The organism is Streptomyces sp. NPDC041200 (assembly GCF_055591805.1).
This window is the reverse complement of record NZ_JBVIZF010000015.1, coordinates 112805-170427: the sequence shown is the minus strand read 5'-3', so window position 1 is coordinate 170427 and position 57623 is coordinate 112805. Positions and strand designations below refer to the sequence as shown.

Annotated in this window: 53 protein-coding genes and 1 tRNA gene (1 of these 54 cut by a window edge); 47 read left to right on the top strand and 7 right to left on the bottom strand. The window is 71.2% G+C overall.

Features of this window, described 5'->3' with window-relative positions:
• Window positions 1–75 precede the first annotated feature (75 nt).
• The 4 genes from ACZ6CL_RS28490 to ACZ6CL_RS28475 all read left to right on the top strand — a co-directional run bounded on the left by ACZ6CL_RS28490 (window position 76) and on the right by ACZ6CL_RS28475 (window position 3979).
• Entirely contained in the window at window positions 76–2838 is a 2763-nt protein-coding gene (locus ACZ6CL_RS28490; RefSeq protein WP_468940449.1) for an exo-rhamnogalacturonan lyase family protein, read from the top strand.
• Between the two features lie 30 nt (window positions 2839–2868).
• Window positions 2869–3348 (top strand): SRPBCC family protein, encoded by a 480-nt coding sequence (locus tag ACZ6CL_RS28485; protein WP_468940443.1) that lies wholly within the window; start codon window positions 2869–2871, stop codon window positions 3346–3348.
• Window positions 3349–3413: 65 nt separating this feature from the next.
• Window positions 3414–3485, top strand: a tRNA-Val gene (locus ACZ6CL_RS28480).
• A gap of 113 nt (window positions 3486–3598) precedes the next feature.
• Entirely contained in the window at window positions 3599–3979 is a 381-nt protein-coding gene (locus tag ACZ6CL_RS28475) for a VOC family protein (RefSeq protein WP_468940440.1), read from the top strand.
• 28 nt (window positions 3980–4007) lie between these two features.
• Here ACZ6CL_RS28475 and ACZ6CL_RS28470 read toward each other — a convergent pair whose 3' ends face one another.
• Window positions 4008–4733, bottom strand: a complete 726-nt coding sequence (locus ACZ6CL_RS28470; protein WP_468940437.1) for an exonuclease domain-containing protein — start codon at window positions 4731–4733, stop codon at window positions 4008–4010.
• A gap of 161 nt (window positions 4734–4894) precedes the next feature.
• Here ACZ6CL_RS28470 and ACZ6CL_RS28465 point away from each other — a divergent pair, with 161 nt between their 5' ends.
• The 4 genes from ACZ6CL_RS28465 to ACZ6CL_RS28450 all read left to right on the top strand — a co-directional run bounded on the left by ACZ6CL_RS28465 (window position 4895) and on the right by ACZ6CL_RS28450 (window position 9456).
• Entirely contained in the window at window positions 4895–5473 is a 579-nt protein-coding gene (locus tag ACZ6CL_RS28465) for a DUF4365 domain-containing protein (RefSeq protein WP_468940434.1), read from the top strand.
• A complete protein-coding gene (locus tag ACZ6CL_RS28460) occupies window positions 5473–6720 on the top strand; it encodes a hypothetical protein (RefSeq protein WP_468940433.1) in 1248 nt (415 codons plus the stop codon). Before ACZ6CL_RS28465 ends, ACZ6CL_RS28460 begins: the two co-directional genes overlap by 1 nt.
• 126 nt (window positions 6721–6846) lie before the next feature.
• A complete protein-coding gene (gene thrS / locus ACZ6CL_RS28455) occupies window positions 6847–8826 on the top strand; it encodes a threonine--tRNA ligase (protein ID WP_468940430.1) in 1980 nt (659 codons plus the stop codon).
• A gap of 69 nt (window positions 8827–8895) precedes the next feature.
• A complete protein-coding gene (locus ACZ6CL_RS28450; RefSeq protein WP_468940428.1) occupies window positions 8896–9456 on the top strand; it encodes an HIT family protein in 561 nt (186 codons plus the stop codon).
• A 48-nt stretch (window positions 9457–9504) separates the two neighbouring features.
• On the opposite strand, the gene ACZ6CL_RS28445 is transcribed toward ACZ6CL_RS28450, so the two are convergent.
• Window positions 9505–11160, bottom strand: coding sequence for a hypothetical protein (locus ACZ6CL_RS28445; protein WP_468940425.1), 1656 nt, complete (start codon window positions 11158–11160; stop codon window positions 9505–9507).
• 167 nt (window positions 11161–11327) lie between these two features.
• Entirely contained in the window at window positions 11328–13538 is a 2211-nt protein-coding gene (locus tag ACZ6CL_RS28440) for an elongation factor G-like protein EF-G2 (protein ID WP_468940422.1), read from the bottom strand.
• A 206-nt stretch (window positions 13539–13744) separates the two neighbouring features.
• On the opposite strand from ACZ6CL_RS28440, the gene pgsA reads away from it, so the two are divergent.
• From pgsA to ACZ6CL_RS28365, 15 genes are all read left to right on the top strand, one after another.
• Complete coding sequence (gene pgsA, locus ACZ6CL_RS28435) at window positions 13745–14413, top strand: phosphatidylinositol phosphate synthase (RefSeq protein WP_468940419.1); 669 nt, start codon at window positions 13745–13747, stop codon at window positions 14411–14413.
• Window positions 14410–15318: a phosphatidylinositol mannoside acyltransferase gene (locus ACZ6CL_RS28430; protein ID WP_468940416.1), complete on the top strand. Its 909-nt coding sequence runs from the start codon at window positions 14410–14412 to the stop codon at window positions 15316–15318. The genes pgsA and ACZ6CL_RS28430 overlap by 4 nt, the downstream gene beginning before the upstream one ends.
• Complete coding sequence (locus ACZ6CL_RS28425) at window positions 15315–16475, top strand: glycosyltransferase family 4 protein (RefSeq protein ID WP_468940414.1); 1161 nt, start codon at window positions 15315–15317, stop codon at window positions 16473–16475. Before ACZ6CL_RS28430 ends, ACZ6CL_RS28425 begins: the two co-directional genes overlap by 4 nt.
• A 48-nt stretch (window positions 16476–16523) precedes the next feature.
• Window positions 16524–17066, top strand: a complete 543-nt coding sequence (locus tag ACZ6CL_RS28420; RefSeq protein WP_468940412.1) for a hypothetical protein — start codon at window positions 16524–16526, stop codon at window positions 17064–17066.
• A gap of 204 nt (window positions 17067–17270) precedes the next feature.
• Window positions 17271–18203, top strand: coding sequence for a pyridoxal 5'-phosphate synthase lyase subunit PdxS (gene pdxS, locus ACZ6CL_RS28415; protein ID WP_385444521.1), 933 nt, complete (start codon window positions 17271–17273; stop codon window positions 18201–18203).
• A gap of 109 nt (window positions 18204–18312) precedes the next feature.
• Entirely contained in the window at window positions 18313–18915 is a 603-nt protein-coding gene (gene pdxT, locus ACZ6CL_RS28410; protein WP_468940410.1) for a pyridoxal 5'-phosphate synthase glutaminase subunit PdxT, read from the top strand.
• Window positions 18916–18979: 64 nt separating this feature from the next.
• Entirely contained in the window at window positions 18980–19732 is a 753-nt protein-coding gene (locus ACZ6CL_RS28405; protein WP_468940409.1) for a YebC/PmpR family DNA-binding transcriptional regulator, read from the top strand.
• A gap of 152 nt (window positions 19733–19884) precedes the next feature.
• Window positions 19885–20433, top strand: coding sequence for a crossover junction endodeoxyribonuclease RuvC (gene ruvC / locus ACZ6CL_RS28400; RefSeq protein WP_468940471.1), 549 nt, complete (start codon window positions 19885–19887; stop codon window positions 20431–20433).
• On the top strand, window positions 20430–21050 hold the full coding sequence (ruvA, locus tag ACZ6CL_RS28395; protein ID WP_468940407.1) for a Holliday junction branch migration protein RuvA: 621 nt from the start codon (window positions 20430–20432) through the stop codon (window positions 21048–21050). Before ruvC ends, ruvA begins: the two co-directional genes overlap by 4 nt.
• Before the next feature lie 67 nt (window positions 21051–21117).
• A complete protein-coding gene (gene ruvB, locus ACZ6CL_RS28390) occupies window positions 21118–22221 on the top strand; it encodes a Holliday junction branch migration DNA helicase RuvB (RefSeq protein WP_468940404.1) in 1104 nt (367 codons plus the stop codon).
• Between the two features lie 204 nt (window positions 22222–22425).
• Window positions 22426–22932, top strand: coding sequence for a preprotein translocase subunit YajC (gene yajC, locus ACZ6CL_RS28385; RefSeq protein WP_468940402.1), 507 nt, complete (start codon window positions 22426–22428; stop codon window positions 22930–22932).
• A 149-nt stretch (window positions 22933–23081) separates the two neighbouring features.
• Window positions 23082–24863: a protein translocase subunit SecD gene (gene secD / locus ACZ6CL_RS28380; protein WP_468940400.1), complete on the top strand. Its 1782-nt coding sequence runs from the start codon at window positions 23082–23084 to the stop codon at window positions 24861–24863.
• Between the two features lies 1 nt (window position 24864).
• Window positions 24865–25998 (top strand): protein translocase subunit SecF, encoded by a 1134-nt coding sequence (gene secF, locus ACZ6CL_RS28375; RefSeq protein ID WP_468940398.1) that lies wholly within the window; start codon window positions 24865–24867, stop codon window positions 25996–25998.
• Window positions 25995–26588: an adenine phosphoribosyltransferase gene (locus ACZ6CL_RS28370; RefSeq protein ID WP_468940396.1), complete on the top strand. Its 594-nt coding sequence runs from the start codon at window positions 25995–25997 to the stop codon at window positions 26586–26588. Before secF ends, ACZ6CL_RS28370 begins: the two co-directional genes overlap by 4 nt.
• 167 nt (window positions 26589–26755) lie before the next feature.
• Window positions 26756–29287, top strand: coding sequence for a RelA/SpoT family protein (locus tag ACZ6CL_RS28365; RefSeq protein ID WP_468940393.1), 2532 nt, complete (start codon window positions 26756–26758; stop codon window positions 29285–29287).
• Between the two features lie 79 nt (window positions 29288–29366).
• Here ACZ6CL_RS28365 and ACZ6CL_RS28360 read toward each other — a convergent pair whose 3' ends face one another.
• Window positions 29367–30596, bottom strand: coding sequence for a DUF349 domain-containing protein (locus tag ACZ6CL_RS28360; protein WP_468940390.1), 1230 nt, complete (start codon window positions 30594–30596; stop codon window positions 29367–29369).
• A gap of 214 nt (window positions 30597–30810) precedes the next feature.
• Window positions 30811–31674 (bottom strand): peptidylprolyl isomerase, encoded by an 864-nt coding sequence (locus ACZ6CL_RS28355; RefSeq protein ID WP_468940387.1) that lies wholly within the window; start codon window positions 31672–31674, stop codon window positions 30811–30813.
• 158 nt (window positions 31675–31832) lie between these two features.
• Between ACZ6CL_RS28355 and ACZ6CL_RS28350 the strand changes: the two genes are divergently transcribed.
• From ACZ6CL_RS28350 to ACZ6CL_RS28335, 4 genes are all read left to right on the top strand, one after another.
• The gene (locus ACZ6CL_RS28350; protein WP_468940385.1) at window positions 31833–32552 is read left to right on the top strand and encodes an MBL fold metallo-hydrolase; all 720 of its coding nucleotides are present in this window, start codon (window positions 31833–31835) and stop codon (window positions 32550–32552) included.
• Window positions 32553–32566: 14 nt separating this feature from the next.
• A complete protein-coding gene (gene hisS / locus ACZ6CL_RS28345) occupies window positions 32567–33829 on the top strand; it encodes a histidine--tRNA ligase (RefSeq protein ID WP_468940382.1) in 1263 nt (420 codons plus the stop codon).
• Between the two features lie 258 nt (window positions 33830–34087).
• Window positions 34088–34735: a vitamin K epoxide reductase family protein gene (locus ACZ6CL_RS28340; RefSeq protein ID WP_468940379.1), complete on the top strand. Its 648-nt coding sequence runs from the start codon at window positions 34088–34090 to the stop codon at window positions 34733–34735.
• Between the two features lie 74 nt (window positions 34736–34809).
• Window positions 34810–36177 (top strand): replication-associated recombination protein A, encoded by a 1368-nt coding sequence (locus tag ACZ6CL_RS28335; RefSeq protein WP_468940376.1) that lies wholly within the window; start codon window positions 34810–34812, stop codon window positions 36175–36177.
• Between the two features lie 165 nt (window positions 36178–36342).
• Here the strand turns inward: ACZ6CL_RS28335 and ACZ6CL_RS28330 are convergent, their stop codons facing one another.
• On the bottom strand, window positions 36343–37089 hold the full coding sequence (locus tag ACZ6CL_RS28330) for a DUF2470 domain-containing protein (RefSeq protein WP_468940374.1): 747 nt from the start codon (window positions 37087–37089) through the stop codon (window positions 36343–36345).
• A gap of 193 nt (window positions 37090–37282) precedes the next feature.
• Here ACZ6CL_RS28330 and rpsD point away from each other — a divergent pair, with 193 nt between their 5' ends.
• The 14 genes from rpsD (at window position 37283) to nusB (ending at window position 51371) form a co-directional block, all read left to right on the top strand.
• Entirely contained in the window at window positions 37283–37894 is a 612-nt protein-coding gene (gene rpsD / locus ACZ6CL_RS28325; protein ID WP_009713641.1) for a 30S ribosomal protein S4, read from the top strand.
• Window positions 37895–38139: 245 nt separating this feature from the next.
• On the top strand, window positions 38140–38580 hold the full coding sequence (locus ACZ6CL_RS28320; RefSeq protein ID WP_468940371.1) for a DUF948 domain-containing protein: 441 nt from the start codon (window positions 38140–38142) through the stop codon (window positions 38578–38580).
• Window positions 38581–38587: 7 nt separating this feature from the next.
• Complete coding sequence (locus ACZ6CL_RS28315) at window positions 38588–38917, top strand: DUF6167 family protein (protein ID WP_468940368.1); 330 nt, start codon at window positions 38588–38590, stop codon at window positions 38915–38917.
• Window positions 38917–41604 carry an alanine--tRNA ligase gene (gene alaS, locus ACZ6CL_RS28310; RefSeq protein WP_468940366.1) on the top strand — a complete coding sequence of 896 codons (2688 nt, stop codon included), beginning with the start codon at window positions 38917–38919 and terminating at the stop codon, window positions 41602–41604. The genes ACZ6CL_RS28315 and alaS overlap by 1 nt, the downstream gene beginning before the upstream one ends.
• A 2-nt stretch (window positions 41605–41606) precedes the next feature.
• Entirely contained in the window at window positions 41607–42071 is a 465-nt protein-coding gene (ruvX, locus tag ACZ6CL_RS28305) for a Holliday junction resolvase RuvX (protein WP_468940364.1), read from the top strand.
• Between the two features lie 91 nt (window positions 42072–42162).
• Complete coding sequence (mltG, locus tag ACZ6CL_RS28300) at window positions 42163–43962, top strand: endolytic transglycosylase MltG (protein WP_468940361.1); 1800 nt, start codon at window positions 42163–42165, stop codon at window positions 43960–43962.
• A 6-nt stretch (window positions 43963–43968) separates the two neighbouring features.
• Window positions 43969–44811 carry a shikimate dehydrogenase gene (locus ACZ6CL_RS28295; protein ID WP_468940358.1) on the top strand — a complete coding sequence of 281 codons (843 nt, stop codon included), beginning with the start codon at window positions 43969–43971 and terminating at the stop codon, window positions 44809–44811.
• Window positions 44812–45022: 211 nt separating this feature from the next.
• Window positions 45023–46207, top strand: a complete 1185-nt coding sequence (gene aroC, locus ACZ6CL_RS28290) for a chorismate synthase (protein ID WP_468940355.1) — start codon at window positions 45023–45025, stop codon at window positions 46205–46207.
• Between the two features lie 65 nt (window positions 46208–46272).
• Entirely contained in the window at window positions 46273–46755 is a 483-nt protein-coding gene (locus tag ACZ6CL_RS28285; RefSeq protein ID WP_468940470.1) for a shikimate kinase, read from the top strand.
• Window positions 46752–47867 carry a 3-dehydroquinate synthase gene (gene aroB / locus ACZ6CL_RS28280; protein ID WP_468940352.1) on the top strand — a complete coding sequence of 372 codons (1116 nt, stop codon included), beginning with the start codon at window positions 46752–46754 and terminating at the stop codon, window positions 47865–47867. The genes ACZ6CL_RS28285 and aroB overlap by 4 nt, the downstream gene beginning before the upstream one ends.
• A 269-nt stretch (window positions 47868–48136) precedes the next feature.
• On the top strand, window positions 48137–49048 hold the full coding sequence (locus ACZ6CL_RS28275) for a Pro-rich N-terminal domain-containing protein (protein ID WP_468940351.1): 912 nt from the start codon (window positions 48137–48139) through the stop codon (window positions 49046–49048).
• Window positions 49049–49139: 91 nt separating this feature from the next.
• A complete protein-coding gene (locus ACZ6CL_RS28270; protein WP_468940348.1) occupies window positions 49140–50246 on the top strand; it encodes a M24 family metallopeptidase in 1107 nt (368 codons plus the stop codon).
• 97 nt (window positions 50247–50343) lie between these two features.
• Window positions 50344–50910, top strand: a complete 567-nt coding sequence (gene efp, locus ACZ6CL_RS28265) for an elongation factor P (protein WP_468940346.1) — start codon at window positions 50344–50346, stop codon at window positions 50908–50910.
• Window positions 50911–50912: 2 nt separating this feature from the next.
• The gene (nusB, locus tag ACZ6CL_RS28260) at window positions 50913–51371 is read left to right on the top strand and encodes a transcription antitermination factor NusB (protein ID WP_468940343.1); all 459 of its coding nucleotides are present in this window, start codon (window positions 50913–50915) and stop codon (window positions 51369–51371) included.
• A gap of 124 nt (window positions 51372–51495) precedes the next feature.
• Here nusB and bldD read toward each other — a convergent pair whose 3' ends face one another.
• A complete protein-coding gene (gene bldD / locus ACZ6CL_RS28255; RefSeq protein ID WP_014056259.1) occupies window positions 51496–51996 on the bottom strand; it encodes a transcriptional regulator BldD in 501 nt (166 codons plus the stop codon).
• Window positions 51997–52216: 220 nt separating this feature from the next.
• Between bldD and pyrR the strand changes: the two genes are divergently transcribed.
• The 6 genes from pyrR to carB form a co-directional block, all read left to right on the top strand.
• Entirely contained in the window at window positions 52217–52801 is a 585-nt protein-coding gene (gene pyrR / locus ACZ6CL_RS28250; protein ID WP_385444573.1) for a bifunctional pyr operon transcriptional regulator/uracil phosphoribosyltransferase PyrR, read from the top strand.
• A 144-nt stretch (window positions 52802–52945) separates the two neighbouring features.
• Complete coding sequence (locus ACZ6CL_RS28245) at window positions 52946–53926, top strand: aspartate carbamoyltransferase catalytic subunit (protein WP_468940341.1); 981 nt, start codon at window positions 52946–52948, stop codon at window positions 53924–53926.
• A 2-nt stretch (window positions 53927–53928) separates the two neighbouring features.
• Entirely contained in the window at window positions 53929–55224 is a 1296-nt protein-coding gene (locus tag ACZ6CL_RS28240; protein ID WP_468940339.1) for a dihydroorotase, read from the top strand.
• Between the two features lie 20 nt (window positions 55225–55244).
• A complete protein-coding gene (locus ACZ6CL_RS28235) occupies window positions 55245–55835 on the top strand; it encodes a PH-like domain-containing protein (RefSeq protein WP_468940337.1) in 591 nt (196 codons plus the stop codon).
• Entirely contained in the window at window positions 55832–56971 is a 1140-nt protein-coding gene (gene carA / locus ACZ6CL_RS28230; RefSeq protein WP_468940334.1) for a glutamine-hydrolyzing carbamoyl-phosphate synthase small subunit, read from the top strand. Before ACZ6CL_RS28235 ends, carA begins: the two co-directional genes overlap by 4 nt.
• On the top strand, window positions 56964–57623 hold the start of the coding sequence (gene carB, locus ACZ6CL_RS28225; RefSeq protein ID WP_468940331.1) for a carbamoyl-phosphate synthase large subunit. 2652 nt of this gene lie beyond the right edge of the window; only the first 660 of its 3312 coding nucleotides appear in the window; it begins with the start codon at window positions 56964–56966; the stop codon falls past the right edge of the window. The genes carA and carB overlap by 8 nt, the downstream gene beginning before the upstream one ends.

The window sequence follows — 57623 nt, the reverse complement described above, 5'->3', positions numbered from 1 at the left end:
CCCGTCAGCCCATGTCATGCACCTGACCCCGTAGGTCGTAGCCCCCGGTAGCCCCGTACGAAAGGTGAGAGCGACATGCCCCCGATTCCCCGGCGCAACCTCCTCAAGGCCGCCGCCGCCACCGGCGCCACCGTCCCGTTCTCCTGGATGCTCGCGCGGAACGCCCCGCAGGCGGCCGCCGCGGAGCGGGACAAGGCCACCGGCGAACCCACGAAGATCACCTGGCTGGAGGACGGCGGCCTCGGCGCCGCCGCGGGCAGCACCTTCGGTGTCCCCTGGCCCAAGGGCGCCCACCCCGCCGACCAGGCGTTCGCGCTCACCACGGCCGACGGCAAGGACGTCCCCCTGCAGACCTGGGCCACCGCCTACTGGCCCGACGGCTCGCTCAAGTGGACCGCCCACGCGGCGGGGGAGGGGCTGGGCGGCGGCAGCGCGTACCGGCTCACCACCGGTGAGCCCGCCGCACCCGCCAAGAAGGTCACCGTCACCGAGAAGGGCGGCAGGATCACCGTCGACACCGGCGTGATCAAGGCCGTGATCGGCAAGGACGGCGAGAAGCTCGTACGCTCCGTCACCCGCGGCAGCACCGAGATCGCCCGCGACGGCCGCCTCGTCCTGCTCCGCCAGGGCGACATCGACGACGGCGACCACGGCAGCGCCAAGTGGGACCGGTTCGACGGCGAGATCAGCGCCGCCAAGGTCGAGCAGAAGGGCCCCGTCCGCGCCGTCGTCCGCATCGACGGCAAGCACCGCAAGGGCGGCCGCGGCTGGCTCCCCTTCAGCGTCCGGCTCTACTTCTACGCGGGCGCCGACTCGTTCCGCATGGTGCACACGATCACCTTCGACGGCGATCAGGCCGCCGGTCATGAGTCAGGGGACTTCATCCGCGGCCTCGGCGTCCGCTTCTCGGTCCCCATGCGCGACGAGGCGTACGACCGCCACATCCGCATCGCGGGCGAGGACAAGGGATTCCTCACCGAGGCCGTCAAGGGCATCACCGGACTGCGCCGCGACCCCGGCGCCAGCGTTCGCAAGGCCCAGGTCAACGGCGAGAAGCTGGCCGACCCCGCCACCTGGGACCAGCGGGTCACCAGCCGGCTGCACCTCATCCCCACCTGGGGCGACTACACCCTCTCCCAGCTCTCCGCCGACGGCTTCACCCTGCGCAAGCGCACCAAGCCGGGCCACGGCTGGATCCCCGCGGGCGGCGGACGCCGGGCGTCCGGCTTCGGCTACGTCGGCGGGGTCAGCGGCGGGCTCTCCTTCGGACTGCGCGACTTCTGGGAGAAGTTCCCCGCCCAGCTCGACATCCGCGGCGCGGCGGGCGACGAGGCCGAGGTCACCCTGTGGCTCTGGTCGCCCGAGGCCCAGCCCATGGACCTGCGCTTCTACCACGACGGCCTGGGCCAGGACACGTACGCCGAACAGCTGGAGGGCCTCAACATCACGTACGAGGACTACGAGCCGAAGTTCGGCACTCCGTACGGCATCGCCCGCACCAGCGAGCTGACCTTCTGGGCCAACGCCGCGACCCCCGACGCCGACACCCTCGTCCAGCAGGCCGCCGCCCTGCGCACCCCGCCGCAACTCGTCTGCGGACCCGCCGACCTGGTCCGCGCCAAGGTCTTCGGCGGGCTCTTCTCACCCGTCGACCGCTCCACCGCCGCCAAGGCGAAGATCGAGGACCGGCTCGACTTCCTCTTCGAGTACCACAAGGGCCAAGTCGAACAGCGCCGCTGGTACGGGTTCTGGGACTACGGCGACATCATGCACACGTACGACGAGAACCGGCACCAGTGGCGATACGACATCGGCGGCTACGCCTGGGACAACTCCGAACTCTCGCCCGACCTCTGGCTCTGGCTCGCGTACCTGCGCTCCGGTCGCTCCGACATCTACCGCTTCGCCGAGGCCATGACCCGGCACACCGGCGAGGTCGACGCCTACCACCTCGGCAAGTGGACCGGGCTCGGCACCCGCCACGGCGTCCAGCACTTCGCCGACAGCGCCAAGCAGCAGCGCATCTCCACCGCCCTCTACCGCCGCTACCTCTACTACCTCACCGCCGACGAGCGGATCGGCGACATCATGCACGCCCTCGTCGACTCCGACGAGTCCTTCCTCGTCCTCGACCCGCAGCGCAAGGTCCGCCCCGACCCCGACTACAAGCCCGACCGGCACGCCCTGTCCATCGGCTTCGGCACCGACTGGAGCGGACTGGCGGGCGCCTGGCTCACCGAATGGGAGCGGCGCGGCCCGCAGGCCGACAAGGCCGAGGCCCGGCTGCGCAGCACCATGGAGACCATCGCCGCCCAGACCAACGGCTTCGTCCAGGGCGCCGCGCTGTACGACCTCGACACCGGCAAGTACGCCATCGACGACAAGCCCAAGGTCAGCGTCTCTCACCTGTCCGCCGTCTTCGGCCTGGTCGAGGTGTGCGCCGAGGTGATCGACCTGATCGACCACCCGGCGTTCAAGGAGGCCTGGCTGGACTACTGCCGCTACTTCAACGCCACCAAGGCCGAGCAGAAGGCCCGCTACGGCACCGACTTCGGCTCGCTGATCCTGGTCCAGGGCCACTCCCGGCTCGACGCCTACGCCGCCGTCCAGCTCAAGGACGACAAGCTGGCCGCCCGCGCCTGGCAGAAGTTCACCGAATTCCACGAGGGCGACGGCTACCCGGACGCCTCCGTCAGCTGGAAGACGGTCAAGGTCGACGGTCCGGACGTGCTGGTGCCCGGCGTCGAGGCGGCCTGGGTGAGCACCAACGCCACCGCGCAGTACGGCCTCGCCGCCATTCAGAACCTCGCGCTGGTGGGGGACAAGCTGCCCGGCTAGCGGGGGCCACCGGGGTACTAACGTAAGGACATGGACTGGTGCCACTACCGCTTCCACAGCCGATGGGACCTCGACGCACCGCCCGCCGCCGTCTTTGCGGCGCTGGCGGACGGCGATGGTTACCCGCGGTGGTGGCCCCAGGTCCGTGAGGTGGGCCGGATCGACGACCGCACCGGCACCGCCCGCTTCCGCTCCCTCGTCCCGTACGACCTGAACCTCACCGTCACCGAGGCGCACCGGGACCCCGCCCTCGGCATTCTGCGGGTCACCTTCTCCGGCGACCTGGAGGGCTGGGCCCGCTGGACGGTCACGGCGCGCGGCACGGGCACCCGCGCCCTGTTCGAGCAGGACGTGGTCGCGCGCAAGCCGCTGCTCCGCCGCTTCGCGGTGCTCGGACGGCCGCTGTTCCGCGCCAACCACGCCCTGATGATGCGCGCCGGGTGCCGCGGACTGCGGGCCCGGCTGGCCGGGCGGGCGGGCGCGCGGGGGCCCGGCCGGAATCCGGTTTGAACCACACCTCGCCCGACCTGTATTGTTCAGGTCGTTCCACCGGGGGAGACACCGGAAGAACACCCGGGCGATTAGCTCAGCGGGAGAGCGCTTCGTTCACACCGAAGAGGTCACTGGTTCGAACCCAGTATCGCCCACCCTTCCGGGGCCGGACCGCCAGCAGGCGGTCCGGCCCCGGTGTTTTCCGGGCTTGCCACCACCGGAGATGGGTACCCGCCCGCACACCGCGGATGAATCGGAGGGGAAGCCCATGGCCGCCGTCGCCACCACAGCCGTCCTGTCCCTGGACTGCGCCGAGCCCGAAGAGCTGGCCGAGTTCTACGCCACCCTGCTCGGCGCCGAGATCACGCCGGTCACCAGCCTCGACCGGATCGACATCGTCGTCCCCGACGGGACGCGCATGTCCTTCCTCCGCGACCACGGCTACGCCCCGCCGAGCTGGCCCCGGCCGGACGACTCCCAGCAGGCCCACCTGGAACTCCTGGTCGACGACATGGACGCCGCCGAACGCCAGATCGTCGACCTGGGGGCACGCCCGCTGGACACCAAGGACAACGGCGGCCCGAACGACATCCGCCTCTACTCCGACCCGGCCGGGCACCCGTTCAGGCTCCGCACGCCCCCGCGCTAGACAGCCGCCAGACCGCGGTAGGCAGCCGCTAGGCCGCGGCCGGGAGGTCCGGCCGTAGCGGCCACGCCGGGTCGCAGACCTCGTCCGAGCCGTTGAGCGCGAACCAGGCCTGGAGACCGCGCGCCTGCGCCGCGTACCAGACCGTCTGCCGGGCGTGCAGCTCACTGGGCGTCAGCTTCTCCAGCCGTGACGCGAAGCGGCGGCCCACCGCCCGGACGACCTCCAGGGCGGCCGTCGCGTCCGCCGCCGCGTCATGCGCGCCCGTCAGCTCGACCCCGTAGTGCGCGCACAGGTCGGTGAGCGTGCGGCGCCCCTTGCGATAGCGGTCCAGGTGCTTGTCCAGCACCCGGGGATCGAGGACGGACAGCGAACGCAGCGACAGATACGTCGCCAGGGTGGCATTGCGATGCCGCTTCAACTCGCGGTCCAGCAGCGTCAGATCGAACGGTGCGTTCATCACCACCACCGGGGTGCCCCGCGTCGTCTGCTCGGCGAGCGCCCGCGCCACCTCGTCCATCACCGGTGCGGGCCACCGGCCGTGCCGCTGCAGATGCGCGTCGGTCAGCCCGTGTATCTCGGTCGCCGCACGCGGCACCGGTATGCCCGGGCTCACCAGCCAGCGTCGCACCTCCGGCAGACTCCCCGTGCCCCGCTGGACGACGAGAGCGGCCGAGACGATCCGGTCGTGCTCGACGTCGATCCCGGTCGTCTCCGTGTCGAACGCGGCGAGCGGCCCCTCGAACCAGGACGACATGGCCTCAACTCCTCGTGCATATGTGCCCCATGACCTCCGGATCCCGCCCCGACCTGGTGATACCCGGAGGGAGGTGGCCGAACCACCACTGTTTGCACGGCATCTGACGGGGAGACAACACAGATGTACGGACACCGGCGACGACCGGAAGGCGTCACATCATGGCGCTCGCGCAGCCCGAACCGGCCCCGTCGGCGAGCGGTCTGCTGCCCGGGCGGACCGCATCCTCGCGTGGCCACATCGCCACCACCGCCTGCATGGAGACCCTGCAGGTCGGCTATCTGCACGCGGTCGCGGCGGCCGCGGGCTGCTCGCTCGCGCAGCCCTTCCCGGACCACGGCATCGACTGGCACGTCAGCCACAGCGCGCCCGGCCACGTGGCGGACGACGAGGTGACGATCAAGGTGCAGCTGAAGGCCACGTACCAGCTGGCGCCGCATCCGCCCGGTCCGACCTTCGCGTTCACCCTCGACAACGATCACCTGGTCAAGCTCGCCCGCAGCCCGGTCTCCGTGCACAAGATCCTCGTGGTGATGATCGTGCCGCGTGGCCGGGACGACTGGATACGGGCCGGGCACGACCGTCTGGCACTGCGGCACTGCTGCTACTGGATCAACCTGGCGGGCCACCCGGTGACGGGCCGCCGCCGGACCACCGTGCGGATCCCGACCTCGCGGATCTTCGACGATCGCGCCCTCTGCGAGATCATGACCCGGGTCGGGGCGGGAGGGAGACCCTGATGGACCGCGACCCCCTGCGCGACCCTCCAGCGAACCGCGACCCCATCCCCGCGCCCCGCCCCGACGAGGTGGACCCCGCCGTCCTCGGCGCCCTGCTCGCGCGGCACGGCTGGCACCGCCGCGGCGGCGCCCAGGGCCGGTACGCCCGCTGGACGCCCCCGGGCGAGGTGCCCGGCACCAGCCTGCTCGTGCCCGAGAACCGCGACTTCCCCGACAGCGGCGACCTCCTCGGCGAGGCGCTGCTCGCCCTGGCCCGCAGCGCCGCGCCCTCCGCCCGCGACGTGCTCACCGGCCTCGCCGTGCCCAGCGACGAGATCCGCTGGTGGCGCGAGGTGCCCGAGCCGCCGGTGCCCGGGTCGTTGGTGCCCGGGGCGCGCGGCGGCACCGCCGCCTGGCCCGCGCAGGAGCGGCTGCGCGCCGCCGCCCGGGCCACCCTGCTGGCCGGGGCGCTCGCCGCCCGCGCCAGGGCCGGGTACTACGGCGCGCGGCACCGCAGGGCGGCCGAGGCGTCCCTGGAGCACGTGCTGACCGGCCCCGCGGGCGCCGTGTCCGGCGGCCACCAGCTGACCGTCTTCGTCCCCGTCGAGGACGGCCGGGCCACCACCGCCACCCTGCTGCGCGCCCTGTACGCGCTGCGTGACGCCGTCGACTACCGGCGGACCACCGGCGGCCTGGAGGCGTTCGACGCGGCCGTGGCGGCGGGGGTGAGCCGCGAGCTGACCGAGGCCGTCATCACGCTGGTCCAGGGCACCGAGGGCGCCCGCGTGGCCCTGGAGTGGTCACCGGCCGCCGGTCCACCGCCGGGGCTCTCCACCCGGCCCGAACCGGTCGAGTTCACGCCCGGCGACCTGCCGGGGCTGCGCGAGGCCGGGGCCCGCTACGTACGGGACGAGCCGTCCGTACCCGTGCGGGTCACCGGCGCCGTGGTGCGCCTGGGCCGCGCCGGGCCGGGCGGCCCCGGGACGGTGCGGCTGCGGGTGCTGGCCGGGGCGGACGTGGCGAAGCTTCGGATCGTGCTGGACGAGGACGACTACCGGATCGCGGGCCATGCCCATCTGGTCGGCCTCCCGATCCGGGTGAGCGGGCGGCTGGAGAGCCGCGGCGGCTTCCGGCGGCTGAGCGGGGCCGGTGGCGTCACCCCGGTGCGGGTGGACGACGCGGAGCGGGACCGACTGCTCAAGTCGCTCCAGGAGAACCTGGACTTCTTCGAGGAGGCGTGCGGCGAGGAGGCGTGCGGCGACCCCTGATCGCGCCGGGGCGCCGCCTTCCCCGAGCGCGCGGACAACCGTTTCGCGGTCGGGCCTGTCGGCTCGGTACGATTCTCGCTGCGCGGCAATCGCCGCGGGTAGCGATCCTTCAGTCAGGAGAGACCGGTGTCAGACGTCCGTGTGATCATCCAACGCGATTCCGAGCGGGAAGAGCGCGTGGTGACGACGGGCACTACGGCGGCGGACCTCTTCGCCGGCGACCGCTCGATCGTCGCCGCGCGCGTGGCCGGGCAGCTGAAGGACCTGGCGTACGAGCCCGCCGACGGCGAAGAGATCGAGCCGGTGGAGATCACCAGCCAGGACGGGCTGGACATCCTGCGCCACTCGACCGCGCATGTGATGGCGCAGGCCGTGCAGGAGCTGTTCCCGGAGGCCAAGCTCGGCATCGGCCCGCCGATCAAGGACGGCTTCTACTACGACTTCGACGTCGAGACCCCGTTCCAGCCGGAGGATCTCAAGCGCATCGAGAAGAAGATGCAGGAGATCCAGAAGCGGGGCCAGAAGTTCTCCCGCCGCGCGGTCACCGACGAGGCCGCGCGCGAGGAGCTGGCCGCCGAGCCGTACAAGCTGGAGCTGATCGGGCTCAAGGGGTCGGCCGCTGATGCCGCCGAGGGCGCCTCCGCCGAGGTCGGCGCGGGCGAGCTGACCATCTACGACAACCTCGACGCGAAGTCCGGCGAGCTGTGCTGGAAGGACCTGTGCCGCGGCCCGCACCTGCCGACCACCCGCACCATCCCGGCCTTCAAGCTGATGCGCAGCGCCGCCGCCTACTGGCGCGGCAGCGAGAAGAACCCGCAGCTCCAGCGGATCTACGGCACCGCCTGGCCGACCAAGGACGAGCTGAAGGCGTACCTGGAGTTCCTGGCGGAGGCCGAGAAGCGCGACCACCGCAAGCTGGGCGCGGAGCTGGACCTGTTCTCCTTCCCGGACGAGCTGGGCTCGGGCCTGGCGGTGTTCCACCCGCGCGGTGGCGTGATCCGCAAGGAGATGGAGGACTACTCGCGGAAGCGGCACGAGGAGTCGGGGTACGAGTTCGTCAACACCCCGCACATCACCAAGGCCAAGCTCTTCGAGACCTCCGGCCACCTGCCGCACTACATGGACGGCATGTTCCCGCCCATGGAGTTCGAGGGGCAGGACTACTACCTCAAGGCCATGAACTGCCCGATGCACAACCTGATCTTCAGGGCGCGCGGGCGGTCCTACCGTGAGCTGCCGCTGCGGCTGTTCGAGTTCGGCACGGTCTACCGGTACGAGAAGTCCGGCGTCGTCCACGGCCTGACCCGGGCCCGGGGCTTCACCCAGGACGACTCGCACATCTACTGCACCAAGGAGCAGATGGCCGATGAGCTGGACAATCTGCTCACCTTCGTGCTGGACCTGCTCCGCGACTACGGCCTGAGCGACTTCTATCTGGAGCTGTCCACCCGGGACGACTCCGACAAGTTCATGGGCGAGCCGCAGCAGTGGGAGGAAGCCACCGAGGAGCTGCGCAAGGCCGCTGAGAAGCAGGGCCTGGAGCTGGTCATGGACCCGGGCGGCGCGGCCTTCTACGGCCCGAAGATCTCGGTCCAGGCGCGGGACGCGATCGGCCGTACCTGGCAGATGTCGACCATCCAGGTCGACTTCAACCAGCCCGCCCGGTTCAACCTGGAGTACACAGCGGCCGACGGCTCGCGCCAGCAGCCCGTCATGCTCCACCGGGCGCTGTTCGGGTCGATCGAGCGCTTCTTCGCGGTCCTGCTGGAGCACTACGCGGGCGCCTTCCCGGCCTGGCTCGCCCCGGTCCAGGCGGTGGGCATCCCGATCGGCGACGGCCATGTGCCGTACCTGGAGGAGTTCGCAGCCCAGGCGCGGGCGAAGGGCCTGCGGGTGGAGGTCGACTCGTCGTCCGACCGGATGCAGAAGAAGATCCGCAACGCCCAGAAGTCCAAGGTCCCGTTCATGGTCATCGCCGGTGACGAGGACGTGGCGGCCGGGGCCGTCAGCTTCCGCTACCGCGACGGCTCCCAGAAGAACGGGATCCCGATCGCCGAGGCGATCGCCGAGATCGTCGACGCAGTGGAGCGCCGGGTCCAGGTGTGACCCGAACCCGAGGGGCGGCTCCCGTACCGGGGCCGCCCCTCGGGGCACCCCCATCCGCCGGGGACGAATATGCTGGCCCGCATGACGAGTGAGCCGGAACAGCAGATCGGAGTGGGAACGCCGGACGCGTTCCAGCGCCTGTGGACGCCCCACCGGATGGCGTACATCCAGGGCGAGAACAAGCCCACCGGCCCGGGGGCGGGCGATGGCTGTCCGTTCTGCTCCATCCCGGACAAGTCCGACGAGGACGGCTTGATCATCGCCCGGGGGGAGCGCGTCTACGCCGTGCTCAACCTGTACCCGTACACCGGCGGTCACCTCATGATCGTCCCGTTCCGGCACCTGGCCGACTACACCGAGCTGGACGCCGAGGAAACGATCGAGCTGGCGGAGTTCACCAAGACCGCCATGACCGCGCTGCGCACCGCCTCGGGTGCGCACGGTTTCAACATCGGACTCAACCAGGGCACCGTCGCCGGGGCCGGGATCGCCGCCCATCTGCACCAGCACGTGGTGCCCCGCTGGGGCGGCGACAGCAACTTCATGCCGGTCATCGGCCGCACCAAGGTGCTGCCGCAACTTTTGGCCGACACCCGCCGGTTGCTCGCCGACGCTTGGCCTAATCCGTAACGCACCCCGGGCCATGGGCCCGGCGGCACCGCCGCCGGGCCCCGCGACTTACGCGTCGTAGAGATCGGCCTTCTTCGGGGAGGCGTCCTGGACCTGGCCGCTGAGGGTCAGCGAGCGGTTGCCGAAGCGCTCGGTGTCCACACCGTGGTGCTTGAGCACGCCGATCGCCGCCTCGTGGACCACCCGCAGCACGGGGGCCGCCGTCCGCAGCGCGTCGTCCGCCATGAAGCGGTGCCGCCAGGGCTTGTCGGCCCAGGCGTGCCGCAGCCCGAACGGCTCGGGCAGCACCAGCTTGCCGCCGAGGTGGTCGAGGATCGGCGGGTACCAGGTGAAGGGGGCGCGCGCGGCGAGCCGCACCACCTCCTGGGGCTTCACGAGCGGCAGCGGGACCGACTTGGTCTCCCAGAACCGGAAGGTCTTGGGGACCGTCTTCGAGGGCGCTGAGGGCTTGCCGAAGAACAGCGGGTTCACCGGGCCCAGCGCATGCCCGGTGACCTCGATCCGCAGCGTCTTGTGCAGCAGCGTCACCGTGATCATGAGCGTGATCACCAACTGGCCGTCCCACAGCACGAACTGCACGCCCAGGTAGTGCCGGTCACCGGCGCCGAACTGCTGCTGATCGCAGATCCGCTGCAGCTCGACGCCCTTTATCTGGAAACCCTCCTCCTCGGAGGTGCCGCCGCGCTCGACCGACTTGGCGCCCTCGGTGATGGCGGAGACCACCCAGTGGCGCACCTGCGGCGCGGCGGTGAAGCCGCCGGTGTGCAGCGGGGTGCGCTCCAGCAGGCGCAGCTGGTCGTGGATCGCCCGTATGACGTCCCAGCTGCGGAAGGGGTCGATCTCCTTGTCGGGGTCGGCCGACACCAGGTCCTCGGCGAGCTGCCAGCTGCCCCAGCGGGTGCCCATCCCGAGTATGCCCTTGGCGCCGGCGTAGAAGACCACGTTGCTGTACTGCTCGGCGGTGAGCTTGTGCAGCGACTTGCGCAGCACCTCGGCGGAGGTCTGGCCCGGGTGGTTGGGCACCGTCTCGGGCACCTTGGCGCCGACTCCGGTGCCCGAGACCAGCCCTCCCCAGTAGTCCCGCAGCTCCTTGGCGGTGCGCTCACAGATCTGCTTGGCGATGTACCAGCCGATCACCGGGGCGACCACCACGCCCCGCAGGTATATGCCCCAGAAGCCGCTGAACGGCAGCTTGATCAGGAAGATGACGACGAAGATGCCGAGCGCGGCCATCAGGGCGGTCCCCAGCGCTCCCATCCGCTTGTCCTGGGCACCGGCCACCGAGCGGCGGAGCTGGAAGGCGCCGAGCCACAGCAGCGCTCCGGGGAGGAACAGCAGCCCGAAGATCACCATGACGACGGTGAGGCGGGCGTCCCGGACCTTACGGATCCGGTTGGCGGCCAGACAGTGCTCGACGATCGTCTGGGGCTCGGTGCCGAAGGACTGGATCACCTGGTTGCGGCCGCCGCCGAGCATGCGCAGCTGGACGGCGCGCGAGAACGCCTCGCCCAGGTTCGGCTCGAACAGCGAGATCTTCGGTGCCTTCACCTCCGAGACCGTCCACTCGGAGTTGGCCTCCAACAGCTTCGCCACCGGGTCGTCGCGGTAGGCGGCGGAGGCGAGCGCCTGTGTCGCCGCCGTCTCTCCCGCCGACCCGGACAGGGGCACCTGTGCCCCTGGGCTGAAATCGAATCCGTCCGTCACCAACGCCCCCAATACCGCACGCTGTTTGCGCTGCGACCTCAGCGTATAGGGGGTGCGTACCACCTGTCGCCAGGGCGTGGTGGCCTGTGGAAAACTTCCCCGCTCACGGGCGCGCGCCGCCCAACGCCCGCCCCGGTCGGGGCAGGCGGCGGGCGACGGCCCGTGAACTACGCCCCGGCCCCGGCCCGTTCGCCGCGCATCCGCTCCGCGATCTGCGGCGGCATCGGCTCGTGCCGGGCGTACGAGCGGCTGAACCGCCCGGTGCCGTGCGACAGCGACCGCAGGTCGACCGCGTACCGGCCGATCTCGATTTCCGGGACCTCCGCCTGGATCAGGGTCCGGCCACCGCCCGACTGCTCGGTGCCCACGACCCGGCCCCGCCGCCCGGACAGGTCGCTCATGACGGCGCCGACATAGTCGTCGGAGATCAGGACGCCGACCTTGACCACCGGCTCCAGCAGCTCGATCCAGGTGTCGGCGGCCGCCTCGCGCAGGGCGAGCGCGCCCGCCGTCTGGAACGCGGCGTCGGAGGAGTCCACCGAGTGCGCCTTGCCGTCCAGCAGCGTGATCCGCACGTCGACCAGCGGGCTCCCGGTGGAGACACCGCGCGCCGCCTGGGCCCGGATGCCCTTCTCGACGGACGGGATGAACTGCCGGGGGACCGCGCCGCCGACGACCTTGTCCACGAACTCGATGCCGGAGCCGCCCGGCAGCGGCTCCACCTCGATCTCGCAGATCGCGTACTGGCCGTGCCCGCCGGACTGCTTGACGTGCCGCCCGCGCCCGGAGGATTTGCTTCCGAACGTCTCGCGCAGCGCCACCTTGTACGGGACGGCGTCCACCTGTACCCCGTAGCGGGCGCGCAGCCGCTCCAGCGCGACGTCCATATGGGCCTCGCCCAGGCACCACAGCACCACCTGGTGGGTGTCCGGGTTCTGCTCCAGCCGCATCGTCGGGTCCTCGGCCACCAGCCGTGACAGGCCCAGTGACAGCTTGTCCTCGTCCGCCTTGCTGTGCGCCTCGATGGCGACGGGCAGCAGCGGGTCGGGCATCTGCCAGGGCTCCATGAGCAGCGGCCGGTCCTTGGCCGAAAGGGTGTCCCCGGTCTCGGCGCGGGTCAGCTTGGCGACGCACGCCAGATCGCCCGCGATGGCCTGGGACAGCGTGCGCTGCTGCTTGCCGAACGGCGTGGACAGGGCGCCCACCCGCTCGTCCACGTCGTGGTCCTCATGGCCGCGGTCCTCCAGGCCGTGCCCCGAGACGTGCACCGTCTCGTCCGGGCGCAGCGTCCCGGAGAAGACCCGGACCAGCGAGATCCGGCCGACGTAGGGATCGGAGGAGGTCTTGACGACCTCGGCGGCCAGCGGGCCGTCCGGGTCGCAGGTCAGCGCCGGGCACGCGGCGCCCTGCGGGGTGGTGACCTCGGGTGCCTCGCGTTCCAGCGGGGTCGGGAAGCCGCGGGTGATCAGCTCCAGCAGCTCGGTGGTGCCGAGGCCCTGCCGGGAGCCTCCGGCGGCGGGCGCGGCGGCCAGCACGGGGTGGAAGCTGCCGCGCGCGACGGCCTTCTCCAGGTCGTCGATCAGTGTCTTGACGTCGATCTCCTCGCCGCCCAGATAGCGGTCCATGAGGGTCTCGTCCTCGCTCTCGGCGATGATCCCCTCGATGAGCCGGGCGCGGGCCTCCGAGACCAGGGGGACCTGGCCGTCGGTGGGCGGGGTCTCGGTCCGCGACCCCGAGGAGTAGTCGTAGACCCGCTGGGAGAGCAGGCCGATCAGCCCGGTCACCGGGGCGTGCCCGTCCGGGGCCGGTTCGCCGCGCAGCGGCAGGTAGAGCGGCAGGACGGCGTCGGGGTCGTCGCCGCCGAAGGTCTGGCGGCAGATCTCCGTCATCTCCTCGAAGCTGGCGCGGGCCGCCTCCAGGTGTGTGATCACGATGGCGCGCGGCATCCCGACCGCCGCGCACTCCTCCCACACCATGCGGGTGGCGCCCGCGATGCCCACCGCGTCCTGGGCCGCCGAAACGACGAAGAGGGCCGCGTCCGCTGCCCGCAGACCGGCCCTCAGCTCCCCGACGAAGTCGGCGTATCCCGGAGTGTCCAGGAGATTGATTTTCACCCCGCCCCATTCGACGGGGACCAGCGACAGCTGTACCGAGCGCTGCTGCCGGTGCTCGATCTCGTCGTAGTCGGAGAGGCAGCCGCCGTCCTCGACCCGGCCTGCACGGTTGATCGCGCCGGTCGACAGCGCCAGGGCCTCCACGAGTGTCGTCTTCCCGGACCCGCTGTGGCCGACCAGCACCACATTCCGCAGGGAGCTGGGCCGGTCGGCCGCCGCTGCCCTTCCGGCGGCCCCTGGGTGTGTGTTCGTCTTCTCGCCCATGTGTCTCGCCTCCCGGTCGACACCTTGCGATACTTCGAGCTTTCCACCGAGGTCACGGTGCGTCCATACGTCGCACACCGGGGCGTCACGCGGGAGGGGCGTGGGAGCGGTCCGACAGGTGCGCGGCGCCCTGGTAGCGCCTGGCTACGATGGGCCCGCCGGTGGCCTCTTGGCCATCCGGCCCGTATCGACCCACCGGGAAGGCCATGCTGAACAAGTACGCGCGTGCTTTCTTCACGCGTGTTCTCACACCGTTCGCCGCCCTGCTCATCCGCCTCGGCGTCAGCCCGGACGCGGTGACCCTCACTGGAACCGGTGGTGTGATCGCGGGAGCGCTGGTCTTCTACCCCCGCGGCGAGTTCTTCTGGGGCACCGTCGTCATCACGCTCTTCGTCTTCTCGGACCTGGTCGACGGCAATATGGCGCGGCAACTGGGCCGCTCCAGCCGCTGGGGCGCGTTCCTGGACTCGACGCTGGACCGGGTCGCCGACGGGGCGATCTTCGGCGGTCTGGCGTTGTGGTATGCGGGCGGCGGCGACGACAATGTGTTGTGTGCGGTGACGATCTTCTGTCTCACCAGCGGCCAGGTGGTCTCCTACACCAAGGCGCGGGGCGAGAGCATCGGGCTGCCGGTGAACGTCAACGGGCTGGTCGAGCGTGCCGAGCGGCTGGTGATCTCGCTGGTCGCCTGCGGCCTCTCGGGCCTGCACATGTTCGGTGTGCCGCACATCGAGATACTGCTTCCGATCGCGCTGTGGATCGTCGCCGTGGGCAGTGCTGTGACCCTCGTACAGCGCGTGGTCACCGTGCGCCGGGAGGCCGCCGAGGCGGACGCCACGGACCGACCGGTGACCCAGGGTGGCGAGACACGGTGAGGGAAAGGCTGACCGACGCGCTGTACGGGCTCGGCTGGAGCACGGTCAAGAAGCTTCCGGAGCCGGTCGCCGTGGCGCTCGGGCAGCGCATCGCCGATCAGGCGTGGAAGCGGCGCGGCAAGGGCGTGCTGCGCCTGGAGGCCAATCTGGCGAGGGTCGTGCCCGAAGCCTCACCGGGGCGGCTGGCCGAGCTGTCGCGGGCGGGCATGCGCTCGTACATGCGCTACTGGATGGAGTCCTTCCGGCTCCCCACGTGGAGCAGGGAGCGCATCCGCGGGGGCGTCGAGATCAAGGACGCGCACTACCTGGTCGACGGCCTGGCCAGCGGCCGCGGCGTAGTCCTCGCGCTGCCCCACATGGGCAACTACGACCTCGCCGGGGCCTGGGTCACCACCAAGCTGGAGGTGCCCTTCACCACCGTCGCGGAGCGGCTGAAGCCGGAGTCGCTGTACGACCGGTTCGTCGCCTATCGCGAGGGTCTCGGCATGGAGGTCCTGCCGCACGAGGGCGCCAGCGCGTTCGGCACGCTGGCGCGGCGGCTGCGGGCGGGCGGTCTGGTCTGTCTGGTGGCCGACCGGGATCTGTCCGCCTCCGGTGTGGAGGTGTCGTTCTTCGGCGAGTCCGCGAAGATGCCCGCGGGCCCGGCCCGGCTCGCCGCGCAGACCGGCGCGCTGCTGCTGCCGGTCACCCTGTGGTACGACGAGTCCCCGGTCATGCAGGGCCGGGTGTATCCGCCCGTCGAGGTGCCGGAGAGCGGCACCCGGGGGGAGCAGACCGCTGTCATGGCCCAGCAGGTCGCCGACGCCTTCGCCTCGGGGATCGCCGAACACCCGGAGGACTGGCACATGCTCCAGCGGCTGTGGCTGGCCGACCTGGATCACGGTCCTGGAATGGAGAAGCGTTGAGGATCGGGATCGTCTGCCCCTACTCCTGGGATGTCCCGGGCGGGGTGCAGTTCCACATCCGCGACCTGGCGGAGCACCTCATCCGGCGCGGCCACGAGGTCTCCGTCCTCGCGCCCGCGGACGACGAGACTCCGCTGCCGCCGTACGTCGTCTCCGCGGGGCGCGCGGTCCCGGTGCCGTACAACGGGTCGGTCGCCCGGCTCAACTTCGGCTTCCTGTCGGCCGCCCGGGTGCGGCGCTGGCTGCACGACGGCGCGTTCGACGTCATCCACATCCACGAGCCCACCTCGCCCTCCCTCGGGCTGCTCGCCTGCTGGGCGGCGCAGGGGCCGATCGTCGCCACCTTCCACACCTCCAACCCCCGCTCGCGGGCCATGATCGCCGCGTATCCGATCCTGCAGCCCGCCCTGGAGAAGATCAGCGCGCGGATCGCGGTCAGCGAGTACGCGCGGCGGACCCTGGTCGAGCACCTGGGCGGCGACGCCGTCGTCATCCCCAACGGCGTCGACGTGGACTTCTTCGCCGACGCCGAGCCGAAGGAGGAGTGGCAGGGCGACACGATCGGGTTCATCGGCCGCATCGACGAGCCCCGCAAGGGGCTGCCGGTGCTGATGCGCGCCCTGCCGAAGATCCTCGCCGAGCGGCCCGGGACCCGGCTGCTGGTCGCCGGCCGCGGCGACGAGAAGGAGGCGGTCGCGGGCCTGCCGGAGCGGCTGCGGGACCGGGTCGAGTTCCTGGGGATGGTCAGCGACGAGGACAAGGCGCGCTTCCTGCGCAGCGTGGACGTGTACATCGCGCCCAACACGGGCGGTGAGAGCTTCGGCATCATCCTGGTGGAGGCCATGTCCGCGGGCGCCCCGGTCCTCGCCAGCGACCTGGACGCCTTCGCCCAGGTCCTGGACGGGGGAGCGGCCGGTGAGCTGTTCGCCAATGAGGACGCGGACGCGCTGGCGGCCGCCGCGGTACGGCTGCTGGGCGACCCGAAGCGGCTCGCCGAGCTGCGCGAGCGGGGCAGCAGCCATGTGCGGCGCTTCGACTGGTCGACGGTCGGGGCGGACATCCTGTCGGTCTACGAGACGGTGACGGACGGTACGTCGTCCGTCGACGCGGACGACCGCGTCGGCCTGCTGACCCGGCTGGGACTGACCCGCGACTAGCTGTCCGGGGTCCGGCCGCGCGGGGCGTAGACGGTAGCGTGGCGCGCCGTGAGCACACTGATCTGGATCGCGGTCGCGCTGGTCGTCGTCGCCGTCTATCTGAGCTGGACCGCGGGGCGGCTGGACCGGCTGCACAGCCGTCAGGACGCGGCGCGGGCGGCGCTGGACGCGCAGCTGCTGCGCCGCGCCTCCATCGCCCAGGAGCTGGGCACCGCCGGGGTGCTCGATCCGGCCTCGTCGATGGTGCTCTACCAGGCCGCGCACGCCGCCCGGCAGGCCGAGGAGGAGCACCGCGAGGTCGCCGAGAGCGAGCTGAGCCAGGCGCTGCGGGCCGTCTTCGAGGAGCCCGCGCAGGCCGAGGCGGTGCGGGAGGCGCCGGGCGGTGAGGCGGCGCTGGAGGAACTGGCGGAGGCGGTGCGCCGGGTGCCGATGGCGCGGCGGTTCCACAACGACGCGGTGCGGGCGGCGCGGGCGCTGCGCCGTCACCGCAAGGTGCGCTGGTTCCGGCTGGCGGGCCATGCCCCGTTTCCGCTGGCGTTCGAGATGGACGACGAGCCTCCGGCGGCCCTGGTGGCGCGCGCGGCGCACTGACACCGGTTCCGGTCACCGGACTTCTGAGGGGGTTCGGGCCACCGGCCTTCGATTGGCCCTTGCCGGGGCCCGGCCGGACCGGGTTTCGTTGATGCGTGTACCACACACGTCCATGACCCGGACCGGATGGCCGGGTCATGAACAGGTATCGAACGGCCCTACGATGGGCTCATCGCACTTTTCACTATCGAGTGAGGTCAAACCGTGTCCACCACGTCCGCCAGCACGTCCCCGTCCGCCCAGAACCCGGCGGCTCCCGCGACCGGCACCGCCCGCGTCAAGCGCGGCATGGCCGAGCAGCTCAAGGGCGGCGTGATCATGGACGTCGTCACGCCGGAGGAAGCCAAGATCGCCGAGGACGCCGGTGCCGTCGCGGTCATGGCGCTGGAGCGGGTCCCGGCCGACATCCGCAAGGACGGCGGCGTGGCCCGGATGTCCGACCCGGACATGATCGACGGCATCATCAGCGCGGTCTCCATCCCGGTCATGGCGAAGTCCCGGATCGGCCACTTCGTCGAGGCGCAGGTGCTGCAGTCCCTGGGCGTCGACTACATCGACGAGTCCGAGGTGCTGACCCCGGCCGACGAGGTCAACCACAGCGACAAGTGGTCCTTCACCACCCCGTTCGTGTGCGGTGCCACCAACCTGGGCGAGGCGCTGCGCCGGATCGCCGAGGGCGCGGCGATGATCCGTTCCAAGGGCGAGGCCGGCACCGGCAACGTCGTCGAGGCGGTCCGCCACCTGCGCCAGATCAAGAATGAGATCGCCCGTCTGCGCGGCCTGGACAACCACGAGCTGTACGCCGCGGCCAAGGAGCTGCGCGCCCCGTACGAGCTGGTCGCGGAGATCGCGCAGACCGGCAAGCTGCCGGTCGTGCTGTTCTCCGCCGGTGGTGTCGCCACCCCGGCCGACGCCGCGCTGATGCGTCAGCTCGGCGCGGAGGGCGTCTTCGTGGGCTCGGGCATCTTCAAGTCCGGCGACCCGGCGAAGCGTGCCGCGGCGATCGTGAAGGCGACCACCTTCTACGACGACCCGAAGGTCATCGCGGACGCGTCCCGCGACCTGGGCGAGGCCATGGTCGGCATCAACTGCGACACCCTCCCCGAGGCCGAGCGGTACGCCAACCGCGGCTGGTAGCCACGGGCTGATCAGCACCGCATGACGCGTCCGGTGGACGGTCCGCGCCGCCCGCGGGCCGTCCACCGTTCGCGTCTCTCCCCCCTCACATCCGAAAGGTCCCCGTACCGTGTCCGAGACGTCCCAGACTCCCCTCATCGGCGTGCTCGCCCTCCAGGGCGACGTCCGTGAGCACGTGGCCGCGCTCACCGCCGTCGGCGCCGAGGCCCGGCCGGTGCGCCGCCCCGAGGAGCTGGCCGAGGTCGAGGGCCTGGTGATCCCCGGCGGCGAGTCCACCACCATGTCCAAGCTCGTGGTGATCTTCGGGCTGCTGGAGCCGCTGCGCGAGCGCATCCGGGCGGGCCTGCCGGTTTACGGCACCTGCGCCGGTATGATCATGGTTGCGGACAAGATCCTCGACGGCCGGGAGGACCAGGAGACCCTGGGCGGCATCGACATGATCGTGCGCCGTAACGCCTTCGGCCGCCAGAACGAGTCCTTCGAGGCCGCCGTCGGCATCAAGGGCATCGAGGGCGGCCCGGTGGAGGGCGTCTTCATCCGCGCGCCGTGGGTCGAGTCCGTGGGCGCCGGCGCCGAGGTGCTGGCGACCTACGAGGGGCATGCGGTCGCGGTCCGCCAGGGCAACGTTCTCGCGACGTCGTTCCACCCGGAGCTGACCGGTGACCACCGGGTGCACGCCCTGTTCGCCGGGATGGTGGGGGCCGCGCGCTGAGCGGTGATCCCGGTAGGATCTCAGGCGTTCGTACAGAATTGGGTAACGCGAAGGAGACAGGCGGATGTCCGGCCACTCTAAATGGGCTACGACGAAGCACAAGAAGGCCGTGATCGATGCCAAGCGCGGCAAGCTCTTCGCGAAGCTGATCAAGAACATCGAGGTCGCGGCCCGGATGGGCGGGGCCGACGTCGAGGGCAACCCGACGCTCTACGACGCCATCCAGAAGGCCAAGAAGCAGTCGGTCCCGAACAAGAACATCGACAGCGCGGTCAAGCGCGGTGCCGGTCTTGAGGCGGGCGGCGCCCAGTACGAGACGATCATGTACGAGGGCTACGGCCCCAACGGTGTCGCGGTGCTCATCGAGTGCCTGACCGACAACCGCAACCGCGCCGCCTCCGACGTCCGCGTGGCCATGACCCGCAACGGCGGCTCGATGGCCGACCCGGGCTCGGTGTCGTACCTGTTCAACCGCAAGGGCGTCGTGATCGTCCCCAAGGGCGAGCTGTCCGAGGACGACGTGCTGGCGGCGGTGCTCGACGCGGGCGCCGAGGAGGTCAACGACCTCGGTGAGTCCTTCGAGGTCCTGAGCGAGGCCACCGATCTGGTCGCGGTGCGCACCGCGCTCCAGAAGGAAGGCATCGACTACGACTCGGCCGACACCAACTTCGTGCCCACCATGCAGGTGGAGCTGGAGGAAGACGCCGCGCGCAAGATCTTCAAGCTGATCGACGCGCTCGAGGACAGCGACGACGTGCAGAACGTCTTCGCCAACTTCGACGTCTCCGACGAGGTCATGGCCAAGGTCGACGCCTGAGGGCACATCAGCGCACACGCGGGGCGGGCGGGTCGGCGGGGACACACCCCACCGGCCCGTCGGCGTTGTCGGCCGGTGCTGTCGGTGGCAGCCGCTAGCCTGCAGGAACACATGACCGAAGCGTGATCGGGGCGACGAAGGGGAGGGCCGCGGTGCGGGTGCTGGGCGTGGATCCCGGGCTGACCCGGTGCGGCATCGGCGTGGTCGAGGGGGTCGCGGGCCGCCCGCTGCGCATGCTGGGCGTCGGCGTCGTACGGACCCCGGCGGACGCCGCGATCGGCGACCGCCTCGTCCTCGTCGAGCGCGGCATCGAGGAGTGGCTGGAGGCGCACCGGCCCGAATACGTCGCGGTGGAGCGGGTGTTCAGCCAGCACAACGTGCAGACCGTGATGGGCACCGCCCAGGCCAGCGCCGTCGCCATGCTCTGCGCCGCGCGCCGCGGGCTGCCGGTCGCGCTGCACACCCCCAGCGAGGTGAAGGCGGCCGTCACCGGCTCCGGGCGCGCCGAGAAGGCGCAGGTCGGAGCGATGGTGACCCGGCTGCTGCGGCTGGACGCCCCGCCCAAACCGGCCGACGCCGCCGACGCCCTGGCGCTCGCCATCTGCCACATCTGGCGCGCCCCCGCGACCAACCGGCTCCAGCAGGCCGTCGCCGCCCACCGCACCACCCCGAGCCGCCCCAGGAAAGGCCGTATTACATGATCGCGTTCGTCTCCGGTCCGGTCGCGGCCCTCGCCCCGGACACCGCCGTCGTCGAGGTCGGCGGCGTCGGGATGGCGGTCCAGTGCACCCCGGGCACCCTGGCCGGGCTGCGGGTCGGCGAACCGGCCCGGCTCGCCACCTCGCTCGTGGTCCGTGAGGACTCCCTGACGCTGTACGGCTTCGCGGACGACGACGAGCGCCAGGTCTTCGAGCTGCTCCAGACCGCCAGCGGGGTCGGCCCCCGGCTTGCCCAGGCCATGCTGGCCGTGCACGCGCCGGACGCGCTGCGGCTCGCCGTCTCCACCGGCGACGAGAAGGCGCTCACCGCCGTCCCCGGCATCGGCAAGAAGGGGGCGCAGAAGCTGCTGCTGGAGCTGAAGGACCGGCTCGGCGCGCCGGTCGGCAGGACCGTGCCCGCCGCCCGCCCGGCCGCCGCCGGGGGCTGGAGCGATCAGCTGCACACCGCCCTGGTCGGCCTCGGCTACGCCACCCGGGAGGCCGACGAGGCGGTGGCCGCCGTCACCCCGCAGGCCGAGGCGGCCCTGGCCGAAGGCGGTGCGCCGCAGGTGGCGCAGCTGCTGCGGGCCGCTCTGCAGACCCTGAACCGCACCCGCTGACCGGCCGCCGGGGCGCCATGCCGCGCCCGGCCGGACCGCTCGACACGATCTCGCGAGGCGAAACGCAGTGAACTGGGACGAGACCGCACCGGCCGACGCCGACGACGCCCTCACCGGCGCCCTGCCCGGCGACGCGGGCAGCCGGCTGGTGGGAGCCGACGCCGACGGGGACGACCAGGCGGTGGAGGCCGCCCTCCGCCCCAAGGACCTGGGCGAGTTCGTCGGCCAGGAGCGGGTCCGCGAGCAGCTGGACCTGGTCCTCAAGGCGGCCCGGCAGCGCGGCGGCACCGCCGACCACGTGCTGCTCTCCGGCGCGCCCGGGCTCGGCAAGACCACCCTCTCGATGATCATCGCGGCCGAGATGAACGCCCCGATCCGCATCACCTCCGGCCCGGCCATCCAGCACGCGGGCGACCTCGCCGCGATCCTCTCCTCGCTCACCGAGGGCGAGGTGCTGTTCCTGGACGAGATCCACCGCATGTCCCGGCCCGCCGAGGAGATGCTGTACATGGCGATGGAGGACTTCCGCGTCGACGTCATCGTCGGCAAGGGGCCCGGGGCCACCGCCATCCCGCTGGAGCTGCCGCCGTTCACCCTGGTCGGCGCGACCACCCGGGCCGGGCTGCTGCCGCCCCCGCTGCGCGACCGCTTCGGCTTCACCGGCCACATGGAGTTCTACGCCCCCGCCGAGCTGGAGCGCGTGATCCACCGCTCCGCCCGGCTCCTGGAGGTGACCATAGAGCCCGAGGGCGCGGCCGAGATCGCCGGGCGCTCCCGCGGCACGCCCCGGATCGCCAACCGGCTGCTGCGCCGGGTCCGCGACTACGCCCAGGTCAAGGCGGACGGCCTCATCACCCGGGAGATCGCCGCGAGCGCCCTGGCGGTCTACGACGTGGACGGCCGGGGTCTGGACCGGCTGGACCGGGCGGTGCTCAGCGCCCTGCTCAAGCTGTTCGGCGGCGGGCCGGTGGGCCTGTCGACCCTGGCGGTCGCGGTGGGGGAGGAGCGTGAGACGGTGGAAGAGGTCGCCGAGCCGTTCCTGGTACGCGAGGGCCTGCTGGCCCGTACGCCCCGGGGCCGGATCGGGACTCCCGCGGCCTGGGAACACCTGGGCCTCACCCCACCGCAGCGCGGTGCCGGGGGCGGCCAGGGCGGCCTCTTCGAGGCATGAGGGCGCGTAACTCCGGCATGATGGCGTTAAGAGCGAATAATGGTGGGGTCAGGAACCCCGGTGCCACGCCGGGCGTTGTTCCATAGGTGCGGGCTCGCTTAGACTCCGCCGATGCCGTCCGTATGCCGTCCGTTCTTCCGGCTGGCATACCCACCCCCGTAGACCAGGCCGCGCCCCAGCGGTCGTGTGAAGGATCTCCGTCCCGTGAATATCGTGACTCTCCTGCCGTTCATCGTGCTCATCGGGGCCATGTTCCTGATGACTCGGTCGGCCAAGAACAAGCAGCGCCAGGCCGCACAGATGCGCGACACCATGCAGCCGGGCACCGGCGTGCGGACCATCGGCGGCATGTACGCGACGGTCAAGGAGGTCCACGACGACACGGTCCTTCTTGAGGTGGCCCCCGCGGTTCACGCGATCTACGCGAAGAACGCGATCGGCGCCGTCCTCTCCGACGCCGAGTACAACCACATCGTCCACGGCATCGACCCCGACGAGGACGAGGCCGCCAAGGCCTCGGTCGTCCCCGACGACGCCTCCTCGCTGACCACGCCCGCGGGCGGCGCCGACGACGCCTCCGACGCCCCGGCGTCCGGTGAGCCGGAGGACGAGAAGGCCGGCGCCAAGAAGATCGACCTCGGCAAGAACGACGCCGACGCGGCCGACGCGCCCGAGGACGAAAAGCGGGACGGCGGCGCCGACGCGAAGTAGTCCTGCACTGTATGAACACGGCGTGCCCCCGCTCGGCGCGCCGTGATTCATGGACGGTCTAGGCTCCGGCGGGGGCACGCCCCCACAAGACTTCGTGGCCGCCCCGCGCACATGCGCCGCGGGGCGGTTGGACAGGGAGATACGACAAGGTGGCAGCACCGAAGAAGGGCCGCAGGTCCCCAGGGTCACAGGGCAGGCCCGGGCGCGCGCTGGCCGTGATCCTGATCGCCATGGTGGCGCTCACCGCGGGGATGTTCATCTCCGGTCACACCACACCGCGCCTGGGTATCGACCTCGCGGGCGGTACCAGCTTCACGCTGGAGGCCAAGAACCAGCCGGGCAAGCCCAACGCGATCAACACGGCCAACATGAACACCGCCGTGGGCATCATCGAGCGGCGGGTCAACGGCCTGGGCGTGTCCGAGGCCGAGGTCCAGACGCAGGGCGAGAAGCACATCATCGTGAACATCCCCAAGGGGACGGACGCGAAGCAGGCCCGGCAGCAGGTCGGTACCACCGCCCAGCTGTACTTCCGGCCGGTGATGACCACCACGTCCGGCGGCAAGACCAAGCAGCCCAGCAGCACCCCGAGCCCCTCCGCGAGCGCGTCCAAGGGCAAGCCGGACAAGGGTGACCAGGGCAGCAGCGGGAAGCCCGAGAGCTCGCCCACCCCGACCTCCACCACCCAGGGCCGTGCCGTCCCCGAGGCGCTGAAGGCCGACAAGGCGGCGCCGACCCCCGACCCGTCCAAGACCCCCAAGAGCGGCGAGACGGGCAAGCCGTCGGACGCCCCCAGCCAGCCCAGCCAGTCCGATCAGGAGAAGCTGGCCAAGGACTTCGCGGCGCTGGACTGCACCACGAGGGCGGGCCGTGCCGCTGCGGCGGAGAAGGCGGCCAACACCAAGCCGACCGACCCCGTTCTGGCCTGCAGCCAGAAGGGTGACTCGAAGTTCGTCCTGGCCCCCTCCGAGGTCGAGGGCACCGATGTGGACGACGCCTCGTCCGTCTTCGAGAGCCAGAACGCCTCGGGCTGGATCGTGCAGCTCGACTTCAACAACAAGGGCGCCAAGAAGTTCGCCAAGGTCACCGGCGACCTGACCAAGCAGCAGTCGCCGCAGAACCGCTTCGCGATCGTCCTGGACGGCGAGGTCGTCTCCGACCCCGAGGTCACCCAGGGCGCCATCACCGGCGGCCGCGCCACCATCTCCGGCGGCTTCACCCAGCAGAGCTCCTCGGACCTGGCCAACGTGCTGTCCTTCGGCGCGCTGCCGCTGTCCTTCGACATCGCGGACGAGACCACCGTCTCCGCGGCCCTCGGCGGCGAGCAGCTGAACGCCGGTCTGATCGCCGGCGCCATCGGCCTCGCCCTCGTGGTGATCTACCTGGTCGTCTACTACCGCGGTCTGTCCCTGGTGGCCATGGCCTCCCTCGCGGTCTCCGCCATACTGACGTACACGATCATGGTGCTGCTCGGCCCCGGTATCGGCTTCGCGCTGAACCTGCCAGCCGTCTGCGGCGCGATCGTGGCGATCGGTATCACCGCCGACTCGTTCATCGTCTACTTCGAGCGCATCCGTGACGAGATCCGTGAGGGCCGCTCGCTGCGCCCGGCCGTCGAGCGCGGCTGGCCCCGGGCCCGGCGCACCATCCTGGTCTCCGACTTCGTGTCGTTCCTCGCCGCCGCGGTGCTCTTCATCGTGACCGTCGGCAAGGTGAAGGGCTTCGCCTTCACCCTGGGGCTGACCACGCTGCTCGACGTCGTCGTGGTGTTCCTGTTCACCAAGCCGCTGATGACACTCCTCGCACGCCGCCCGTTCTTCGGGAACGGCCACCCGTGGTCCGGTCTGGACCCCAAGCGCCTCGGGGCCAAACCGCCGCTGCGCCGCCGTCGTCCCGCCGCCCCCGGCCCCGCCGACACGAAGGAGGCGTGAGATGTCGCGACTCGGCAATCTCGGCGCCAGGCTCTACCGAGGCGAGGTCGGCTACGACTTCGTCGGCAAGCGGAAGATCTGGTACGCCATCTCGATACTGATCACCATCACGGCCATCGCGGGCCTGGCGGTGCGCGGGCTCAACATGGGCATCGAGTTCTCCGGCGGCGCGGTCTTCAACACCCCGAGCAGCAACATCTCGGTCTCCCAGGCCCAGGAGGTGGCGGAGAAGGCGTCCGGCGGTCACACCGCCGTCGTCCAGGAGCTGGGCCGCGGCGGTCTGCGGATCCAGATCAGCGAGCTGGGCACCAAGGAAGCGGTGCCGGTCCAGGAGAACCTGGCCAAGGAGCTGGGCGTCAAGACCGACAAGATCGACACCCAGCTGGTCGGCCCGAGCTGGGGTGAGGAGATCGCCGGTAAGGCCTGGCAGGGCCTCGCGATCTTCATGGTCCTGGTGGTGATCTATCTGGCCATCGCCTTCGAATGGCGGATGGCGCTGGCCGCCCTGATCGCCCTGATCCACGACCTCACCATCACCGTCGGTGTCTACGCGCTGGTCGGCTTCGAGGTCACCCCGGGCACCGTGATCGGTCTGCTGACGATCCTCGGTTACTCCCTCTACGACACCGTCGTGGTCTTCGACGGTCTCAAGGAGGGGTCCAAGGACATCACCAAACAGACCCGCTTCACCTACGCCGAAGTGGCCAACCGGAGCCTCAACTCGACCCTGGTGCGCTCCATCAACACCACGGTCGTGGCGCTGCTGCCGGTCGGCGCGATGCTCTTCATCGGCGGCGGTCTGCTCGGCGCGGGCATGCTCAACGACATCTCGCTCGCCCTGTTCGTCGGCCTCGCCGCCGGCGCGTACTCCTCGATCTTCATCGCCACCCCGCTGGTCTCCGACTTCAAGAGCCGTGACCCGCAGATGAAGGCGCTGGCCAAGCGGGTGCGCGCCAAGCGCGCCGCGGCCGCCAAGGCGGAGGCCGAGCGCGAGACGAAGGACGAGGAGCACCCGGGCGACGAGGGCGACGAAGCGGACCTGGAGGACGCGGCCCCGGCCGGAGTCGTCGGCCAGCGCCGCCAGCCCGCCTCCCGCAACCGGGGCCGCGGCCGACCGTCGGGGAAGCGCCGATGAGCGGGCAGGCCGCGGAACAGACCGCGACCGCGACGTCCGGCCCCCTCGGTCCCGAGGAGCTGCGCGGGCTGCTGCTCAGCCGCATCCAGGACGTGCCGGACTACCCGCAGCCGGGCGTGATGTTCAAGGACATCACCCCGCTGCTCGCCGACGCCGCGGCCTTCTCCGCGCTGACCGAGGCGCTCGCCGAGCTGTGCGTGCGGCACCGGGCGGACAAGGTCGTGGGCCTGGAGGCGCGCGGCTTCATCCTCGCCGCCCCGGCCGCCGTGCGCGCCGGTATCGGCTTCGTACCGGTCCGCAAGGCCGGAAAGCTCCCCGGGGCGACCCTGGGGCAGGCGTACGAGCTGGAATACGGCACCGCGGAGATCGAGATACACGCGGACGCGCTGGAGCCCGGCGACCGGGTCCTGGTCATCGACGACGTGCTCGCCACCGGCGGCACCGCCGAGGCGTCGCTCCAGCTCATCCGGCGGGCCGGCGCCCAGGTCGCCGGGGTCGCCGTGCTCATGGAGCTGGGCTTCCTGGAGGGCCGCAGACGCTTGCTGAGCGCGCTCGACAGCGCCCCGCTGGAGGCCCTGATCACGGTCTGACCGGAATCCGCCGACACCGCCGCCGGAGGGCGGGGACCTGCGCAAGGAACAGGTCCCCGCCCTCCGGCGTTCCCCGGACATCGCGGCCGAGAGGCAAGCGGAGTGGCGGGATCGATACCATTGGCACCCCGACCCCCTGGGGTCCGGACCGCTTGAGGAGTGCTCTCTTGCCAGACGAGGCCCAGCCGCTCTCCCCCGGAGTCCGTCCCGCAGCGGACGCGACCACCGCCGCCGAGCAGACGACGGCGGCCTCCGCCACGCCCGGAAACGGCGCGGACCGTCCGGCCCCGGCGTCCGGCACCCCCGAGCAGCAGACGCGCCCGAAGCCCCCCGTAGCGGGCCGCACGGGTGAGCTGCGGCCCGCCCCGGCCGCGCCGCGCACCACGCAGAGCCCGGCCCCGCGCTCGGGCTCGTCCAACCGTGTACGCGCCCGCCTCGCCCGCCTCGGCGTGCAGCGCTCCAGCCCGTACAACCCCGTCCTGGAGCCCCTGCTGCGCATCGTGCGCGGCAACGACCCCAAGGCGGACGGCGCCACGCTGCGCCAGATCGAGCGCGCGTACCAGGTGGCCGAGCGCTGGCACCGCGGCCAGAAGCGCAAGAGCGGCGATCCGTACATCACCCACCCGCTCGCGGTGACCACGATCCTCGCCGAGCTGGGTATGGATCCGGCCACTTTGATGGCCGGGCTGCTGCACGACACCGTCGAGGACACCGAGTACGGCCTGGACACCCTGCGCCGCGACTTCGGCGACCAGGTCGCCCTGCTCGTCGACGGCGTCACCAAGCTGGACAAGGTCAAGTTCGGCGAAGCGGCCCAGGCCGAGACCGTGCGCAAGATGGTCGTCGCGATGGCCAAGGACCCCCGGGTCCTGGTGATCAAGCTCGCCGACCGGCTGCACAACATGCGCACCATGCGCTACCTGAAGCGGGAGAAGCAGGAGAAGAAGGCCCGCGAGACGCTGGAGATCTACGCCCCGCTGGCCCACCGGCTGGGCATGAACACCATCAAGTGGGAGCTGGAGGACCTCGCCTTCGCGATCCTCTACCCCAAGATGTACGACGAGATCGTCCGGCTGGTCGCCGAGCGCGCCCCCAAGCGCGACGAGTACCTGGCCGTCGTCACCGACCAGGTCCAGGGCGATCTGCGGGCGGCCCGGATCAAGGCGACCGTCACCGGCCGCCCCAAGCACTACTACTCCGTCTACCAGAAGATGATCGTGCGGGGCCGGGACTTCGCCGAGATCTACGACCTGGTGGGCATCAGGGTGCTCGTCGACACCGTCCGCGACTGCTACGCGGCGCTCGGGACCATCCACGCGCGGTGGAACCCGGTGCCCGGGCGGTTCAAGGACTACATCGCGATGCCCAAGTTCAACATGTACCAGTCGCTGCACACGACGGTCATCGGACCCAGCGGCAAGCCGGTCGAGCTGCAGATCCGCACCTTCGACATGCACCGCCGCGCCGAATACGGCATCGCCGCGCACTGGAAGTACAAGCAGGAGGCGGTCGCCGGGACCTCCAAGGTGCGCACCGACGTGCCCCGGGGCAAGGCCGGCAAGGACGACGCCGTCAACGACATGGCGTGGCTGCGGCAGCTCCTGGACTGGCAGAAGGAGACCGAGGACCCGGGCGAGTTCCTGGAGTCCCTGCGCTTCGACCTGTCCCGCAACGAGGTCTTCGTCTTCACGCCCAAGGGCGACGTCATAGCGCTGCCCGCCGGGGCCACCCCGGTGGACTTCGCCTACGCCGTCCACACCGAGGTCGGCCACCGCACGATCGGGGCGCGGGTGAACGGGCGGCTGGTGCCGCTGGAGTCGACCCTCGACAACGGCGACCTGGTGGAGGTCTTCACCTCCAAGGCGGCCGGTGCCGGGCCGTCCCGTGACTGGCTGGGCTTCGTCAAGTCACCGCGGGCCCGTAACAAGATCCGCGGCTGGTTCTCCAAGGAGCGCCGCGACGAGGCCATCGAGCAGGGCAAGGACGCGATCGTCCGGGCGATGCGCAAGCAGAACCTGCCGATCCAGCGGATCCTGACCGGCGACTCGCTGGTCACCCTCGCCCACGAGATGCGCTACCCGGACATCTCCTCGCTCTACGCGGCGATCGGCGAGGGCCATGTCTCCGCGCAGAACGTCGTCGGCAAGCTCGTCTCGGCCCTCGGCGGCGAGGAGGCCGCCAACGAGGACATCGCCGAGACCGCCCCGCCCATCCGGCGCTCCAAGCGCCGCTCCAACGCCGACCCGGGCGTCGTCGTCAAGGGCGTCGAGGACGTGTGGGTCAAGCTGGCCCGCTGCTGTACACCGGTGCCGGGCGACCCCATCATCGGCTTCGTCACCCGCGGCAGCGGCGTCTCCGTGCACCGCGCCGACTGCGTCAACGTCGACTCGCTCTCCCAGCAGCCCGAGCGCATCCTCGACGTGGAGTGGGCGCCCACCCAGTCGTCGGTCTTCCTGGTCGCCATCCAGGTCGAGGCGCTGGACCGGTCCCGGCTGCTGTCGGACGTCACCCGCGTCCTGTCCGACCAGCACGTCAACATCCTGTCCGCGGCCGTGCAGACCTCCCGCGACCGGGTGGCCACCTCGCGCTTCACGTTCGAGATGGGCGACCCCAAGCACCTGGGGCACGTCCTGAAGGCCGTACGCGGCGTCGAGGGCGTCTACGACGTGTACCGGGTCACGTCGGCCCGGGCGCGCTGAGAAAGCGCCGCAGAACGCGAAGGGCGGCCCCGGGCTCTCCCGGGGCCGCCCTTCGCGTCGGACGTTCAGGTGTCAGGCGTCAGCCGCCGAACTCCTCCAGGCCCTTGAGCGCCTGGTCCAGCAGCGCCTGCCGGCCCTCCAGCTCCTTGGAGAGCTTGTCGGCCTTCGCGTTGTTCCCCGCCGCGCGGGCCGCGTCGATCTGGGAACGGAGTTTGTCGACGGCGTCCTGGAGCTGACCGGTGAGCCCCTGGGCGCGCGCCCGCGCCTCGGGGTTCGTACGCCGCCACTCGGCCTCGTCGGCCTCCTGGAAGGCGCGCTCGACCGCGTGCAGCCGGCCCTCGACGCGGGCGCGGGCGTCCCTCGGCACGTGGCCGATGGCCTCCCACCGCTCGTTGATCGACCGGAAGGCCGCGCGGGACGCCTTCAGGTCCGAGATCGGCAGCAGCTTCTCGGCCTCGACGACCAGCTCCTCCTTGCGCTCCAGGTTCTCCCGCTGCTCGGCGTCGCGCTCCGCGAAGACCGCGCCCCGGGCCTGGAAGAAGACGTCCTGAGCGCCCCGGAACCGGTTCCACAGGTCGTCCTCGTGCTCGCGCTGCGCGCGGCCCGCGGCCTTCCAGTCGGACATCAGCTCCCGGTAGCGGGCCGCGGTCGGCCCCCAGTCGGTGGAGCCGGACAGTGCCTCCGCCTCGGCGACCAGCTTCTCCTTGGTCTGCCGGGCCTCCTCGCGCTGCGCGTCCAGCGCCGCGAAGTGCGCCTTGCGCCGCTTGGAGAACGCCGAGCGGGCGTGCGAGAACCGGTGCCACAGCGCGTCGTCCGTCTTGCGGTCCAGCCGCGGCAGGCCCTTCCAGATGTCGACCAGGGCGCGCAGCCGCTCCCCGGCCGCCCGCCACTGCTCACTGGCCGCCAGCTCCTCGGCCTCGGCGACCAGCGCCTCCTTGGCCTGCCGGGCCTCGTCGGCCTGGACCGCCTTGGCCGCCCGGCGCTCCTCACGGCGCGCCTCGACGTCCTTGGCGAGCTGGTCGAGCCGCTTGCGCAGCGCGTCCAGGTCGCCGACCACATGGTGCTCGTCGACCTGCTGCCGGATGTGTTCGATGGCCGCCGTCGCGTCCTTGGCCGACAGGTCGGTGGTCTTGACCCGGCGCTCGAGGAGGCCGATCTCGACGACCAGACCGTCGTACTTGCGTTCGAAGTAGGCGAGGGCCTCTTCGGGCGATCCCGCCTGCCACGATCCGACGACCTGCTCACCGTCGGCCGTACGCACGTACACGGTCCCCGTCTCATCGACGCGGCCCCAAGGCTCGCTGCTCACAGCGCCTCCTCCACATGATGCCGGGGCGGGCGTGCGGCCCGCGGGCATCGTCCACAGTTTCTTCCGGCCGGGCAGCGACGCCCGGACCGGTCTCCCAGCAGGGTGGTGCGGCCATCGCGGCAGGCACCCTGCACAACGCCAACATAGGCGACCGGTGCCCCGGCTGTCCGTATCCTGCGCGACCGAAATTTCGCAGTACGCACGCCCGGCGACCTCAGGACTTGGTGACCTTCGCCTTGTTGATCACCACGCTGGCGTTCGGAGCGGTGTTCTGCATCTGATCGGGTGCCGCCGCTCCGGCCTTGGCGATCTTCTTCAGGACCTTCATGCCGTCCTTGGAGACCTTCCCGAAGGGGGTGTAGTCCGGCGGGAGCTGGCTGTCCTGGTAGACCAGGAAGAACTGGCTGCCGCCGCTGTTCCGGCCCTGCTTGGTCTGCGCGTTGTACTGGTTCGCCATCGCGACCGTGCCCGCCGGGTACGTGTTGCCCTTGAGCGCGGGGTCCTTCAGGTTCTCGTCCGGCAGGGTGTAGCCGGGGCCGCCCGCGCCGGTGCCCTGCGGGTCACCGCACTGGAGCACGTAGATCCCCTGGTTCACCAGGCGGTGGCACTTGGTGTGGTCGAAGTACCCCTTGCCCGCCAGGAAGTTGAACGAGTTGACCGTGTGCGGCGCCTTGGCCGCGTCCATGTCGATGGAGATGTCCCCGCAGGTGGTCTCCAGGTCCATGGCGTACGAGGCCGACTTGTCGATGGAGACCGCCGGCTCCTTCTTGAACGACATCTTCTTCGGCTTCTCGCCCGCGACCGCCTTCGCCTCCTTGGCGCACGGGTCCGGCGCCTTGCTGGTGGCGGGGGCCGAGGGGGTGGACGCGGCGGCGTCGTCCTTCTTCTTGTCCTTGTCGTCCCCGGAGAACGCGCCCGCGGCCGCCACGGCCCCGCCGCCCGCCAGCACCACGGCCAGCACGGAGGCGATCACCACATTGCGCTGGCGGGACTTGCGCCGTGCCGTCTCGCGCCGCTGCTGCTGCCGCAGGTACTTCTCCCGGGCAAGCTGCCGCCGCCGCTGCTCGCTACTGACCACCGGGTCGTCTCCTCACGCCGTATGTCATTCGGTGTCCTGCCGGAGGGCTCGGCCGTACCGTATACGGGTTCGCTGTGCCGGGGCCGCCGCCGGTAGGCTCTGGAGCTGCCGACATTCTTCCGCCGGCCGACTCTTCCGGACGACATTTAAGGACGATCGTGCTCATTGCCGGGTTCCCCGCCGGGGCCTGGGGGACCAACTGCTACCTGGTCGCCCCTGCCGCGGGTGAGGAGTGCGTGATCATCGACCCGGGCCACCAAGCGGCCCAAGGCGTCGAGGAAGCCGTCTCCAAACACCGGCTCAAGCCCGTCGCCGTCATCCTCACCCACGGTCACATCGACCATGTCGCCTCGGTGGTCCCGGTCTGCGGCGCCCATGACGTACCGGCCTGGATCCACCCCGCCGACCGCTACATGATGAGCGACCCGGCCAAGGCGCTCGGGCGGTCCATCGGGACGCAGCTGATGGGCGAGCTGACCGTCGGCGAGCCGGACGACGTCAAGGAACTGGCCGACGGCTCCGAACTGCGGCTGGCCGGGATGGAGTTCACCGTCGCGCACGCGCCGGGCCATACCAAGGGGTCGGTGACCTTCAGGCTGCCCGAACAGGCGGACATCCCCTCGGTGTTCTTCTCGGGCGACCTGCTCTTCGCCGGCTCCATCGGACGCACCGATCTGCCCGGCGGCGACCACGCCGAGATCCTCGAGTCCCTGGCCCGTGTGTGCCTGCCGCTCGACGACTCGACCGTGGTGCTGTCCGGCCACGGCCCCCAGACCAGCATCGGCCGCGAGCGCGGCACCAACCCCTTCCTGCGGCAGGTGGCCGCCGGCTCCCAGGGCGCCGCCGACGCGGCCGCGGCTCCGCGACGAGGAATGTGACGAGAGAACCCACGTTGAGCACCTTCAAGGCCCCCAAGGGCACCTATGACCTGATCCCGCCGGTCTCCGCGACCTACCTCGCGGTGCGGGACGCCATCGCCACCCCGCTCCGGCGGTCCGGCTACGGCTACGTCGAGACCCCCGGCTTCGAGAACGTCGAACTCTTCGCGCGCGGTGTCGGCGAGTCCACCGACATCGTCACGAAGGAGATGTACACCCTCACCACCAAGGGCGGCGACGAGCTGGCGCTGCGCCCCGAGGGGACCGCGTCGGTGCTGCGCGCCGCACTGGAGGCCAATCTGCACAAGGCCGGCAGCCTGCCGGTCAAGCTCTGGTACTCCGGCTCGTACTACCGCTACGAGCGCCCCCAGAAGGGCCGCTACCGCCACTTCTCGCAGGTCGGCGCCGAGGCGATCGGCGCCGAGGACCCGGCGCTGGACGCCGAGCTGATCATCCTCGCGCACGACGCCTACCGGTCGCTGGGGCTGCGTGACTTCCGCATCCTGCTGAACTCGCTCGGCGACGCCGAGTGCCGCCCCGTCTACCGGGCCGCCCTCCAGGACTTCCTGCGCGGGCTCGACCTGGACGAGGACACCCGGCGGCGCATCGACATCAACCCGCTGCGGGTGCTCGACGACAAGCGGGACGCGGTCCAGAAGCAGCTGACCGGAGCGCCGCTGCTGCGCGACTACCTGTGCGACGGCTGCCGGGAGTACCACGCGCAGGTGCGCGAGCTGATCACCGCGCAGGGCGTGGTCTTCGAGGACGACCCGAAGCTGGTCCGCGGCCTCGACTACTACACCCGGACCACCTTCGAGTTCGTCCACGACGGACTCGGCTCGCAGTCCGCGGTCGGCGGCGGCGGCCGGTACGACGGCCTGTCCGAGATGATCGGCGGCCCGGCCCTCCCCTCGGTGGGCTGGGCGCTCGGTGTGGACCGTACGGTGCTCGCGCTGGAGGCCGAGGGCGTCCAGCTGAACCTGCCCGACGCGACGAGCGTCTTCGCCGTGCCGCTGGGGGAGGAGGCCCGGAAGGTCCTCTTCGGCGTCGTCGGCGAGCTGCGCAAGGAAGGCGTGGCGACCGACTTCGCGTACGGCGGCAAGGGGCTCAAGGCCGCGATGAAGGCCGCGAACCGCAGCGGGGCGCGGTACGCCATCGTGGCGGGCGAGCGGGACTTCGCGGAGGGCGTGGTCCAGCTGAAGGACATGGAGTCGGGCGAGCAGGAGGCCGTTCCGCTGTCCAAGATCGTGACCGCGGTCCAGGCGAAGCTGAGCTGACACCCGAGCAGGGGCGCGGTCGTCAACGCGGCGGAAGCGATTCATCCTGCCAAATCGACGCCGCTCCCCGGGGCCGGTCCCGCCCCTCGGGGCGGGACCCTGGCCCCCGCGGCGCCCCGGAGCCGTGCTTATCCCCGCCGAACGGAAGATCCGCGAAGATGGTCGGGCCCTGACAACGGGGCGTTGCGGCCCCGTGGGTTGGGGCACAATGGCCGTGCCCGACGGGGCCGGACAGTGTGGAGAGCGACGGACGGCGATATGGCGACGACACTGATGGACGACGTGGAGTCCGACGAGGCGCGGGACGGCGCTCGGACCGGAACGGGAGGCGGCCGCGCCTTCGCGCTCCTGCTCATGATCACCGGCGCGATGGGGCTGCTGGCGGCCTGGGTCATCACGCTCGACAAGAACAAGATCCTTGAGTACAAGGCCGACGGCAAGGTCTACACCCCCGGCTGCAGCCTCAACCCCGTGGTCTCCTGCGGCAACATCATGGAGAGCAAGCAGGCCGCGGCGTTCGGCTTCCCGAACCCGATGCTCGGCCTGGTCGCCTACGGGATCGTGATCTGCGTGGGCGTCTCCCTGCTGGCCGGGGCGCGCTTCCCGCGCTGGTACTGGCTGACGTTCAACGCGGGCACCCTCTTCGGCGCCGGTTTCGTGACCTGGCTCCAGTACGAGTCGCTGTACGTCATCGGCTCGCTGTGCCTGTGGTGCTGCCTCGCCTGGGTCGCCACCATCGTGATGTTCTGCTACGTCACCGGCCACAACCTCAAGCACGGATACCTCCCGGCGCCGGACGGACTGCGGCGCGGGCTGCTGGAGTTCCACTGGGTGGTGCCGGTGATGTGGCTCGGCGTGATCGGGATGCTGATCCTGACGCGCTGGTGGGACTTCTGGACCAGCTAGCCCGAGCCCCGGAAACAGCTGGCCCCGGGCCCCGGGGAAGGGGCGCTGTCGGTGCGGTGTCATAGGCTTCCCGGGTGGAGCCAGATCTGTTCACCGCCGCCGCCGAGGACCGCCAGGAGAAGGACCCGGCCAGCAGTCCGCTGGCCGTGCGCATGCGCCCGCGCACGCTGGACGAGGTCGTGGGCCAGCAGCATCTGCTGCGCCCCGGGGCTCCGTTGCGCAGACTGGTCGGCGAGGGCAGCGGAGGCCCGGCCGGGCCGTCCTCGGTCCTGCTGTGGGGCCCGCCCGGCATCGGGAAGACCACCCTCGCGTACGTGGTCAGCCAGGCCACCCAGAAGCGGTTCGTGGAGCTTTCGGCGATCACCGCGGGGGTGAAGGAGGTGCGGGCCGTCATCGACGGCGCGCGCCGCTCCTCGGGGGCGTACGGCAGGGAGACCGTGCTCTTCCTGGACGAGATCCACCGTTTCAGCAAGGCGCAGCAGGATTCGCTGCTGCCCGCCGTGGAGAACCGCTGGGTCACCCTGATCGCGGCTACCACCGAGAACCCGTACTTCTCGGTGATCTCCCCGCTGCTGTCCCGCTCGCTGCTGCTCACCCTGGAGCCGCTCACCGACGACGATCTGCGCGGGCTGCTCCGCCGCGCGCTGGCCGACGAGCGGGGGCTCGGTGGCGCGGTCACCCTCCCCGACGAGGCCGAGGGACATCTGCTGCGGATCGCGGGTGGCGACGCCCGGCGGGCGCTCACCGCCCTGGAGGCGGGGGCCGGGGCGGCGATCGCCAAGGGCGAGGCGGAGATCACGCTGACCACGCTGGAGGAGGCGGTCAACCGGGCCGCGGTCACCTATGACCGGGCCGGTGATCAGCACTATGACGTGGCAAGCGCTCTCATCAAGTCGATCCGCGGCTCGGATGTGGATGCCGCGCTGCACTATCTGGCGCGGATGATCGAGGCGGGGGAGGACCCGCGGTTCATCGCGCGGCGGCTGATGATCTCGGCGAGTGAGGACATCGGGCTGGCCGATCCGACCGCCCTGCCCACCGCCGTGGCGGCGGCGCAGGCGGTCGCGCTTATCGGTTTTCCCGAGGCCGCCCTGACACTGAGTCATGCCACGATCGCGCTGGCGCTCGCGCCCAAGTCCAACGCGGCCACGACGGCGATAGGGGCGGCGCTGGCAGATGTCCGGGCGGGGCTCGCGGGCCCGGTGCCGCCGCATCTGCGGGACGGGCACTACAAGGGCGCCGAAAAGCTCGGCCACGCCCAGGGGTATCTGTATCCGCATGATCTGCCGGGCGGCATCGCGGCGCAGCAGTACGCGCCGGACAAGATCCACGGAAAGCGCTACTACGAGCCGACGCGGTACGGGGCGGAGGCCCGCTACGCGGATGTGGTCGAGCGGGTCCGGGCGCGGCTGCGCGGTGACCCGCCGCCGGAGTCCTCGTAAGGCAGCACGGCAGAGGCAGCGCGCGGCAAGGGGAGCGCGTAGTAAGAGGAACGCGCAGTAAGGGGAGCGCGCGGTAAGGGGTTTCAGCCCGCGCCGCCCCCGTGCCCCCGGTCCGGGGGCGCCGTCACGGGCATGGTCCGTCCCGGGCCGGGCCCGGGCCCGCCCCTAGTCGGCGGCCGCCTCGAACAGGGCGTGCATCGCGCGGCGCAGTTCGGAGACGCTCTCCACGGGCTCCGGGAAGTCGAAGCGCGCGTCGAACGGCTGGTCGGCGCCGCCCATGAAGCGGACGCGCAGGCCGAAGCGGTCGAGGGCCACGGGGGTCGCGGGGCCACGGGGGCACACCATGGACGAGCGCTCGCCCAGCAGGGCGCACAGCCCGCGCACCTGGTCGCTGTGGGCCGCGTCCAGATGCTGCAGCAGATCGGCCTCGTGCGGGGCGAGCGGGTCGGGGGCGGCCTGCGCGAAGTCGTCCGGTTCGACGCCGTCCGCACCCCACAGGTCGTCCACACAGGCCTCGGCGACCTCCAGCCGCAGCAGCGTCCACGCGGAGGTCCGGCCGCGCGGTCCGGCGGCCGAGTCGGGCTGCAGGGCTTCCCCGAGGCCCAGCAGCTCACCGACCGGGTGGTGCTGGGCGAGCAGTGCCGCGCTCGCGGCGCGGTCGCCGCCGCGTACGGGGGTGAGCCAGCCGGCCACCCAGGCGCGGCCGCGGATCCGCTGGGGCACCGAGACCGGGGCGACGTCCGTGATCTCCATCACGCAGGTCAGGTCGTCGTCCTGCGCGTAGGCCGCGGCACGGGCCGCCGGTGAGGCGCCGGAGACCAGCAGCAGCACATCCCCGTCCGGGGTGACGGCGCGGGCGGCGGGTCCGTCCGTGGTGAGGTCATCGGGGACCTCGATTCCGGGAATCGTCAACGACGCCGTAGCCTTGGCGTCAACGAGAGTCCGTACACGCTCTGCCGCCGTCGGCCGCAGGGCGTCTTCCTTGGGACGCGGCTGACCCTCCTGAAGGCTCTGACCAGTGCTGGGCAGGGGGATCCCAGGTCGAAACATACGTTCTCCTCGGCTAAGGTAAGGCATACCTAACTTACATGGAGGTTCGTTCCACGTGAACCAGTCGCGTCCCAAGGTCAAGAAGTCGCGCGCACTCGGCATCGCGCTGACGCCGAAGGCCGTCAAGTACTTCGAGGCCCGTCCCTACCCGCCCGGCGAGCACGGCCGTGGCCGCAAGCAGACCAGTGACTACAAGGTCCGGCTGCTGGAGAAGCAGCGCCTGCGCGCTCAGTACGACATCAGCGAGCGCCAGATGGCCCGTGCCTACGACCGCGCTCGGAAGGTCGATGGCAAGACAGGCGAGGCCCTGATCATCGAGCTTGAGCGCCGTCTGGACGCGCTCGTCCTGCGGTCGGGAATCGCCCGCACGATTTACCAGGCCCGCCAGATGGTGGTCCACGGTCACATCGAGGTCAACGGCCGCAAGGTCGACAAGCCCTCCTTCCGGGTCCGCCCGGACGACGTGGTGATGGTCCGCGAGCGCAGCCGCGAGAAGCACCCCTTCCAGGTGGCCCGTGAGGGTGGCTACGCCCCCGACGGCGAGACCCCGCGCTACCTGCAGGTCAACCTGAAGGCGCTCGCCTTCCGCCTGGACCGGGACCCGAACCGCAAGGAGGTCCCGGTGATCTGCGACGAGCAGCTCGTCGTCGAGTACTACGCCCGCTGACCCAGCGGATCCGTTTGTGCTCAACAGCCCGCGGGTTCCCCATCGACCGCCGTGTCGGAGGGGAACCCGCGGGCTGTTTGGCTGAGGGGAATGCGTTTCAGCCGGGCCTGCCCGGCGCGATAGGGTCGATACCTGCCGCCCGCGCCCGGATGACCGCCCGAGACCGATGGGCGACGGACGACTCGAATCGACGGACGACCCGAACGACGACGACCGACGTGATCGGCAGCAGGGAGCGGTGCAACGTGTCCGGTGGAGAGGTGGCCGGGATCCTCGTGGCCGTCTTCTGGGCGATCCTGGTGTCCTTCCTCGCCCTCGCCCTGGTGAGGCTCGCCCAGACGCTCAAGGCGACGACCCGGCTGGTGGCGGAGGTCACCGAGCAGGCGGTGCCGCTGCTCAGTGAGGCGTCCGCGACCGTGCGCGAGGCGAACACCCAGCTCGCGCGCGTGGACTCGATCGCCTCCGACGTCCAGGAGGTCACCTCGAACGCCTCCGCGCTGTCCTCGACCGTCTCCTCCGCCTTCGGCGGACCGCTGGTCAAGGTGGCGGCGTTCGGCTACGGCGTCCGCCGCGCGATCGGCCGTAAGGCGGCTCCCGAGGAGGCGCCCGCGCGCACCGTCGTCATCGGCAAGACCCTGCCGTCCGCCCGCCGGGGCGGCCGCCGAAACCGTGGATCGAAGGGCTAGAGACCGGATGTTCCGCCGCACTTTCTGGTTCACCACCGGCGTCGCAGCCGGTGTGTGGGCCACCACCAAGGTCCAGCGCAAGCTCAATCAGCTCACCCCCGAGAGCCTGGCGGCGCAGGCCGCCGACCGGGCGGTGCTCGCCGGACGGCGGATCAAGGTCTTCGCGCTCGACGTGCGCGATGGCATGGCCGACCGCGAGGCGGCCCTCAAGGACGCCCTGGGACTGACCTCGGCGCCCGTCAACGACTTGACGCAGCTGCCCGCCCAGCGCGGCCGGGCCCAGCTGACCCACACATCTCGCAACCCCTACCCGAACGCCCGAAATGAGGACCACTGATGGAGTCGGCTGAAATCCGCCGCCGCTGGCTGCGCTTCTTCGAGGAGCGCGGGCACACCGTCGTGCCGTCGGCGTCGCTCATCGCGGACGACCCGACCCTGCTGCTCGTCAACGCGGGCATGGTCCCCTTCAAGCCGTTCTTCCTGGGTGAGGTCCAGCCGCCCTACAAGCGCGCCGTCAGTGTGCAGAAGTGCGTGCGGACGCCGGACATCGAAGAGGTCGGAAAGACCACCCGGCACGGCACGTTCTTCCAGATGTGCGGCAACTTCTCGTTCGGCGACTACTTCAAGGAAGGCGCCATCACCTACGCCTGGGAGCTGCTGACCGGCTCCGTGGCGGACGGTGGCTACGGGCTGGATCCCGAGCGCCTGTGGATCACCGTCTACGAGCAGGACGACGAGGCCGAGCGCATCTGGCGCGAGGTCGTCGGCGTCCCCGCCGAGCGCATCCAGCGCCTGGGCATGGGCCCCAACTACTGGTCCATGGGCGTACCCGGCCCCTGCGGCCCCTGCTCCGAGATCAACTACGACCGTGGTCCGGAGTTCGGCGAGGAGGGCGGCCCGGCCGTCAACGACGAGCGCTACGTGGAGATCTGGAACCTGGTCTTCATGCAGTACGAGCGCGGCGCGGGGGAGGGCAAGGAGGACTTCCCCATCCTCGGCGAGCTGCCCAGCAAGAACATCGACACCGGCCTCGGCCTCGAACGCCTCGCGATGATCCTGCAGGGCGTGCAGAACATGTACGAGACCGACACCCTGCGCGTCGTGATGGACAAGGCCACCGAGCTGACCGGGGTCGTCTACGGCGCCGCCCACGAGTCGGACGTGTCCCTGCGCGTGGTCGCCGACCACATGCGCACCTCCGTCATGCTCATCGGCGACGGTGTCACCCCCGGCAACGAGGGACGCGGCTATGTGCTGCGCCGCATCATGCGCCGCGCCATCCGCAACATGCGCATCCTCGGAGCCACCGAGCCGGTCGTCGGCGAGCTGGTGGACACCGTCCTCAAGACGATGGGCCAGCAGTACCCGGAGCTGCTGACCGACCGCAAGCGCATCGAGACCGTCGCGCTCGCCGAGGAGTCGGCCTTCCTGAAGACCCTCAAGGCCGGTACGAACATCCTCGACACCGCCGTCACCGACACCAAGGCCGCGGGCGGCTCGGTGCTCCCCGGCGACAAGGCGTTCCTGCTCCACGACACCTGGGGCTTCCCGATCGACCTCACCCTGGAGATGGCCGCCGAACAGGGCCTGTCGGTGGACGAGAGCGGCTTCCGCCGCCTGATGCGGGAGCAGCGGGAGCGCGCCAAGGCCGACGCCAAGGCCAAGAAGACCGGTCACGCCGACCTGTCCGCCTACCGCGAGGTCGCCGACACCTCCGGCTCGACCGAGTTCACCGGCTACAGCGACACCTCCGGTGAGTCCACCGTCGTCGGCCTGCTGGTCGACGGGGTGTCCTCGCCCGCCGCCTCCGAGGGCGACGAGGTCGAGGTCGTCCTCGACCGCACCCCCTTCTACGCCGAGGGCGGCGGCCAGCTCGCCGACATGGGCAAGATCAAGCTGTCCTCCGGCGCCGTCATCGAGGTGCGGGACGTCCAGCAGCCGGTGCCCGGCGTCAGCGTGCACAAGGGCGTCGTCCAGGTCGGCGAGGTGACGGTCGGCTCCGCCGCGTACGCCGAGATCGACGTCGCCCGCCGCCGGGCCATCGCCCGCGCCCACAGCGCCACCCACCTCACCCACCAGGCGCTGCGCGACGCCCTGGGCCCGACCGCCGCCCAGGCCGGTTCGGAGAACTCGCCCGGCCGCTTCCGCTTCGACTTCGGCTCGCCGTCCGCCGTCCCCGGCGGGGTGCTCACCGACGTCGAGCAGAAGATCAACGAGGTGCTCTCCCGCGAACTCGACGTCCGCGCCGAGGTCATGAGCATGGACGACGCCAAGAAGCAGGGCGCCATCGCCGAGTTCGGCGAGAAGTACGGCGACCGGGTGCGCGTGGTGACCATCGGTGACTTCTCCAAGGAGCTGTGCGGCGGTACGCACGTTCACAACACCGCCCAGCTGGGTCTGGTGAAGCTGCTCGGTGAGTCCTCCATCGGCTCCGGTGTGCGCCGCGTGGAGGCCCTGGTGGGTGTGGACGCGTACAACTTCCTCGCCCGTGAGCACACGGTCGTCTCCCAGCTCACCGACCTGGTCAAGGGGCGTCCGGAGGAGCTTCCGGAGAAGATCTCCGGCATGCTCGCCAAGCTCAAGGACGCCGAGAAGGAGATCGAGCGGTTCCGCGCCGAGAAGGTGCTGCAGGCCGCCGCCGGGCTCGCCGACAGCGCCAAGGACGTCCGGGGCGTCACGCTGGCCACCGGGCAGGTGCCGGACAGCACCTCCGCCGACGACCTGCGCAAGCTGGTGCTGGACGTACGCGGACGGCTGGACCAGAAGTCGGGCGCCCTCGACCGGCCCGCCGTCGTCGCCCTGTTCACCGTGGGAGGCGGCCGTCCGCTGACCGTCATCGCCACCAACGAGGCGGCCCGCGAGCGCGGCCTCAAGGCCGGTGACCTGGTCCGTACCGCCGCCAAGACGCTCGGCGGCGGAGGCGGCGGCAAGCCGGACGTCGCCCAGGGCGGCGGCCAGAACCCGGACGCCGTCGGCGACGCCATCGAGGCCGTCGAGCGGCTCGTCGCGGAATCGGGCCAGTAGCCGTGCGGCGCGGCCGGCGCATCGCCATCGACGTCGGGGACGCCCGGATCGGGGTCGCCTCGTGCGACCCCGACGGGATCCTCGCCACCCCTGTGGAGACCGTGCCGGGACGTGACATCCCGGCCGCCCACAAGCGGCTGGCGGCCCTCGTCGAGGAGTACGAGCCCATCGAGGTGGTGATCGGCCTCCCGCGCTCGCTCAACGGGCGCGAGGGGCCGGCCGCGGCCAAGGTGCGCACCTTCGCCCGGGAGCTGGCGCGGCGGGTCCAGCCGGTCTCCGTGCGGCTCGTGGACGAACGTATGACGACCGTCACAGCGACGCACGGCCTCCGGGCTTCCGGGGTGTCGTCCAAGAAGGGCCGTTCGGTGGTTGACCAGGCAGCCGCGGTGGTCATCCTGCAGAGCGCGCTGGAGACCGAGCGGGCCTCCGGGCGGGCCCCGGGCGAGGCCGTCGAAGTGGTCATCTGATCGCGATACGGTAACGTTCCGCGCGACATGGCAGCCGTCGCTTGTGCCGCGAGCGCGCACGGTGGCTGCCACCGCCATCGCTAGGGGTTCGATGACTGAGTACGGCCGGGGACCCGGCTCCCAACCGTGGCATCCCGAGGACCCGTTGTACGGGGACCAGGGATGGGGCGGGCATCAGGCGGTGACGGGTCAGGAACCGTATCCGCAGGACCCGAACGACCCCTACGGACAGGTCCCCTACGCACCGGACGGCTACGCGCAAGGCGGCTACGACCCGGGTCTCCACGGCCAGGACGTCTACGGGCAGGACCCCTACGGGCACCAGCAGTACCCGCACGGATACCCGCAGGACGCCCAGCCGTTCCCGCAGCAGCAACAGCAGCCCCCCTGGGACCAGCAGGGGCAGCAGGGCCAGCAGGGATACGACACCGGCGGCTGGGACGTCTCGTACGGCGCCGGGATGGACCCGAACGACCCGTACGGCTACGCGGCCCAGGGCGGCGGCCAGGAGGGCTTCCCGCAGCAGACGGCGCACGAACCTCCGCAGGTGATCCCGCAGGACGCGCAGCTGCCGGGGGAGACCCAGCAGATGCCCCAGGTGCCCCAGCAGGCACAGCCGCCGCAGCAGGAACAGGAGTCGGAGGCATCCCGCAGGGACAGCCTGGAAGAGGATCATCCGTTCTTCCTGGAGGGAAGTGGTCCCGGGGGCCGCGTCACGTCGGACGACGACGCCGACGACGCGGAGGGCGCCGACTCCGAGGGCCGCTCCCAGAAGGGCAAGAAGTCCACGAAGGCCAAGAAGTCGAAGGCCGAGCCCAAGCGCCGCAACGGGGTCGCCTGTCTCTTCGTCACCGTCGTCCTGGTGGGTGTCGTCGGCGGAGGCGGCTATTTCGCCTATGACTTCTGGCAGACCCGCTTCGGCCCGGCGCCGGACTACGAGGGCCAGGGCAGCGGTCAGGTCGAGGTGGAGGTCCCGGACGGCTCGGGCAACGCCGAAATCGGCGGCATCCTCGCCGAAAAGGGCGTGGTGAAGAGCAGCGGCGCATTCGTGGAAGCGGTCGAGGACAGCGGCAAGTTCGTCCAGCCGGGCAGCTACAGCCTCCGCAAGGAAATGTCCGGCGAAGCCGCGGTGAAGCTGATGCTCAGCCCCGCGGGCAACAACGCGCTGATCGTCACCGAGGGCATGCGCGATGTGGCGGTCTACGCGGCGATCGACAAGAAGACCGGCGTCAAGGCGGGCACCACGGCGGGCATTGCCAAGAAGGAGGCCAAGAACCTCGGGCTGCCTTCCTGGGCGAATGACAATTCCAAGATCAAGGATCCGCTGGAAGGATTCCTCTACCCGTCCCGCTACAGTGTGGGCAAGAACGCCAAGCCCGCGGACGTGCTGCGCAAGATGGTCGCCGAGGCCAAGCGGAACTACGCGAAGCAGGACCTGGAGGGCCAGGCCAAGGAGCTGGGCCTCAAGAGCCCGCTGCAACTCATCACTGTGGCGAGCCTGGTCCAGGCGGAGGGCATCACCCACAGCGACTTCCGCAAGATGGCCGAAGTGGTCTACAACCGGCTCGAGCCCGGCAACAGCCAGACCAACGGCAAGCTGGAGTTCGACTCGACGTACAACTACATCAAGAACCAGAGCAAGCTCGACATCTCGATCAGCGAGATCAAGGGCTACGACAACCCGTACAACACCTACTTCTACAAGGGTCTGCCGCCGGGCCCGATCGGGAACCCCGGTGCGGACGCGCTCAAGGCGTCGATGAACCCGACCAGCGACGGCTGGTACTACTTCGTGGCGATCGGCAACAAGAGCCAGTTCTCCAAGACCTACGCGGAACACCAGAAGTGGGTCGACAAGTTCAACAAGCAGCAACGTGAGAACAACGGCTGAGGAAAGATGTCGCACAACCGCAAGGCAGCGGTGCTCGGCTCGCCGGTCGCCCATTCCCTGTCCCCGGCGCTGCACAACGCCGCGTACCGGAAGCTGGGCCTCGACGGCTGGACTTACGGCGCCGTCGAACTGGACGAGGCCGCGCTGCCCGGCTTCTTCGAGCGGATCGGCGGGCCGGGGGAGCAGGGCTGGGCGGGGTTCTCGGTGACCATGCCGCTCAAGCGCGCGGTCATCCCGCTGCTGGACCGCATTAGTGACACGGCTGCCTCGGTGGAGGCGGTCAACACGGTCGTCCTGACCGACGACGGCCGCCGGCTCGGCGACAACACGGACATCCCCGGCATGGTGGCGGCGCTCGCGGAGCGCGGTGTCCAGCGGGTGGAGCGCGCGGCCGTCCTGGGTGCCGGGGCCACCGCCTCCTCCGCCCTGGCGGCACTGTCCCGCGTCTGCGACGGCGAGATCACCGTGTACGTCCGCAGCGACGCCCGGGCGGCCGAGGTGCGGCAGTGGGGCGAGCGGCTGGGCGTGACGGTGCGTACGGCGGACTGGGGCGCCGCGGCCGAGGCGTTCGGCGCGCCACTGGTGATCGCCACCACCCCCGCCGGGACGACCGACGCGCTCGCGGCGTCGGTCCCCGAACGGCCCGGCACGCTCTTCGACGTCCTCTACGACCCCTGGCCGACCGCCCTGGCGGCCGCTTGGTCGGCGCGCGGCGGCGCGGTGGTCGGCGGTCTCGACCTGCTGGTCCACCAGGCCGTGGGGCAGGTCGAGCAGATCACCGGGCGCGCCCCGGCGCCGCTCGCCGCGATGCGCGAGGCGGGCGAGGCGGCCCTCGCCGCCCGCGCCTGACGCCCGCGCCTGACGCCCGCGCGGCGTTCCTGATCGCGCCCTGATCGCGCCCGACCCCGCCCCTGGCCCGGCACCGCGTCTCATGCGCAGGTCCGTCTGATGGACCACTGCCCCGGCCGCCTGGGCGGACGTGGGAGGATCGGAGGAGGCGGGCCAGGCCCCACCAGGTCCCGCCACGAGACGTCGAGGGGCAACGCATGAGGGAGCACCGTTGAGCAGGTTGCGCTGGCTGACCGCGGGGGAGTCGCACGGCCCCGCGCTTGTGGCGACGCTGGAGGGGCTGCCCGCCGGGGTGCCGATCACCACCGACATGGTGGCGGACGCCCTCGCGCGGAGGCGGCTCGGCTACGGCCGCGGGGCGCGGATGAAGTTCGAGCGCGACGAAGTCACCTTCATCGGCGGCGTCCGGCACGGTCTGACCCTCGGCTCCCCGGTCGCGATCATGGTCGGCAACACCGAGTGGCCCAAGTGGGAACAGGTCATGGCCGCCGACCCGGTCGACCCCGAGATCCTGGACGGGCTGGCCCGTAACGCGCCGCTGACCCGTCCCCGCCCCGGTCACGCCGACCTCGCGGGCATGCAGAAGTACGGTTTCGACGAGGCCCGGCCCATCCTGGAGCGGGCCAGCGCACGCGAGACCGCCGCCCGCGTCGCCCTCGGCAGCGTCGCCCGCTCCTACCTCAAGGAGACGGCCGGGATCGAGATCGTCTCCCATGTGACCGAGCTGGCCGCCGCCAAGGCCCCGTACGGCGTCTACCCCGAGCCGTCCGACGTCGAGCGGCTCGACGCCGACCCGGTGCGCTGCCTGGACGCCGACGCGAGCAAGGCGATGGTCGCCGAGATCGACCAGGCCCACAAGGACGGTGACACCCTCGGCGGCGTCGTCGAGGTGCTGGCGTACGGCGTGCCGGTGGGCCTCGGTTCGCATGTGCACTGGGACCGCCGTCTGGACGCCCGGCTGGCCGCCGCGCTGATGGGCATCCAGGCCATCAAGGGCGTCGAGGTCGGCGACGGCTTCGACCTGGCCCGGGTGCCCGGCTCCCAGGCGCACGACGAGATCGTGTCGACCGACGAGGGCATCAGGCGCTCCTCCGCCCGCTCCGGCGGCACCGAGGGCGGGCTGACCACCGGCGAGCTGCTGCGGGTACGGGCCGCGATGAAGCCGATCGCCACCGTGCCCCGCGCGCTGGCCACCATCGACGTCACCACCGGCGAGGCCACCAAGGCCCACCACCAGCGCTCGGACGTGTGCGCGGTCCCGGCCGCGGGGATCGTCGCCGAGGCGATGGTCGCCCTGGTCCTGGCGGACGCGGTCGCCGAGAAGTTCGGCGGCGACTCGGTCGCCGAGACCCGCCGTAACGTGCGCGGCTTCCTCGACAGCCTGGCCATCCGGTGACCGCGTCCAGCGCACCGGAGGGGCCAAGCGCGTCGGAGGGGCCCGCCGCGGTCCTGGTCGGGCCCATGGGCGTCGGGAAGAGCACCGTCGGACGGGCGCTCGCGGAGCGGCTGGGCACCACGTTCCGCGACACCGACACCGACATCGTGGAGACCGCGGGCAAGGAGATCTCCGAGATCTTCATCAACGAGGGCGAGCCCCACTTCCGCGAGCTGGAGCGGCAGGCCGTGCGGACCGCCGTCGCCGGTCATCAGGGCGTGCTGGCGCTCGGCGGCGGCGCGATCCTGGACCCGGACACCCGCGCCCTGCTCACCGGCCTCCCGGTGATCTTCCTGGAGATGGGCGTCGCCGAGGCGGTCAAGCGCACCGGCCTGGACGCCCCCCGCCCGCTGCTCGCCGTCAACCCGCGCCAGCGCTGGCGCGAGCTGATGGAGCAGCGCCGCCCGCTGTACACCGAAGTCGCCCGGGCCGTCGTGACGACCGAGGGCCGCACCCCGGACGAGGTCGTCGACGCCGTCATGGACGCACTGGAGCTGAAAAAGGCATGAGCACCGAAACCCCCACGCGCATCCAGGTCGGCGGCACCGCGGGCACCGCGCCGTACGAGGTCCTGGTCGGCCGCCAGCTCCTCGGCGAGCTGCCCGGGCTCATCGGGGAGGCCGGGGCCGTCAAGCGCGTCGCCGTCCTGCACCCCGAGGCGCTGGCCGACACCGGCGAGGCGATCCGCCAGGACCTCGCCGACCAGGGGTACGAGGCCATCGCGATCCAGCTGCCGAACGCGGAGGAGGCCAAGACCGCCGAGGTCGCCGCGTACTGCTGGAAGGCGCTCGGCCAGACCGGCTTCACCCGCAGCGATGTGATCGTCGGCGTCGGCGGCGGCGCCACCACCGACCTCGCCGGTTTCGTCGCCGCGACCTGGCTGCGCGGGGTGCGCTGGATCGCCGTCCCGACGACCGTGCTCGGCATGGTCGACGCGGCGGTCGGCGGCAAGACGGGCATCAACACCGCCGAGGGCAAGAACCTCGTCGGCGCCTTCCACCCCCCGGCCGGGGTGCTGTGCGACCTGGCCGCGCTGGACTCGCTGCCCGCCAACGACTACATCAGCGGTCTCGCCGAGGTCATCAAGGCCGGGTTCATCGCCGACCCGGCCATCCTGGAGCTCATCGAGCAGGACCCGGCCGCCGCCCGCACCCCCGGCGGTGCGCACACCGCCGAGCTGATCGAGCGTTCCATCCGGGTCAAGGCCGAGGTCGTCTCCAGCGACCTCAGGGAATCCGGCCTGCGCGAAATCCTCAACTACGGGCACACGCTCGCGCACGCCATCGAGAAGAACGAGCGCTACAACTGGCGGCACGGCGCCGCGGTCTCCGTCGGCATGGTCTTCGCCGCCGAACTGGGCCGTCTCGCGGGCCGCCTGGACGACGCCACCGCCGACCGGCACCGCGCCGTCCTGGAGTCCGTCGGACTGCCGCTCACCTACCGTGGCGACCAGTGGCCCAAGCTGCTGGAGACCATGAAGGTCGACAAGAAGTCCCGCGGTGACCTGCTGCGCTTCATCGTGCTGGACGGCATCGCCAAGCCGACCGTGCTGGAAGGGCCGGACCCGGCGGTGCTGCTCGCGGCGTACGGGGAGATCTCCCGGGAGACGTCCGGGAGCTGACCGGGTTCCGTCACAACCGTGTCATCACCATCGAAGCCCGCGGCACCGCCGCGGGCTTTCGAACACCCGGGAACGGGACCGCAGTTGCGGCCCCTTGAGGACAAATTGCCTGGCTGAAGCGCCGGGACGGGCACTCATCGGGTTTCCGGGGCGTTCACACAGCGCGGGCCTGGGCAGGTACCGTTCGGTAGGAGCGGCCTCACCGCCGCGTCACCACGCGACAGTTGTTCCGTCACGACTGCCGCCTGTACGAGACGGAGTGCCACCGGATGCAGCACGCAGTGGGAGCTCCGCTGCCACCGTCCCACCGGCCGGCGGGGCAGGGCCCCGGGCCGCAGGGCGCAGGCTGGGCCCAGAGCGCGAGCCAACCCCCCGGTCCCCATGCGCACCCCCCGGCCCCGCCCGTACCTCCGGTGCCCACCCCACCGGCGCCGCCCGCGCACCCCGCGGTGCCCATGCAGCCGGTGCCCGTGCCCCCGGTGACGGGCCATCCGCAGCCCGGGCACCCCACCCCGCAGCCGCCCGTCGAGCACCCCGGCTCCACCGGCCACATCCAGCTGCCGCCCGGCGGGCCCGTCCCGCTGCCGCACCCGCCCGCCGACCCGGCCATGGTCGACGCCTCCCACGCCGCCGTCGCGGTGCTGCTCATCGGACCGGCCGGAGCGGGCAAGACCACCGTCGCCCGCTACTGGGCCGACCGCCGCCGGGTGCCCACCGCCCACATCAGCCTCGACGACGTCCGCGAATGGGTCAGGTCGGGCTTCGCCAATCCCCAGTCGGGCTGGAACGAGAACTCCGAGGCGCAGTACCGTCTCGCCCGCCGCACCTGCGGCTTCGCCGCCCGTAACTTCCTGGCCAACGGCATCTCCTGCATCCTCGACGACGCAGTCTTCCCGGACCGTCCCGTCGTCGGCCTCGGCGGCTGGAAGCGGCATGTCGGTCCCGGCCTCCTGCCCGTGGTCGTGCTGCCCGGCCTGGAGATCGTCCTGGAGCGGAACGCGGCCCGCAGCGGCAACCGCCGCCTCAGCGACGAAGAGGTCGCCCGCATCCACGGCCGGATGGCGGGCTGGTACGGCTCGGGGCTGCCGATCATCGACAACTCGACGTACGACGTGGAGACCACCGCCCGCATGCTGGACGAGGTCGTGGCCCGCTCGATCGCGAGCCCGCCCGCCTTCTGAGAGGCCGGGCTCACGAGCCCGGCCTCTGGCGGCGGCTCATCCGGCGGCGCTCAGACGGCCGGGGCGGGCCGGAGTGCGTACGCTCAGGGGCATGTCCCAGGTGTACGCGGACCGACGTGCCCGCCTGCACGACCAGTACGCGGCGGCCGGGAGCGAGGCCGCCCTGGTCTCCCGGCCCGCCAACGTGCGCTATCTGTGCGGTGACGCGCCTCCGGGCGCCACGCTGCTCCTCGGGCCCGTCCAGGACGTCCTGGTGGCGCCCGAGGCGTCCTCGTGGGGGCCGGTGCCGGGGCCGCATCCGGAGGATCTGCGGCTGCTCCTGCTGCCCGGGCCGGACGGCGACCCGGCCGTGGCCGCCGCCGACCTGGCCGCGGCGGACGGCGCCGAGTCGCTGGCCGTCGAGGAGCACGACCTGACCGTGGCCCGCCACCGGGCGGTCGGCACCGCCGCTCCGCGGCTGCGCCTCACCGACCTGGGGCGGACCGTCGAGCAGTTGCGGATCGTCAAGGACGACGAGGAGATCTCCTGCATGCGGATCGCCGGGGAGCTGGCCGACCAGGCCCTCGGCGAGCTGCTGGAATCGATCCTGGTGGGCCGCACCGAGCGGCATCTCGCGCTGGAGCTGGAGCGCAGGCTGGTGGATCACGGGGCGGACGGCCCGGCGTTCCCCACCATCGTCGCCGCGGGGCCGCACGCGGGCCGGTCCGGGCATCTGCCCACCGACCGGCGGGTGGAGGAGGGCGACTTCCTGACCATCTGCCTGGGCGCCGACTACCGCGGGTACCGCTGCCAGGTGGGCCGTACGTTCGTCATCGGCCCCTCGCCCGCGGACTGGCAGGTCGAGCTGTACGACCTCGTCTTCGCCGCTCAGCGGGCCGGCCGGGAGGCGCTGCTGCCGGGCATGGCGTACCGGGACGTGGACCGGGTGACCCGTCAGATACTGGACGCCGCGGGGTACGGGGAGGGGCTGGAGGCACGTACCGGACACGGTGTGGGCCTCGAAATCGACGAGGACCCTCGGCTGTCGCCGTCGGCCATGGGTAAACTGGACGCTTGTGTGCCGGTCACCGTCGAACCGGGGGTCCACCTCCCGGGACGGGGCGGTGTCCGGATCGACGACACGCTCGTCGTTCGCCCCGAGGCGGACGGCGGACCCGAGCTACTCACCATCACGACCAAAGAGCTGCTCGCGCTGTAGTTCTGGCTGACAGGTTTCGACTGCCGGCCGTGGCTGATAAGCGGCGCATCGCGGCTCTCTGGTCTCCACCAGCTGTAGTCCAGGAGATCCCGCAACCGTGGCATCCACGAACGACCTCAAGAACGGCATGGTGCTCAAGCTCGACGGCGGCCAGCTCTGGTCCGTTGTCGAGTTCCAGCACGTCAAGCCCGGCAAGGGCCCTGCTTTCGTGCGCACCAAGCTCAAGAACGTGCTGTCCGGCAAGGTGGTCGACAAGACCTTCAACGCCGGCGTGAAGGTCGAGACGGCCAATGTCGACAAGCGCGGCATGCAGTTCTCGTACAAGGACGGCGACAGCTTCGTGTTCATGGACATGGACACGTTCGACCAGATCTACGTCACCCCCGAGGTCGTCGGCGACAACGCCCGGTATCTGCTCGAGGGGTTCGAGGCGGTCGTGGCGATGTACGAGGGCAACCCTCTGTATGTCGAGCTGCCCGCCGCCGTCGAGCTGGTGATCGAATACACCGAGCCCGGCGTCCAGGGTGACCGCTCCACCGGTGGCTCCAAGCCCGCCAAGCTGGAGACCGGCTACGAGATCGGCGTCCCGCTGTTCATCACCACCGGTGAAAAGATCAAGGTTGACACCCGTTCCGGTGAGTACCTCGGTCGGGTGAACAACTAACCGTGGCTGCCCGCAACAAGGCCCGTAAGCGTGCCTTTCAGATCCTTTTCGAGGCCGACCAGCGTGGCAGCTCCGTGCAGACCGTCCTCGCGGACTGGATTCGGCACGCCCGGACCGACGACCGGCAGCCTCCGGTCAGCGAATACACGATGCAGCTCGTCGAGGGGTACGCGGAGCACACCGCGCGCATCGACGAGCTGATCGCCACCTACGCGGTGGGCTGGACGCTGGACCGGATGCCGGTCGTCGACCGGAACATCCTGCGGCTCGGCGCCTATGAGCTGGTGTGGGAGGACGCGACTCCGGACGCGGTGGTGATCGACGAGGCGGTGCAGCTCGCCAAGGAGTTCTCCACCGACGACTCGCCGTCGTTCGTCAACGGTCTGCTGGGCCGGCTCAAGGAGCTGAAGCCCGGGCTGCGCCGCGACGCGGAGACCGAGGACTCGGAGACCCAGGCCTAGGCCGACCGGTCAGCAGGAGTCAGCACAAAGCCGCCGGGGGCGGTGGAGGCCATACGGCACTTCCACCGCCCCCGGCGGCACGTTTCTGCTGGTGGAGAGGGTGCGAGAGCGCTAGGGGCGCCCGTCACACATCCTCGTGCTGGACCGCGCGGCGCGCGTCGGCGCCCAGCACTCCCCAGCTGATCAGCTGTTCGGTCAGTACGGACGGCGACTGGTCGTAGATCACGGCGAGGGTGCGCAGGTCGTCCTGGCGGATCGACAGCACCTTGCCGTTGTAGTCGCCGCGCTGGCTCTGGATCGTGGCGGCGTACCGCTGGAGCGGGCCCGCCTTCTCGACCGGCACATGGGCCAGCCGCTCCAGGTCCAGCACCAGCTTCGGCGGCGGCTCCGCCGCCCCGGCCGGGCTGGTGCCCGGCAGCAGCTCCTGCACCGGGACGCCGTAGAAGTCGGCCAGTTCGGCGAGACGCTGCACGGTCACGGCGCGGTCGCCGCGCTCGTACGATCCCACCACCACGGCCTTCCACCGGCCCTGGGACTTCTCCTCGACGCCGTGAAGGGAGAGGCCCTGCTGGGTGCGGATGGCGCGGAGCTTGGCCCCGAGCTGTTTGGCGTATTCGCTGGACATAAAGCTCCCCGGACACTGAATCGACGTGCGGCTCCGCCGCGCGGCTGGTAACTCACTGTGAAGGTTACGTAGCGTAATCTCCATTCGTCAAGCCGAATGGAGCGGAGGGGCTCCCGCCAGGGGTGTTGACGAGCGCCCCATGCGCCCCTGCTACTGTGAATGGCGCAAATCCGACGTCCTTTAAGGTCCGTCCCGTGAGGCGGAGAAGGAGGTCCGTTTCATGGACGCCCGAACCTCGGACGCCGCGCGTTCCGTGCTGGAAGCACCGGACATCGCGCGCGTTCTGACCCGCATCGCCCACGAGATCGTCGAGCGCGCCAAGGGCGCCGACGACGTGGTGCTCCTCGGCATCCCGACCCGTGGTGTCTTCCTCGCCCGGCGGCTGGCCGCCCGGCTGGAGGAGATCACCGGCAGGTCGCCCGGTGAGCTTCCGGTCGGCTCGCTCGACATCACGATGTACCGCGACGACCTGCGGCTGCGGCCCGCCCGCGCGCTGGCCCGCACCGAGATCCCCGACGACGGCGTCGACGGCCGCCTGGTCGTCCTCGTCGACGATGTGCTCTTCTCCGGCCGCACCATCCGCGCCGCGCTCGACGCCCTCGGTGACATCGGGCGGCCGCGCGCCGTCCAGCTCGCGGTCCTCGTCGACCGAGGCCACCGGGAGCTGCCGATCCGGGCCGACTACGTCGGCAAGAACCTCCCCACGTCGCTGCGGGAGACGGTCAAGGTCCAGCTCACCGAGGAAGACGGGCGCGACAGCGTGCTCCTCGGCCTGCGCGAGACCACCCCCGCGGACGGAAAGTAGCGCACCGGTACCGACGGCGACGGCTCCCGGCGATCCCGGGTACCCGGCCGCGGTACCACCGGTACGGAGCCCCACGGCCCGGCACCGGATCCGGCGCATGCCCGCCCGCACGCCCGCATCCCTCCTCAACCACGGAGCAACCGGATGAAGCGTCACCTCATCTCGGCCGCCGACCTCTCGCGCGACGACGCCGTCCTGATCCTCGACACCGCCGAGGAGCTGGCCCGGCTCGCCGACCGGCCGATCAAGAAGCTGCCGACCCTGCGCGGCCGCACCGTCGTGAACCTCTTCTTCGAGGACTCGACCCGCACCCGCATCTCCTTCGAGGCGGCCGCCAAGCGGCTGTCCGCCGACGTCATCAACTTCTCCGCCAAGGGCTCCTCGGTCTCCAAGGGCGAGTCCCTGAAGGACACCGCGCTCACGCTGGAGGCGATGGGCGCCGACGCCGTCGTCATCCGGCACCACTCCTCCGGCGCCCCGCACCGGCTGGCCACCTCCGGCTGGATCAACGGCTCGGTCGTCAACGCCGGTGACGGCACCCATGAGCACCCCACCCAGGCGCTGCTCGACGCCTTCACGATGCGCCGTCGGCTGGCCTCCGGGGGCCCCGGCGTGGGCCAGGACCTGGCCGGCCGCCGGATCACCATCGTCGGCGACGTGCTGCACAGCCGGGTCGCCCGCTCCAACGTCCACCTGCTGTCCACCCTCGGCGCCGACGTCACCCTGGTCGCCCCGCCCACGCTCGTCCCCTTCGGCGTCGAGAGCTGGCCCTGTGACGTCTCGTACGACCTGGACGCGGTGGTGGGCAAGTCCGACGCCGTGATGATGCTGCGGGTCCAGCGCGAGCGCATGAACGCCGCCTTCTTCCCCACCGAGCGCGAGTACGCGCGCCGCTACGGCCTGGACGCCGACCGGATGGCCCGGATGCCCGAGCACGCCATCGTCATGCACCCCGGCCCGATGAACCGCGGCATGGAGATCACCGCGGAGGTCGCCGACTCCGACCGCTGCACCGCCGTCGAGCAGGTCACCAACGGCGTCTCGATCCGCATGGCCGTCCTGTACCTGCTGCTCGGCGGCAACGAGCCCGCCGTCGCCGCCGCCCGCACCGAGGAGAACCAGTAACCATGAGCGACACGAACAAGACGCTGCTGCGCGGCGCGAAGGTGCTCGGCGGCGAGCCGCGGGACGTGCTGATCGAGGGCGAGCGCGTCGCCGCCGTCGGCACCGGCCTCGACGCGGACGGCGCCACCGTCATCGACGCCGCCGGGCAGATCCTGCTGCCGGGCCTGGTCGACCTCCACACCCATCTGCGCGAGCCCGGCCGGGAGGACTCCGAGACCGTCCTCACCGGCACCAAGGCCGCCGCGGTCGGCGGCTTCACCGCCGTCCACGCCATGGCCAACACCTTCCCGGTCGCCGACACCGCGGGCGTCGTGGAGCAGGTGTGGCGGCTCGGCAAGGAGTCCGGCTACTGCGATGTGCAGCCCATCGGCGCCGTCACCGTCGGCCTGGAGGGCAAGAAGCTCGCCGAGCTGGGCGCCATGCACGAGTCCGCCGCCGGGGTCCGGGTCTTCTCCGACGACGGCAAGTGCGTCGACGACGCCGTGATCATGCGCCGCGCCCTGGAGTACGTGAAGGCGTTCGACGGCGTCATCGCCCAGCACGCCCAGGAGCCGCGGCTCACCGAGGGTGCCCAGATGAACGAGGGCGTCGTCTCCGCCGAACTGGGCCTGGGCGGCTGGCCGGCCGTCGCCGAGGAGTCGATCATCGCCCGCGACGTACTGCTCGCCGCGCACGTCGGCTCCCGGGTGCACATCTGCCACCTGTCCACCGCGGGCTCCGTCGAGATCGTCCGCTGGGCCAAGTCCAAGGGCTGGAACGTCACCGCCGAGGTCACCCCGCACCACCTGCTGCTCACGGACGAGCTGGTCCGCTCGTACGACCCGGTCTACAAGGTGAACCCGCCGCTGCGCACCGAGGCCGACGTGATGGCGCTGCGCGAGGCGCTGGCCGACGGGACCATCGACTGCGTCGCCACCGACCACGCCCCGCACCCCCACGAGGACAAGGACTGCGAGTGGGGCGCGGCGGCCATGGGCATGGTCGGCCTGGAGACCGCGCTGTCCGTCGTCCAGCACACCATGGTCGACACCGGGCTGCTGGACTGGGCGGGCGTCGCCGACCGGATGGCCGTCCGCCCCTCCGCCATCGGCCGCCTCACCGGCCAGGGCCGTCCCATCGCCGCGGGGGAGCCCGCCAACCTCACCCTGCTGGACTCCGCATACCGTGGTCAGGTGAACCCCGCGGGCTTCGCCTCCCGCAGCCGCAACACCCCCTACGAGGGCCGGGAACTGCCGGGCCGGGTGACGCACACCTTCCTGCGGGGCCGGGCGACGGTCGTGGACGGGAAACTGGCGTGATATCTCTGACCCCTCTGGCAGTGACTCCTCTGATCCCGCTGGCAGCCGAGCAGCGGTCCCAGGACGTCACCGACTGGGCCGCCCGCATCGGCTGGGTCGTCGGCCTGCTGCTCTTCATCGCGCTGGTCTACTGGCTGATGCGCGAGGGCTGGAAGTGGCGCGGCACGCTCCAGGGCGATCTGCCCGACCTGCCCGAGGCCCCGGCCGCACCGGGCCCCGCGAAGCTCACCCTCACCGGCCGCTACCACGGCTCCACCACCGCCGGACAGTGGCTCGACCGCATCGTGGCCCACGGCCTCGGCACCCGCAGCCGCGTCGAGCTGACCCTCACCGACCAGGGCGTGAGCGCCGTACGGCCCGGCGCCCAGGACTTCTTCATCCCGGCCGGAAGCCTCCGCGGCGCCCGGCTCGACAAGGGCATCGCGGGCAAGGTCCTCGCCGAGGGCGGGCTGCTGATCGTCACCTGGCAGCTCGGCGACCGGCAGATCGACTCCGGATTCCGCTCCGACCACGCCGCCGAGCACGCGGCCTGGGTCGAAGCCCTCGGCGTCACCGAAGACGTCAAGGAAGACGTCAAGAACGCAGAGCACAACCAGGAAGGCGCACGATGACGACCTCCAGCAGGGGGGCCCAGACCCCCGCCGTTCTCGTCCTGGAGGACGGCCGCAGCTTCCGTGGCCGCGCCTACGGGGCCGTGGGGGAGACCTTCGGCGAGGCCGTGTTCTCCACGGGGATGACCGGCTACCAGGAGACCCTGACCGACCCGTCCTACCACCGCCAGGTCGTCGTCATGACCGCGCCGCACATCGGCAACACCGGCGTCAACGACGAGGACCCCGAGTCCGGCCGCATCTGGGTCTCCGGCTACGTGGTGCGCGACCCCGCCCGTACGCCGTCCAACTGGCGCTCCCGCCGCTCGCTGGACGACGAGCTGACCGCCCAGGGCGTCGTCGGCATCAGCGGCGTCGACACCCGCGCCCTCACCCGCCACCTGCGCGAGCGCGGCGCCATGCGCGTCGGCATCTTCTCCGGTGAGGCTGTCGCCGACGAGGCCACCCTGCTGGCCCGGGTGCAGGTCGCCCCGCAGATGAAGGGCGCCGACCTGAGCGGCGAGGTGGCGACGAAGGAGACGTACGTCGTCCCCGCGATCGGCACCAAGCGGTTCACCGTCGCCGCCGTCGACCTGGGCATCAAGGGCATGACCCCGCACCGGATGGCCGAGCGCGGCATCGAGGTGCACGTCCTGCCCGCCACCGCCACGGTCGACGACGTCTACGCGGTGAACCCGGACGGCGTGTTCTTCTCCAACGGCCCGGGCGACCCGGCCACCGCCGAGCACCCCGTCGCCCTGATGCGCGCCGTCTTGGAGCGGTCCACCCCGCTGTTCGGCATCTGCTTCGGCAACCAGATCCTCGGCCGCGCCCTCGGCTTCGGCACCTTCAAGCTGAAGTACGGCCACCGTGGCATCAACCAGCCGGTGCAGGACCGCACCACCGGCAAGGTCGAGGTCACCGCGCACAACCACGGCTTCGCCGTCGACGCCCCGCTCGACGCGCCGAGCGACACCCCCTACGGGCGGGCCGAGGTCTCCCACGTCTGCCTCAACGACAACGTGGTCGAGGGGCTGCGCCTGCTCGACCGCCCCGCGTTCAGCGTCCAGTACCACCCCGAAGCCGCCGCGGGCCCGCATGACGCCGGGTACCTGTTCGACCGCTTCGTCACCCTGATGGAGGGCCAGCGTGCCTAAGCGCACCGACATCCAGTCCGTCCTGGTCATCGGCTCCGGCCCGATCGTCATCGGCCAGGCCGCCGAGTTCGATTACTCCGGCACCCAGGCCTGCCGGGTGCTGAAGGCCGAGGGCCTGCGGGTCATCCTGGTCAATTCCAACCCGGCCACGATCATGACCGACCCGGAGATCGCCGACGCCACGTACGTCGAGCCGATCACCCCGGAGTACGTCGAGAAGATCATCGCCAAGGAGCGTCCCGACGCGCTGCTGCCCACCCTCGGTGGCCAGACCGCCCTGAACACCGCCATCTCCCTGGACGAGGCGGGCACCCTCGCCGAGTACGGTGTCGAGCTGATCGGCGCCAACGTCGAGGCGATCCACAAGGGCGAGGACCGCGACCAGTTCAAGGAGGTCGTCAAGGCCGTCAACGCCAAGATCGGCCACGGCGAGTCCGCCCGCTCGTACATCTGCCACTCCATGGACGACGTCCTCGCGGGCGTCGACCACCTCGGCGGCTACCCCGTCGTGGTCCGCCCCTCCTTCACGATGGGCGGCGCCGGTTCCGGCTTCGCCCACGACGAGGACGAGCTGCGCCGTATCGCCGGGCAGGGCCTGACCCTCTCGCCCACCACCGAGGTGCTGCTGGAGGAGTCGATCCTCGGGTGGAAG

What these genes read in the sequence shown, in the direction of transcription:
- ACZ6CL_RS28245 (WP_468940341.1), top strand. Translation starts at nt 52,946, where the DNA reads ATGAAGCGTCACCTCATCTCGGCCGCCGACCTCTCGCGCGACGACGCC.
- aroB (WP_468940352.1), top strand. Translation starts at nt 46,752, where the DNA reads ATGAGCACCGAAACCCCCACGCGCATCCAGGTCGGCGGCACCGCGGGC.
- ACZ6CL_RS28475 (WP_468940440.1), top strand. Translation starts at nt 3,599, where the DNA reads ATGGCCGCCGTCGCCACCACAGCCGTCCTGTCCCTGGACTGCGCCGAG.
- carA (WP_468940334.1), top strand. Translation starts at nt 55,832, where the DNA reads ATGACGACCTCCAGCAGGGGGGCCCAGACCCCCGCCGTTCTCGTCCTG.
- ACZ6CL_RS28340 (WP_468940379.1), top strand. Translation starts at nt 34,088, where the DNA reads ATGGCGACGACACTGATGGACGACGTGGAGTCCGACGAGGCGCGGGAC.
- ACZ6CL_RS28315 (WP_468940368.1), top strand. Translation starts at nt 38,588, where the DNA reads ATGTTCCGCCGCACTTTCTGGTTCACCACCGGCGTCGCAGCCGGTGTG.
- ACZ6CL_RS28485 (WP_468940443.1), top strand. Translation starts at nt 2,869, where the DNA reads ATGGACTGGTGCCACTACCGCTTCCACAGCCGATGGGACCTCGACGCA.
- pgsA (WP_468940419.1), top strand. Translation starts at nt 13,745, where the DNA reads ATGCTGAACAAGTACGCGCGTGCTTTCTTCACGCGTGTTCTCACACCG.
- ruvA (WP_468940407.1), top strand. Translation starts at nt 20,430, where the DNA reads ATGATCGCGTTCGTCTCCGGTCCGGTCGCGGCCCTCGCCCCGGACACC.
- ACZ6CL_RS28295 (WP_468940358.1), top strand. Translation starts at nt 43,969, where the DNA reads ATGTCGCACAACCGCAAGGCAGCGGTGCTCGGCTCGCCGGTCGCCCAT.
- ACZ6CL_RS28450 (WP_468940428.1), top strand. Translation starts at nt 8,896, where the DNA reads ATGCTGGCCCGCATGACGAGTGAGCCGGAACAGCAGATCGGAGTGGGA.
- ACZ6CL_RS28275 (WP_468940351.1), top strand. Translation starts at nt 48,137, where the DNA reads ATGCAGCACGCAGTGGGAGCTCCGCTGCCACCGTCCCACCGGCCGGCG.
- ACZ6CL_RS28285 (WP_468940470.1), top strand. Translation starts at nt 46,273, where the DNA reads ATGGGCGTCGGGAAGAGCACCGTCGGACGGGCGCTCGCGGAGCGGCTG.
- mltG (WP_468940361.1), top strand. Translation starts at nt 42,163, where the DNA reads ATGACTGAGTACGGCCGGGGACCCGGCTCCCAACCGTGGCATCCCGAG.
- bldD (WP_014056259.1), bottom strand. Translation starts at nt 51,996, where the DNA reads ATGTCCAGCGAATACGCCAAACAGCTCGGGGCCAAGCTCCGCGCCATC.
- pyrR (WP_385444573.1), top strand. Translation starts at nt 52,217, where the DNA reads ATGGACGCCCGAACCTCGGACGCCGCGCGTTCCGTGCTGGAAGCACCG.
- ACZ6CL_RS28240 (WP_468940339.1), top strand. Translation starts at nt 53,929, where the DNA reads ATGAGCGACACGAACAAGACGCTGCTGCGCGGCGCGAAGGTGCTCGGC.
- ACZ6CL_RS28465 (WP_468940434.1), top strand. Translation starts at nt 4,895, where the DNA reads ATGGCGCTCGCGCAGCCCGAACCGGCCCCGTCGGCGAGCGGTCTGCTG.
- ACZ6CL_RS28490 (WP_468940449.1), top strand. Translation starts at nt 76, where the DNA reads ATGCCCCCGATTCCCCGGCGCAACCTCCTCAAGGCCGCCGCCGCCACC.
- ACZ6CL_RS28440 (WP_468940422.1), bottom strand. Translation starts at nt 13,538, where the DNA reads ATGGGCGAGAAGACGAACACACACCCAGGGGCCGCCGGAAGGGCAGCG.
- ACZ6CL_RS28470 (WP_468940437.1), bottom strand. Translation starts at nt 4,733, where the DNA reads ATGTCGTCCTGGTTCGAGGGGCCGCTCGCCGCGTTCGACACGGAGACG.
- ACZ6CL_RS28270 (WP_468940348.1), top strand. Translation starts at nt 49,140, where the DNA reads ATGTCCCAGGTGTACGCGGACCGACGTGCCCGCCTGCACGACCAGTAC.
- alaS (WP_468940366.1), top strand. Translation starts at nt 38,917, where the DNA reads ATGGAGTCGGCTGAAATCCGCCGCCGCTGGCTGCGCTTCTTCGAGGAG.
- ACZ6CL_RS28370 (WP_468940396.1), top strand. Translation starts at nt 25,995, where the DNA reads ATGAGCGGGCAGGCCGCGGAACAGACCGCGACCGCGACGTCCGGCCCC.
- ACZ6CL_RS28460 (WP_468940433.1), top strand. Translation starts at nt 5,473, where the DNA reads ATGGACCGCGACCCCCTGCGCGACCCTCCAGCGAACCGCGACCCCATC.
- ACZ6CL_RS28405 (WP_468940409.1), top strand. Translation starts at nt 18,980, where the DNA reads ATGTCCGGCCACTCTAAATGGGCTACGACGAAGCACAAGAAGGCCGTG.
- secF (WP_468940398.1), top strand. Translation starts at nt 24,865, where the DNA reads ATGTCGCGACTCGGCAATCTCGGCGCCAGGCTCTACCGAGGCGAGGTC.